The sequence below is a fragment of the Streptomyces sp. NBC_00647 genome, from assembly GCF_045207245.1.
Lineage (GTDB): Bacteria > Actinomycetota > Actinomycetes > Streptomycetales > Streptomycetaceae > Streptomyces.
Genome location: NZ_CP109040.1, coordinates 4,299,328 through 4,356,998, shown reverse-complemented (window position 1 = coordinate 4,356,998; position 57,671 = coordinate 4,299,328). Strand labels below are relative to the sequence as shown.

Below are 57,671 nucleotides of genomic sequence, written 5' to 3'. Positions count from 1 at the left end.
GAGTGACCAAGGAGAGTTCGAGTGAGTGATGATTCGGTGTGGCAATGTTTGATCTCTGAACCGGAAGGCAGTATCAGGCTGCCGGTGGGGCAGGGATTGGACTTGGGGGAGTGGTCCAAGCAGGCTGCGCAGACCTATCTGGGTGCGACAGCTCCTCGTAGCGAGCTACGTGGACTGGCGAGAGTTCTGGCGCAACTGGCCGCATCGTCCGATGCGGGTGCCCCTACCTTTGCCTATGCCTACGTGGTGGATGCGGCCAAGGCTGTCATGGCTGTCTATGAGGTTCACGATTACGACAGTGAGGGATACGAATCCGTCGATCGTCTGCCGGACCTGATTCGTGATGTCCTCCCCACGGCACCGGAGCGTCAGCACGTCATCAACGTCGACCTGCCGACCGGTCCCGGCGTTCGGGTGCAGGAGATTCGGTCCATTGAGACAGGGTCGCTTTTCAGGAAGAAGACCCAGCTGGAGTCGGTGACTTATGCCGTTCTTCCTCCGCAAGTGGACAACGTTCTGGTTCTCCGCATGACCTGGACGAACCTGATCTTCAGCGAGGCGTTGCTGGAGTTGTCCCAGACCCTTGCCGAGTCGTTGGAACTCGCTCAAGTGAAGGAGGTCTGACGGTGACCGAGCCGGGCGTCGAGATCTCGACGGGAGAAGCCGTCACGGCACCACCGACCGACTACAGGCTGATCGTTCCGGACGGTTGGTTCAGAATTCCCCTCGAGCCTGATCAGTGGAAGCGTTCGATCCGGGCACTGATCGACAACGCGTTGCAAGGTCAGGATGATGCTGCCGCCCTCAAGCGGCAGTTGGCCAAAGAGCTCGGTGCCCGTGCGGAGGACGCGTATCGGAATGGAGGAGTGGAGCTCTACGTCTCGACAACATCGATCGGGCCCGTCCCTCTCTCGGCTTCGCTTCTCGTGACGGTTGTTCCTCCTGACGAGGATTTTGGGCTGTCGGCCTCGAGAAAACAGCGTGCTCAGGAGATCGATGAGTTCCTGTTGCCCTTCGCGGGACCTGCGATCCGTCGGCGAACGCGCACGGTCCCGGCCGACGACGACTCGCACGGGAACAGCCTTCCTGTGACGACGGTCGACTACGCAGTCAAGATCCCGATGACCACTGCATCGCTGCTGTTGACCTTCTCGACATCGCTGGATCCGTTCGCCGAGGCCATGGTTGAACTCTTCGAGGCGATCGCGAAGTCCCTGAGTTGGACCTGATGGTCGGTCGCGACAGTGACCCATGCCTCGGCCGGATCAACCAGGCCCGTGTGAGTCCGAATCGTCGGCTGCGCCGAGTCGTGCTCCTGTGTCCGTGAGTCCGAACCTCTCCCACGGGATCAGAGCCAGGGGCATCCAGCTGAAGCCGATGGCGAAGACACTCAACACTGTGGTCAGGCCTTCGGGGAGGAACCGCCCGAGTTGGGCGGCGATGGCGGACACGAGCAGCAGGTACACGTCGAAGGAGAGAAGAGCGAGCGTGTTTCGGAACGCCTCGGTCGGCCGAAGTCGCCGTCGCGGCTTCCGCTCCGTTCCCCGTACGAGCCCCATCAGGATCAGCGGCAGAAGCAGCCCGGTCAGGCCGCCCACGCCGATGCCGCCGATCACGAGACTGCTGCGTCCGTCCTCCGGCACCGCGTGCGAGAGGAAGGAATCGTCCGCCAGGCCGGTGGTCAGGGCGACGCCCGCGAAGGCTCCGAGGGTCATGGCCGCCAGCACGAGAACGAATCCCGCGGCGAACGCCACATTCTGAGCATGCGAGGACCGGGGGCTCCTCACCTCGGGCCGTCCAGGCCTCGATCCAGCGGACATGGAATCTCCCGTGCTTTCGCGAAGTGCGATCGACGATAGCGGGCGCCCCTTGAGGAGGCCCGTGAAGCGGCTGCCTCCACGGGAGCGTCCGCCTCGTTCCGTCACGCCGTCACCATCGGGTCAAGGCCCGGTAAACCGGATCGCCCCGCGGTTCTGCGGAGACGAGGGCGCGTGAAAGGCTGGGCCGGTTGCTGGTGTGAACGGGCAAGCCCGGTGGGGAGTTGGGGGCGGAATGAGCAAGAGGCAGATCCGGCAGATGTTCCGGTTGATGGCCGCGGGGGAAGCGGTGCAGCTCACGAGTCCGATGGCCTCCGTGAAGAAGCTGGCCCGACTCGCCTTCATCGCCCAGCAGTTCGGCTACGAGTACGCGGACGTTCGTCAGGGCGGCGGGCGCAACAACGCGCTCACGATGCTCATCGTGCCCGACCCCGGCCCGCAGGCTCAGGCGCGTGCCGCGCAGAACTGGGCGCAGTATCCGCAGGCCGGCGACGGGGTCTCGTTGCCGCCCGTCGTCCCTGACGCGCTCGAACTCCTCAAGGCCCGCATCAACTTCGACCTCACCGGCAAGAACGCCGAGAAGCGGATGGTGTACGCGGCGGTCGGTCTCACCGTCGGGTGCGTCGTGCTCGGGGTACGGGCGGGCGGGGACTCGGCCGCCTACACCGTCGCCGGAATCGTGTGGGCCGTGCTGATGGTCGTCCTCGGTGTGGGCCTCGTCGTCACGCGCAAGCGGAACGCCAAGTTCGCGGCGCTGCTGCGGGCGGCCGGGTTCGCGCCCGTGACGGAGGAGGGCGGGCGGGTGCGGTATCTGCCGCCGACGGCGGGGCACGGCGCCGCACAGGGGGCTGCCGGTCCGTACGGCCCCTACACCCCCTACGCCCCGCAAGCCCCGTACACCGGTCGGCCGGGCGGCAGTGCCCCATACGCCGGTAAGCCGGGCAGCGCCCCGTACACCGGTCAAGCGAGCGCTCCGTACGCCGGTAAGCCGGGCAGCGCCCCGTACACCGGTCAAGCGAGCGCTCCGTACGCCGGTAAGCCGGGCAGCGCCCCGTACACCGGTCAAGCGAGCGCTCCGTACGCCGGCCAGCCGGGCAGCGCCCCGTACGCCGGTCAGCCGAGCGGCCCCTACGCCGGTCAGCCGGGTGGTCCGCACGTCGGTCTGCCGGGTGGCGCCTACGCCGGTCCGGCCCAGGGACAGGTTCACCCCCCGGCCCAAGCCCCCGCCCATCCGCAGGACCAGCCCCCGGTTCCGGCTCCGGGCCCGTACGCGTCCCCAGCACCCGGCCCGTACCACCCGCAGGCCTCGTACTCAGCTCAACCCGGCACTGCTCCTTACGCCCAACCCGGTACTGCTCCTTACGCCCAGCCCGGCGCCGCTCCCTCCTCCCCGCCCAGCCCCGTACCGCAGCAGCCGCAACACCCCCAGCACCCTCACCCCCAGCACCCGCACGGTCATCAGCCGCACCCCCAGCAGCCCCCTTACCCCAACCCCAACCCCCACCAGAGCCCGTCGCCGTCTCAGTCCCAGCCCCCGGCGGAGTAAGCCGCCGTTCAGCCGGCCCAGACCTCCGGAAGACCGAATGCCTTGAATACCGTGGGCAGTTGGAAGACCACGGTGTGGCTCACCGCGCCTCGGTCCGCCGTGAAGACCTGCAGTGTGTGGAGGCGGTGCGTGTCGTCGCCCGGTGCGCGGACGTACGCCGCCAGCGCGGGCTGTCCGTTCGCCGAGGTGGGCCGCAGCCGCCAGTCCGTGCCGCGCATCGCGAAGACGCGGGCGATGAAGGCGACATAGGCGTCGGGGCCGACGTACCAATTGAGGACCGGGGGCATCTCCAGGACGACGTCCTGGGTGAGCAGGGTGCGCAGGGTGTCGAGGTCGGCGTCCTCGAAGGCGCGCAGATAGCGGTCGATCACCGCGCGCTGGTCCTGGTCCGGCGGCTCCGCCACCTCGTCCTCCGTCAGTCCGGCCTCGGCGAGCCGTGCGCGGGCCCGCTGGAGCGCGCTGTTCACGGACGCGGTCGACGTGCCGAGGGCCTCGGCGACCTCCGCCGCCGGCCAGGCCAGTACCTCCCGCAGGATGAGGACCGCCCGCTGACGCGGGGGCAGCAACTGCATCGTGGCGATCAGCGCCAGGCGCAGGCTGCCCCGGGCGACGACCACCCCCGCGGGATCCGGGGCCGCCGCCCCGGTGCCGAAGGCGAGCCCGGTTCCGCCTGCGTCCGGGAACGGTTCCAGCCAGGGCACCTCCGTCCCCGTCGTCATCGGCGCCGCCGGATCCTCCAGCGCGCCGACCAGGCCCGAGGGCAGCGGTCTGCGGGCGCGTCCGCGCAGAGCGGTCAGGCAGGTGTTGGTGGCGATGCGGTACAGCCAGGTGCGCAGGGACGCACGCTCCGCGTCGTAGCGGTCGTACGCGCGCCAGGCCCGCAGCATCGTCTCCTGCACCAGGTCCTCGGCCTCGTGCACCGAACCGAGCATCCGGTAGCAGTGGGCCAGAAGTTCGCCGCGGTAAGGGGCCGTCCGTTCCTCGAAGCCCTCGCGTCCGTCGCGTCCGTCGCGTCCGTCGTCGTCGCGCGTCGTCATGGTCTGCTCCTCGGCCTCTCGGCCTCTCGGCCTCTCGGCCTCTCGGCCTCTCGGTGGCTCGGTTCCTCGTGTCCGTGCTCTTCGGGACCCGTCGTTCACCGGTACGTACGTCCGGGGCCGCCGGAACTCATCGCTCCCGGCACCGATGAGTTCCGGCGGCCGAGGAGGTACGTACCGGCACCGAACGCATCCGAGGAGAAGGATCATCATGAACGCAACGGACCACAGCCAGGACGTCCGCACCGTCCTCGACCGTCTCTACTCCGCCTGGGCGGACCACGACGCCGACGCCTTCGCGGATCTCTACACGGAGGACGCGACGGCCGTGATGCCGGGCGTCTTCCACGACGGCCGGGAGGAGATCCGTGCCTATATGGCGGCCGCCTTCGACGGACCGCTGAAGGGGTCCCGGCCGCTCGACGAGCCCCGGCGCATCCGCTTCCCGCGGCCCGGCACCGCCGTCGTGGTCAGTGAGACCGGGATTCTCCTGGCCGGTGAGAGCGAGCTGCCCGCCGACCGGCTGCGCCGTGCGACCTGGGTTCTCGTCCGCGATCCCGCCGGCGGGAGCTGGGCCATCACCTCGTACCACAACGCCGCAGCCTGAGCGGCGGGCCGGCAGGCCCTGCCCCCGACCTGCCGCACCCGTTCCCGCCCCGTCCTCACCGTCGGGTCCGGGAGCGGGTGAGAGCAACGTTCCCTTCCGGTCATTCACAGGCACAGCGCGGAAACGCGCCCTCCCTACCTTCGGGAAACAGCAGCCCAGTAAGCCCGGAGAACCAACGGAGGCGTGAGATGACTGCCCCAGCCACGAGTACAGCCCCTGCGCGGGGTGGTCGCTGGATCGAGGAGTGGGATCCGGAGGACGAGGTCTTCTGGGAGGAGAAGGGGGAGAAGGTCGCCCGGCGCAACCTGATCTTCTCCGTGCTGTCCGAGCACATCGGGTTCTCCGTATGGACCCTGTGGTCGGTGATGGTCCTGTTCATGGGGCCGGAGTACGGGCTCACCCCGGCCGACAAGTTCCTGCTCACTTCGATGGTGACGCTGGTCGGCGCCGTCGTGCGGGTCCCCTATACCTTCGCGGTCGCGCTTTTCGGTGGCCGGAACTGGACCATCGTGTCCGCGAGTCTGCTGCTCGTGCCGACCGTCGCCGCCTTCGTGGTGATGGAGCCCGGAACCTCGTTCAACACCTTCCTCGTGGTGGGTCTGCTGGCCGGCATCGGCGGCGGCAACTTCGCCTCCAGCATGACCAACATCAACGCCTTCTTCCCGCTGCGCAAGAAGGGCTGGGCGCTCGGCCTCAACGCGGGCGGCGGCAACATCGGCGTCCCCGTCATCCAGCTCGTGGCGCTCGCCATCATCGGGGCGAGCGGCGGGCCCCGGGTACTCCTCGGGATCTACATCCCGCTCATCGTGGTGGCCGCCGTTCTCGCCGCCCTCTTCATGGACAACATCGCCTCCGTGAAGAACGACACCGGCGCCGCCCGGGACGCCGCGAAGGACGCGCACACCTGGATCATGTCGTTCCTGTACATCGGCACCTTCGGGTCGTTCATCGGCTACGCCTTCGCCTTCGGGCAGGTGCTCCAGGTGCAGTTCGGGCGTACGCCGCTCCAGGCCGCCTACCTCACCTTCATCGGCCCGCTGCTCGGTTCGCTGATCCGGCCCGTCGGCGGCTGGCTCGCCGACCGCTACGGCGGCGCCAGGATCACGCTCTGGAACTTCGTCGGCATGGCCGCGGCGACCGGGATCCTCGTGTTCGCCAGCAGTGAGAAGTCGCTGCCGCTCTTCGTCGGCGTCTTCGTGGTGCTGTTCGTGCTCAGCGGGCTCGGCAACGGGTCGACGTACAAGATGATCCCCGGGATCTTCCAGAAGAAGGCCGTGGACAAGGGGCTCGAAGGGGAAGAGGCCGCGAGGTACGGGCGCCGGCTCTCCGGCGCCTCCATGGGGCTGATCGGTGCCGTGGGCGCGCTCGGCGGTGTGGGCATCAACCTCGCCTTCCGGCAGTCGTTCCTCAGCTCCGGCTCCGGCACCGGCGCCTTCGTCACCTTCCTCGTCTTCTACGCGGTCGCCTTCATGGTCACCTGGGCCGTATACCTTCGCCGTCCGGCCGCCTCCGGAGCACGGGCCACCGCCACCGCCGAGGCGAAGTCCCAGCTCAGCTACGCCGAGGTGTGACGTAACACGCCCGACATCACCTCGATCCGAGCCTGTCACGGTCCGTTGACAGGCTCGGATCAGCCGCGGACGTACGACAGCACAGACCCGTACGACGACTCGACGAGCGCGAGACGAGAGCCCCATGTACGACGAAAAGCAGCGACCCGACCACGGGCCTCTCTCTGGGTTCACCGTGGGAGTGACCGCCGCGCGCCGGGCCGACGAGCTCGGCGCGCTGCTCCAGCGCCGCGGGGCCACCGTCGTGCACGCGCCGGCCCTGCGCATCGTGCCCCTCGCCGACGACAGTGAACTGCTCGACGCGACCAAGGAGTTGGTCGCCAACGCGCCCGACGTGGTGGTGGCCACCACCGCCATCGGATTCCGCGGATGGGTCGAGGCCGCCGACGGATGGGGCCTCGGCGAGGAACTGCTCGCACGGCTGCGCGGGGTGGAACTGCTGGCCCGCGGGCCCAAGGTCAAGGGCGCCATAAGGGCCCAGGGGCTGACCGAGGAGTGGTCGCCGTCCTCCGAGTCCATGGCCGAGGTGCTCGACCGGCTGCTCGACGAGGGCGTCGACGGCCGCCGCGTCGCCGTACAGCTGCACGGTGAACCGCTGCCCGGGTTCGTGGAGTCGCTGCGCGCCGCCGGCGCCGAGGTGATCCCCGTTCCCGTGTACCGGTGGATGCCGCCGGAGGACATCGGGCCCGTGGACCGGCTGCTCGACGCGGCTCTCACCCGCGGCCTGGACGCGCTCACCTTCACCAGCGCGCCCGCCGCCGCCTCCCTGCTGTCCAGGGCCGAGGACCGTGGCCTGCACGCGGAACTCCTCGCCGCACTGCACCACGACGTCCTGCCCGCCTGCGTAGGACCGGTCACCGCACTGCCGTTGCAGGCCCACGGCATCGACACCGTCCAGCCCGAGCGCTTCCGGCTCGGCCCCCTCGTACAGGTGCTGTGCCAGGAACTGCCCGGCCGGGCACGGACGTTGCCCGTCGCCGGGCACCGGGTGGAGATCCGGGGGCACGCGGTGCTGGTGGACGGGGCGCTGCGGCCCGTGCCGCCCGCCGGGATGTCACTGCTGCGGGCGCTCGCGCGACGGCCCGGCTGGGTGGTGGCGCGGGCCGAGCTGCTGCGTGCGCTGCCCGGTGCCGGTCGTGACGAGCACGCCGTGGAGACCGCGATGGCCCGGCTGCGTACGGCACTCGGCGCGCCCAAGCTGATCCAGACGGTCGTCAAGCGGGGTTACCGGCTCGCGCTCGACCCGGCCGCGGACTCCAAGTACGCCGACGTCTGAGGCCGCCGGTACAGGAACAGGGCACGGGCGAGGCAGGCCAGCGCGAGCGTCGACAGCAGGGCCCGTACGACGTTCCAGGCCACCCAGGTGTCCTCGAACCGGTCGCGCACGGCGGCCGGGTCGGCGATCCGTGAAGGGTCGCCGGCGTCCGCGAGTTGGTTGTTGAGCGGGATGTTCACGGCCATGGTGACGAGGAACACGAGCGTGTAGGCGGCGAGGGCGGTGAACACCCACCACCGGTTCGGTTCGACGCGCAACTGCCGGGCGGAGACCGCCGTCAGCACCAGGGCGCCCAGGAAGCTCAGGAAGAACACGGGGTTCTGGATGACGTCGTTGATGTTCTGCATGACCTCGATGAAGACGCGGTCGTCGCTGCGGGCAAGCGACGGCATGATGGCGCAGGCGAAGATGTAGAAGACCCCGGCGATCAGGCCCATCGCGACCGTGGCCGCACCCAGTACACCCGCGGCCGTGCCGCGTCGTTCCGTGCTGTTGTCCGTCATGTCCCTCAGTCAACCGGTGCCGCGGCACGGGTGACATGGCCGAGGCGCGCGGCCGCATACGCGGGCGTCCACGACGTGATCGACCCCGTCTTCCCACGCGCTCCACCGTGCGCGCGGCCCAGCGGTCCGCCGCGATGCCGCCGCCAGGCGGCGCGCTTCGCCGTTCCCGGCCGGTGCGCGTCCGGTAAGGGGCGGTACTGAGTCTTCCGGCGGGGCGCCGGGGCATGCACTGTAGGGAGTACGACGGCGGGTGACCCCAAGGCGGTGACAGGCGCATGGCATCGGGCATGGCCACAGCCTCGTACGAGCTGCGGTTCGACTCCGGGCGGATCTGCCTGGATCTGACGGCGACCACCCATCCCGAGGAACGCCTCGACTCGGCCGCCCACTTGGGTGCCTGGGTCAGCGCGTCCGGGCTGGTGCCCGCGGGAACCCCGCTGACCGCCGTGGACACGGCGTGGCTGCTCGGCTTCCGGGAACTGCGCGGACATATCGCCCAGTTGGTGCGCGGTGAGCTGGACGCGCGGCCCGCCGACAGCGCGCTCGCCCGCGTCAACGCCGTCGCCCTCGCCGCACCGCCCGCGCTCCGGGCCGTCCGCGCCGACGACGGCTCGCTCCGTCGGGCCCCGCACACCCCGCCGCACTGCGCCGAACTGCTCTCCGTGGTCGCCCGGGACGCCCTCGACCTGCTCACCGACCCGCCGGCGAGGGCTAGTCTGCGACAGTGCGAGGGAGACAACTGTCCGATCGTCTACCTCGACACCTCGCGCGGCCGGCGTCGGCGCTGGTGCTCCAGCGAGGTGTGCGGCAACCGGGAGAGAGTGGCCCGGCACCGACGGCGGGCGGCTCTGGCGCGTGCCTGATCACACCCGTCCGTGAACAGCCAGTGACGTGAGGTGATCGATACGCATTCTTTTCGGCGTCTACACATCTTCAACAGAAAAAATCCTGAACGCTTTGAACACCCGCGTACCAACACACGTACCCGGTGATGAGCGACCGACTGGGGGATCCCCCGGACACCGGAGGTAGGCGTGCGCAAGGATTCAGCCGTGGCTGATGAACACAGGCCAAGGGCCCGACATCGCATGTCTCAGCAGTCCTCGTCGACAGAACCCGACGAGGAGCTGATGCGTGCGCTGTACCGGGAGCACGCGGGGCCGTTGCTGGCCTATGTGTTGCGCCTGGTCGCCGGAGACCGGCAGCGCGCCGAAGACGTTGTGCAGGAAACACTCATCCGTGCCTGGAAGAACGCCGGTCAGCTCAATCGAGCGACCGGTTCGGTACGCCCCTGGCTGGTGACGGTCGCCCGACGCATCGTCATCGACGGCCACCGCAGTCGGCAGGCCCGGCCGCAGGAGGTCGACCCGTCGCCGCTGGAGGTCATCCCCGCGGAGGACGAGATCGACAAGGCGTTGTGGCTGATGACACTGTCGGACGCGCTGGACGACCTGACCCCTGCTCACAGGGAAGTACTGGTCGAAACATACTTCAAAGGGCGTACCGTCAATGAGGCGGCCGAAACGCTCGGCATTCCCAGCGGCACTGTGCGCTCACGGGTGTTCTACGCCCTGCGTTCGATGAAGCTGGCGCTGGAGGAGCGGGGGGTGACGGCATGAACACGTACGGGGGTTACGGAACAGGTGGGCCGGGAGCCATGCAAGGTCCACGCGGACAGCAAGGGTCCGGGGACATCCACGAGACTGTCGGCGCCTACGCCCTGGGCATTCTCGACGACGCCGAGGCGACAGCCTTCGAGGAGCACCTCGCCACCTGCGAGTGGTGCGCCCAGCAGCTCGACGAGCTCGCCGGGATGGAGCCGATGCTCGCCGCGCTCGCGGACCTGCCCGCCTCGCAGGGCAGCCCGGCCATCGGCGAGTCCCTCTCGGCCCGCCCGAGCCCACGGCTCGCGGAGCGGCTGGTCGACGAGGTCTCGGCGCGGCGCGCCCAGAAGCGCCGCCGCGGCATGTACCTGGTGGCGGCCGCGGCCGCGCTGATCATCGGCGGTCCCCTGACGGTCATGGCCGTCAACGGCGGCGGCGACGGCGGGACGAACGTGCCACAGGCGCACGCGACCAGCCCCGCCAAGGCCGCCTTCGAGGTCATGACCGACAAGACGGAGGCCACGGACCCGAGCACCAAGGTCAACGCCGTCGTCGCCGTCGAGCCGAAGGACTGGGGCACCCACGCCGTCCTCCAGCTGAAGAACGTCAAGGGCCCGCTCAAGTGCTCCCTGATCGCCGTCGGCAAGAACGGCGAGCGCGAGACGGTGACCTCCTGGGCGGTCCCGAACTGGGGTTACGGCCTCCCCAACGCCAAGACCGAGGAGGCCAAGCAGCCCCTCTACGTGCACGGCGGCGCGGCCTTCACACCGAACCAGATCGACCACTTCGAGGTCATGACCTTCGACGGGAAGCGGCTGGTCGAGGTGGACGCGTGAGCGAACCCCGGGCGCGCACGTAGCCTGACGGGCCTCCCTTCGCGTACGGTTGACGGCTGCCCAGCACGTCAGAAGGGGGCCCGGTGGCCGCTCAGGCTCAGCAGGAAACCGCGCTCGGCTCGGTCCACTCATCCGTACCGGACGACTCCGTCAAGGACGACTCCGTACGGGACAGTGAGATCGGCGTCGAGCAGGAACATCTCGACCGGGTCTACCGGCGCCTCGAGGAGAAGATCCACGAGGCCGAGTTCCTCATGCACGACGCCGCCCAGCGCGGTCACGTCGGGACGCCGGGGGCGCTCGCGGAGCGGGACGCCCAGGTGTTCCGTGCGGGAATCCACCTCAACCGTCTCAACAACGAGTTCGAGGACTTTCTCTTCGGCCGGATCGACCTGCTCCGCGGGAAGGACGGCAAGAAGGGTCCCGACGGCGCCTACACGGCGGTGGAACCCGCCGATGGGGCGGTCCGCGAGGACAACACGGCCGACATCGCGGAGACGCTCCACATCGGCCGTATCGGCGTCCTGGACGCCGACTACGCGCCGCTGGTCATCGACTGGCGGGCGCCCGCGGCGGCCCCGTTCTACCGCTCCACCCCGGTCGACCCCGGCCGGGTCGTACGCCGCCGGGTCATCCGCTCCAAGGGCCGCAGGGTCCTGGGCGTCGAGGACGACCTGATGCGCCCGGAGGTGAAGGCCTCCCTCGACGGCCGTGAGCTCCCCGTCATCGGCGACGGCGCGCTCATGGCCGCGCTCGGGCAGGCCCGCAGTCACACCATGCGGGACATCGTGGCGTCCATCCAGGCCGAGCAGGACATGGTGATCCGCGCGCCCGCCGCGTCCGTGACCTACGTCGAGGGCGGCCCCGGCACGGGCAAGACGGCGGTGGCCCTGCACCGGGCCGCCTACCTGCTCTACCAGGACCGCCGCCGGTACGCGGGCGGCATCCTGATCGTCTCCCCGACCCCGCTGCTCGTCGCCTACACCGAGGGCGTGCTGCCCTCGCTCGGCGAGGAGGGCCAGGTCGCGATCCGCGCGATCGGCTCGCTCGTCGACGGTGTGGGCGCCACGCTGTACGACTCCCCGGCGGTGGCCCGCGCCAAGGGCTCGCACCGGATGCTGAAGGTGCTGCGGAAGGCGGCACGCGGGGCGCTGGAGGCGCCGGCCGGTGCGGCGGGCAACGCTTCCGGCCAGCTCGCTCTCGGGGAGCCCGAGACGGCCCCCGCCGGTCCTCCCACCCGGCTGCGGGTCGTCGCCTTCGGGCGACGGCTGGAGCTGGAGTCCGCCGAGCTGAACCGCATCAAGCACAACGCGCTCAGCGGGACCGCGCCGGTCAACCTGCTGCGGCCGCGGGCACGCAAACTGCTGCTCGACGCGCTGTGGGCGAAGTCGGGCGCCGGGGGCCGGCACACCGACCCGGAGCTGGCCGCCGAGCTGCGGTCCTCGTTCGACGAGGACGTCACCCTGGAGGACAGCTTCCTGGCCTTCCTCGACGCCTGGTGGCCGGAGCTGACCCCGCGCGGGGTGCTGACCGCCATGGCCGACGAGCGGCGGCTCGGGCGCTGGGCGCGCCGGATCCTCAACCCCGGCGAGGTCCGCCGGGTGGCGCGCTCGCTGAAGCGGGACGGGTTCTCCGTGCACGACGTGGCGATGCTCGACGAGCTGGAGGCGATCGTCGGGACGCCCGCCCGGCCGAAGAAGCGCCGCGATCTGGACCCGCTGGACCAGCTCACCGGTCTGGAGGAGCTCATGCCGGTGCGCGAGGAGACGCAGCGCGAGCGCGCCGAGCGGCTGGCGCAGGAGCGGACCGAGTACGCGCACGTCATCGTCGACGAGGCGCAGGACCTCACGCCCATGCAGTGGCGGATGGTCGGCCGGCGGGGCCGGCATGCCACCTGGACGGTCGTGGGCGACCCGGCGCAGTCCTCGTGGTCCGACCCCGACGAGGCGGCCGAGGCCCGTGACGAGGCTCTCGGCACCCGGCCCCGGCGCCGTTTCACGCTCACCGTCAACTACCGCAACCCGGCCGAGATCGCCGAGCTGGCCGCCAAGGTCCTCGCTCTCGCCATGCCGGGCTCGCAGTCGCCGTCCGCCGTACGGTCCACGGGTGTCGAACCCCGGTTCGCGGTCGTGCGGGACTCCCTCGCCCAGACCGTGCGCGCCGAGGCGGCCCACCTCCTCGACCGCGTGGACGGCACCGTGGGCGTCGTCGTCGCCATGAACCGGCGTGAGGAGGCCGCCCGCTGGCTCGCCGGGCTCGGGGACCGTGTGGTGGCCCTCGGAAGCCTGGAGGCCAAGGGGCTGGAGTACGACGCGACGGTGGTCGTGTCGCCCGCGGAGATCGCGGACGAGTCGCCCGCCGGACTGCGTGTCTTGTACGTCGCCCTGACCCGGGCCACACAGCAGCTCACCGTCGTCTCCAGCGACCGCGACGACCCCGACCCGAACGGAGTCCCCGATCTCCTGCGGGACTGACCCGGTCCCTTCCCCGTCCGCCCCGTCCCGGCGAAAAGAACTCTCGGGACGGGAATTGCCTTACGAGGATCCTTTGTTACCTTTGACGTGGCACCGGCCCGATCCAAGCCCCCGGGCCCAACCTTCGTCGCTACGAGCGACCACTTGCCGCGAGGCGAGCATGGCGGGTCGGTGTCATTGAACGTCGTCCTTCACCGAAGGACCTGAAGAGGCCCACGTCACCCTGTGACGTGGGCCTCTTTCGTTGCCCGAACGCTTCTCGTAGAGTGGAATCCATTTTCCGAAACCGCGATCGCCTCGTGAACAAAACGTTCGCAATCAGGGGCGACTACCCCGTACTCAGGGGTAGGTGCGACGATCGGACGGCACAAAGCAGTGACACGGAAAGCAGAGGAAGTCGGCCATGGCAACGGCGCCCAGCGTCTCCTACTCGATGACGGTCCGGCTGGAGGTGCCCGCGAGCGGAACCGCGGTCTCGCAGCTCACCACGGCCGTCGAGTCCCACGGAGGCTCGGTGACCGGCCTCGACGTGACCGCTTCCGGCCACGAGAAGCTCCGGATCGACGTCACCATCGCGGCGACCTCCACCTCGCACGCCGACGAGATCGTCGAGCAGCTGCGTGACATCGAGGGCGTGACCCTCGGCAAGGTGTCCGACCGTACGTTCCTCATGCACCTCGGCGGCAAGATCGAGATGCAGTCCAAGCATCCGATCCGCAACCGTGACGACCTCTCCATGATCTACACCCCGGGTGTGGCCCGGGTGTGCATGGCGATCGCCGAGAACCCCGAGGACGCCCGCCGCCTCACCATCAAGCGCAATTCCGTTGCGGTCGTGACGGACGGCTCCGCCGTTCTGGGCCTCGGCAACATCGGCCCGATGGCCGCGCTGCCCGTCATGGAGGGCAAGGCGGCCCTCTTCAAGCGCTTCGCCGGCATCGACGCCTGGCCGCTGTGCCTGGACACCCAGGACACCGATGCGATCGTCGAGATCGTGAAGGCGATCGCCCCCGGCTTCGCGGGCATCAACCTGGAGGACATCTCCGCGCCGCGCTGCTTCGAGATCGAGGCCCGGCTGCGCGAGGCCCTCGACATCCCCGTCTTCCACGACGACCAGCACGGCACGGCGATCGTCGTCCTCGCCGCCCTGACCAACGCACTTCGTGTCGCGGGCAAGGCGATCGGCGACATCAGGGTCGTCATGTCCGGTGCGGGCGCGGCCGGTACGGCCATCCTCAAGCTGCTCATCGCCGCGGGTGTGAAGAACGCCGTCGTCGCCGACATCCACGGCGTGGTGCACGCGGACCGCGCCGACCTCGTCGAGGCCGCCGCGGACTCGCCACTGCGCTGGATCGCGGACAACACCAATCCCGAAGGCCTCACGGGCACGTTGAAGGAAGCGGTGCGCGAGGCCGACGTGTTCATCGGCGTCTCCGCCCCGAACGTGATCGACGGCGACGACGTGGCCGCGATGGCCCAGGACGCCATCGTGTTCGCTCTCGCGAACCCCGACCCCGAGGTCGACCCGGCAATCGCCCGCCAGACGGCGGCAGTTGTGGCCACCGGCCGCTCCGACTTCCCCAATCAGATCAACAACGTCCTGGTCTTCCCGGGCGTCTTCCGTGGCCTCCTGGACGCCCAGTCGCGTACCGTCAACACGGAGATGATGCTCGCCGCCGCGACCGCGCTCGCGAACGTGGTGACGGAGGACGAGCTCAACCCGAACTACATCATCCCCAGCGTCTTCAACGACAAGGTCGCGGGCGCGGTCGCCGGAGCGGTGCGTGACGCCGCGAAGGCGGCGGGGGCGACGGAAGCGGCCAACGCGACCGTGTAGTACGGGTCGAGCCGGGGCGCACGACCGCGTGAGAACGGTCGTCGTCACGCCTGTGACGGGCGCCACGACCGCCTGGAACCCGGCGCGTCGCGGAACGCGGGGCCAGCGGCCGCCTCTAGGGTGGCGGCCAGGCTCAGGCCTCGCAGGCCTATCCGTGTGACCCCCAAGGGTGTTCGTTTGACTCCCAGGGGTGCCGGATTGGCTTTCCCGCCGCAGGTGGGGGCAGGATGCGTCTTCGGGCGCGACGGTCTGGCTACGGACCCGGGTCCGGGGGCCGACCGAGGACCCTGGCAGCATCGGCTTCACTGTGCCGGAAGTGCGGCTCCGCCGCGTGGCACGCCTCAACAGCAAGAAGAACACGGGAGTAACAACATGAACCGCAGTGAGCTGGTGGCCGCGCTGGCCGACCGCGCCGAGGTGACCCGCAAGGACGCCGACGCCGTTCTGGCCGCTTTCGCCGAGACCGTCGGCGAGATCGTCGCCAAGGGCGACGAGAAGGTCACCATCCCCGGCTTCCTGACCTTCGAGCGCACCCACCGTGCCGCTCGCACCGCGCGCAACCCGCAGACCGGCGACCCGATCCAGATCCCGGCCGGCTACAGCGTGAAGGTCTCCGCGGGCAGCAAGCTCAAGGAAGCCGCCAAGGGCAAGTAAGGCCGGCCGGTACGCTCCCGCGGACGCGGGACGCGTACGAGCCACAGCAACGCCAATGGGGCGGCCCCTTTCAGGGGGGCCGCCCCATCGTCGTACGTCTGTCCGCCGAGCGCCTAGCCGAGCGCCTTGCCCCGGAGAGGCTGGGGTCAGCCGAGCGCCTTGCCCGGCAGTTCGACCTTCGCTCCCAGCTCGACCAGCTTGTCCATGCTGTGTCCGCCCGGGGGATGACCCCCGGACCCCAGCCGGAAAGACGCTGCCCGGACCGGAGCGGAGAGGCTGGGGTCAGCCGAGCGCCTTGCCCGGCAGTTCGACCTTCGCTCCCAGCTCGACCAGCTTGTCCATGAAGTTCTCGTAGCCGCGGTTGATGAGATCGATGCCGTGGACGCGGGACGTGCCCTGCGCCGCCAGCGCCGCGATGAGGTACGAGAAGCCGCCGCGCAGGTCGGGGATGACCAGGTCGGCGCCCTGGAGCTTCGTCGGGCCCGAAACGACCGCGGAGTGCAGGAAGTTGCGCTGGCCGAAGCGGCAGTTGGAGCCGCCGAGGCACTCGCGGTAGAGCTGGATGTGCGCGCCCATCTGGTTCAGCGCGGAGGTGAAGCCCAGCCGGGACTCGTACACCGTCTCGTGGATGATGGACAGGCCGGTGGCCTGCGTCAGCGCGACGACCAGCGGCTGCTGCCAGTCCGTCTGGAAGCCGGGGTGGACGTCCGTCTCCAGGGCGATGGACTTGAGCTGGCCGCCCGGGTGCCAGAAGCGGATGCCCTCGTCGTCGATCTCGAAGGCGCCGCCGACCTTGCGGTAGGTGTTCAGGAACGTCATCATCGACCGCTGCTGGGCGCCGCGGACGTAGATGTTGCCTTCGGTCGCCAGGGCCGCGGAAGCCCAGGAGGCGGCCTCCAGGCGGTCCGGGAGGGCCGCGTGGGTGTAGCCGCCGAGCGTGTCCACACCGGTGATGCGGATCGTCCGGTCGGTGTCCATCGCGATGATGGCACCCATCTTCTGCAGGACGCAGATCAGGTCCTCGATCTCCGGCTCCACGGCCGCGTTCGAGAGCTCCGTGACGCCCTCCGCGAGCACCGCGGTCAGCAGCACCTGCTCGGTCGCGCCCACGGACGGGTACGGCAGCTGGATCTTGGTGCCGCGCAGCCGCTGCGGGGCCTCCAGGTACTGGCCGTCCTCCCGCTTCTCGATCTTCGCGCCGAACTGCCGCAGCACCTCGAAGTGGAAGTCGATCGGCCGGCCGCCGATGTCACAGCCGCCGAGCCCCGGGATGAAGGCGTGGCCCAGCCGGTGCAGCAGCGGGCCGCAGAAGAGGATCGGAATGCGCGACGAGCCCGCGTGGGCATCGATGTCAGCGACGTTCGCGCTCTCGACGTGGGAAGGATCGAGGACCAGCTCGCCGGGCTCCTCACCCGGACGGACGGTCACACCGTGCAACTGCAGCAGCCCGCGTACGACGCGCACGTCGCGGATGTCGGGGACATTGCGCAGCCGGCTCGGCCCGCTGCCCAGCAGGGCGGCGACCATGGCTTTCGGTACGAGGTTCTTCGCACCGCGGACACGGATCTCGCCCTCAAGCGGGGTTCCGCCATGGACAAGCAGGACATCGTCGTTGACGGTCATGTATCTCGCGTTCCGATGAGTTGGGCAGGTGTGGGTCGTCGGCAGGCCGGTCGTACGGGAGCCGAACAGCAAGGGTAATGGCCGCCCACCCCGGCGTAGTAAGCCCGAGGAGGACTCAGCTGCGTCATAGCTTGGACACAACACGAACCGTTCCGAATCGGGCACACGGGGTCACCGGCCCCGGTGCGCCCGGGCAACGCTTCGTTGCGCCCTGAGCTGCATTCACTCCCGTACGGGTATTGGGTCCCCACATGAAGGGAATGTGCGGGATCATGTCTGGCATGACCGAGGTGTCCTCGCTCACAGGGCGGCTGCTCGTGGCCACGCCCGCCCTGGCGGACCCGAACTTCGATCGCGCGGTGGTGCTGCTCCTCGACCACGACGAGGAGGGCTCCCTCGGTGTCGTCCTCAACCGTCCGACCCCGGTGGGCGTCGGGGACATCCTGGAAGCCTGGGCCGGCCTGGCCGGGGAACCGGGCGTCGTCTTCCAGGGCGGCCCGGTCTCGCTGGACTCGGCGCTGGGCGTGGCGGTCATCCCCGGCGGCGCGGCCGGTGAGCGAGCACCACTCGGCTGGCGGCGGGTGCACGGAGCGATCGGTCTGATCGATCTGGAGGCCCCGCCCGAGCTCCTCGCCTCGGCCCTCGGCTCCCTGCGCATCTTCGCCGGATACGCGGGCTGGGGCCCCGGCCAACTGGAGAACGAACTGGTCGAGGGAGCCTGGTACGTCGTCGAGTCCGAACCGGGAGACGTCTCCTCCCCGTCGCCGGAGCGCCTGTGGCGCGAGGTCCTGCGCCGCCAGCGCAGCGAGCTGGCGATGGTGGCGACCTATCCCGACGACCCCTCCCTGAACTGACCGTCGCACCGGCCCCGGACCGGCCCGCGACCCTTCCCTCATCTGATGGCCGCGAGCCCCAGTACCCTTGGCTTCATGAGCACTCTTGAGCCTGAGACCCAGCCCCAGCGAGGCACGGGGACGGGGACCCTCGTAGAGCCGACGCCGCAGGTGTCGCACGGCGACGGGGACCACGAGCGCTTCGCCCATTACGTCCAGAAGGACAAGATCATGGCGAGCGCGCTGGACGGCACGCCCGTCGTGGCGCTGTGCGGCAAGGTGTGGGTACCGGGCCGCGACCCGAAGAAGTACCCCGTGTGCCCCATGTGCAAGGAGATCTTCGAGTCCATGGGCGCCGGTGGCGACCAGGGCAAGGGCGGCGACAAGAAGTAACGCCGAAGTTCCTCCCGGCGCAGTACGCCCGTAGACCGAGCACGGCCGCGGCACCCCTGGCGAGGGGCGCCGCGGCCTTGTCGTGCGCGGGGTCGGGTGTGTTCCCGCCGAACAGCCTGGTGAAGGCGGAACTCGTCGTGCGGGCGCCCTCCTCGGAGGGGCCGTCCTGCCGGCGCTCGGCCACGCGGCCCAGGGGCAGTGCAACGTCCTGTTCCTCGGCAGCCTTCCGTGGGTGCTCTTGGTGATGATCGGCGAGCGGGCGGACGGTACCGGCCGACGCGAAGGCCGATGTGCAGGCCGATGTGCAGGCCGATGTGCAGGCCGATGTGCAGGGCGGTGGGGAGACCGTCGAGGGCTGAGCGTTGCACGGAGTGCGTTCCGTGGTCACAGAGTGGTTGAGACCTCTTGTGGGCATGTTCCTGTACTCCTTAGCCTCCGGAGTGTTGTGCAGAGCAAAACCGCCATTGCGCATGTTGCAACGCACCCCCACCGGAGGACGCTCGATGAAGCTCTCTGCCCCCACATCGCTCGCTGCCCGGACGGCGGCCGCCCTCGCGGTCCTCGTCGTCGCCACCGCCTGCGCTCCCCAGACCGCCGACAACTCCGGCTCCGGCAAGGACGAGAAGGGCGGCACGCTGCGTGTCTGGCTCTTCCAGGAAGTCGACAACGGGCCCAAGACGAAGGTCGTCGACGCGGCCGTCGCCGCTTTCGAGAAGGCCCACCGGGGCACCGAGGTCACCGTCGAGTACATCCCCGTGGAGACCCGCGCCCAGCGCGTCAAGGCCGCCTTCAACGACCCGAAGAGTGCCCCGGACGTGATCGAGTACGGCAACACGGACACGGCCGGCTATGTGAAGGACGGCGGACTCGCCGACGTCACCGAGGAGTTCACCGCCTGGAGCGAGTCCAAGGACACCGACCCGACGGCCCGGCAGTCGGTGACGGTGGACGGGAAGATCTACGGCGCCCCCTATTTCGTCGGCGTCCGCGCGCTCTACTACCGCACGGACGTCTTCGAGGAACTGGGCCTCGCCGTCCCGAGGACCCAGGCCGAACTGGCGGACACCGCCCGGCGGATCCACGCCGCGAAGCCCGACCTCTACGGGCTCGCCGTGGGCGGCGCCTACACGTACGGCGCGATGCCGTTCATCTGGGCCAACGGCGGCGAACTCGCGGAGGGCAAGGGCGGTTCGTACACCGCCGCCATCGACAGCGCGAACGCCCGGAAGGGCATCAAGGCCTACACCGCGCTGTTCGGGGACGCGAACTGTCCCGCCGCCAAGTGCGCGGGCATGGGCGGCAACGACACGGTGACCGCGTTCGCGTCCGGCAAGGCGGGCATGGCCATCGGCGGCGACTTCAGCCATGCGGCGATCGAGGCGGGCAAGGTGAAGGGCAAGTACGCGGTGGTGCCGCTGCCCGGTGTGAAGGCGGGCTCCGTGGCACCGGCGTTCGCGGGCGGCAACAACATCGGCGTACTGAGGAGCACCTCGCACCGCACGCTCGCCGTCGACCTGATGGAGCGGCTGGCGTCCAAGAAGACCCAGGGCGAACTCTTCGACGCGATGGGCTTCCTGCCGACCTACACCGACGTCCGTCAGCAGGTCGCCGCCAGGGAGCCGTTCGTCGCCCCGTTCGTGAAGACCCTCGCCGCGGGTGCCAGGTTCGTGCCGGCCTCCCCGGCCTGGGCGCAGATCGACGCCTCGCTGGTCCTGCCGACGATGTTCCAGGAGATCGTCAGCGGCAAGAAGGACGTGGCCGGGGCGTCGAAGGACGCGGCGAAGAAGATGAACGACGCGTTCGGCTCCGTGGGCTGAGCGGATGGCGACGCAGGACACACGCGCCGAGCGCGCCGGGCGGGGGACGGCCACCGGGGCGGGCCCCCGTATCCCCGGCTCCCGCATCCCCGGCTCCCGCGGCCCCGCCTCCGCCCGCCGGAGCCGCGGGCCCGCGGCCGGTCCGGCCCCGCGCGGGCGCGCCGGCTGGACCCCCTGGCTCTACCTCGCCCCCGCCCTGGTCGTCCTCGGCGGTCTGCTCGTCTACCCGATCTACCAACTCGGCCTGATCTCCTTCCTGGAGTACACGCAGGCACAGGTCAGCGGCGGCGAACCGACCACGTTCCAGGGCTTCGGCAACTACGCGGAGCTCTTCGCCGACGAACAGTTCTGGCAGGTGCTCCTCGCCACCGTGCTGTTCGCCGCGGCCTGCGTGGTGTCGACCCTGGCCACCGGATGCGCGCTCGCGGTCCTGCTCACCCGCGTACGGGCCGTCCCGCGCCTCGCGCTGATGCTGGCGGCGCTCGGCGCCTGGGCGACCCCGGCCGTCACCGGTTCCACGGTCTGGCTGTTCCTCTTCGACCCCGACTTCGGACCCGTCAACCGGGTGCTCGGGCTCGGCGACCACTCCTGGACGTACGGCCGCCTCAGCGCCTTCGCGCTCGTCCTGCTCGAAGTGGTCTGGTGCTCCTTCCCGTTCGTGATGGTGACGGTGTACGCGGGAATCCGCGCCGTACCGGCCGAGGTGCTGGAAGCGGCCGCCCTGGACGGCGCCTCGCAGTGGCGGATCTGGCGATCGGTGCTCGCGCCGATGCTCCGGCCGATCCTGGTGGTCGTCACCATCCAGTCGGTCATCTGGGACTTCAAGGTCTTCACCCAGATCTACGTCATGACGAACGGCGGCGGCATCGCCGGCCAGAACCTCGTCCTGAACGTCTACGCGTACCAGAAGGCGTTCGCGGCCTCCCAGTACAGCCTCGGCTCCGCGATCGGCGTCGTGATGCTGGTGCTGTTGCTCGGGGTCACGCTGGTGTACCTGCGGCTGCTGCGCCGACAGGGGGAGGAACTGTGAACGTCCTCGGACGTGTTGTCCGGCGGCCCTGGCGGCTGGCCGCCGAGACGACCGCTCTGCTCGTCGCGGCCGTCGTCGCCTTCCCCCTCTACTGGATGGTCCTCGGCGCCTTCCGGCCGTCCGGGGAGATCCGGTCCACCGAGCCCCGGCCCTGGACGCTTTCGCCTTCCCTGGATTCCTTCCGGCGCGTCTTCGGGCAGCAGGAATTCGGCCGGTACTTCCTCAACAGCCTTCTCGTGGCAGGCTCCGTGGTGGTGGCCTCGGCGATCGTCGCGTTTCTCGCGGCGACAGCGGTGACCCGATTCCGCTTCCGATTCCGGACCACCCTGCTGATCATGTTCCTGGTGGCCCAGATGGTGCCCGTCGAGGCCCTGACGATCCCGCTCTTCTTCCTCATGCGGGACTTCGGCCAGCTGAACACCCTGGGCTCCCTGATCCTGCCGCACATCGCCTTCTCGCTGCCCTTCGCGATCTGGATGCTGCGAGGTTTCGTCAAGGCCGTTCCGGACGCGCTGGAGGAGGCCGCGTACATCGACGGCGCGAGCCGCGCGCGATTCCTCTGGCAGATCCTTTTCCCGCTCGTCCTCCCCGGGCTCGTGGCCACCAGCGTGTTTTCCTTCATCTCGGCCTGGAACGACTTCCTGTTCGCCAAGTCCTTCATCATCAGCGACACCTCGCAGTCCACCCTGCCGATGGCCCTCCTCGTCTTCTACAAGCCGGACGAGCCCGACTGGGGCGGTGTCATGGCCGCCTCCACGGTGATGACGATTCCGGTGCTGATCTTCTTCGTACTCGTACAGCGACGACTCGTCTCCGGCCTCGGCGGAGCGGTAAAGGACTGATGGACATGATGGATACGGGTCTGATTCCGGCGCCCCGCGTCGTCGGGAGCGCCGCGCGCGGGGCGTTCGCGCTGGACGTGGCCACCACCCTGTGGGCCGCGCCGGGCACGGACACCACCGAACGCTGGCTGCGCTCGGCGCTCGGCGCGGCCCTCGGACTACCGCTGCGACCTGGGCCGCAGGACGCTCCGGGCGGCGTACGGCTGCTCCTCGACGACCGTCTGGAACCGGAGGCCTACCGGCTCGGCGTCGGCGACGACGGGGTCGAGATCCGGGGCGGGGGCGCCGCCGGAGTCTTCTGGGGTGCGCAGACGCTGCGTCAACTGCTCGGCCCCGACGCCTTTCGCCGCGCCCCGATCCGTCCGCGGACGACGTACGAAATCGCGCACCGGGTCATCGAGGACGCACCGCGATTCCGCTGGCGCGGTCTCATGCTCGACGTCTCCCGGCACTTCATGCCCAAGGAAGGCGTCCTGCGCTACCTCGACCTGCTGGCCGCGCACAAACTCAACGTCTTCCACTTCCATCTCACCGACGACCAGGGATGGCGTGTTCAGATCAACCGTTACCCGAGGCTGACGGAGGTCGGGTCCTGGCGGGCCCGCACCAAATTCGGCCACCGGGCCTCACCGTTGTGGGAGGAGAAGCCGCACGGAGGCTTCTACACCCAGGACGACATCCGCGAGATCGTCGCGTACGCGGCCGAGCGGCATATCGCCGTCGTCCCCGAAATCGACATCCCCGGCCACTCGCAGGCGGCCATCGCCGCGCATCCGGAACTGGGCAACACCGACGTCATCGACACGACCTCCCTGACCGTCTGGGACAACTGGGGCGTCTCCAAAAACGTACTCGCCCCCACTGACAACACCCTGCGCTTCTACGAGGGGGTGTTCGAGGAACTCCTCGACCTGTTCCCGGCGGACCCCGCGCGCTTCCCGGAGTTCTCGGGCTTCTTCCACATCGGCGGCGACGAGTGCGCCAAGGACCAGTGGAAGCAGTCGGCCACGGCACAGGCGCGCATCAAGGAACTCGGGCTCGCCGACGAGGACGCGTTGCAGTCCTGGTTCATCCGGCACTTCGACAACTGGCTCTCCGAGCGCGGGCGTCGGCTGATCGGCTGGGACGAGATCCTGGAGGGCGGTCTCGCGCCGGGCGCCGCGGTGTCGTCGTGGCGCGGCTACCAGGGCGGCGTGACGGCCGCGCGCGCGGGCCACGACGTCGTCATGTGTCCCGAGCAGCACGTGTACCTGGACTACCGCCAGGCCGCGGGCGAGGACGAGCCGGTGCCCATCGCCTACGTGCGCACCCTGGAGGACGTCTACCGCTTCGAGCCGGTTCCGCCGCAGCTCACCGAGGCGGAGGCGCGGCACGTGCTGGGCACGCAGGCCAACGTGTGGACCGAGGTCATGGAGGACCACGGGCGCGTGGACTACCAGGCGTTCCCGCGGCTCGCCGCTCTGGCGGAGGTCGCCTGGAGCAGCCTGCCGGCCCCCGCGGAACGGGACTTCGCCGGTTTCGAGCGGCGGATGAGCACCCACTACGCCCGACTCGACGCCCTCGGGGTGGCCTACCGGGCGCCCGCGGGACCTCGGCCGTGGCAGCGGCGACCCGGTGTGCTCGGACGCCCGATCGAGGGGGCGCCCCCGAACGTGTGAGACGGCTCACGACCGGTGTGCCCCCGGACCTGTGCCCTGGCACCGTGGCCCCGCAAGGAAAAAAGGCCCCCAAGGGTCACCGAAGAGTGACAATTCGAGCTCACCGGTGATGCCGTGCGAAAACCGGCCATCTCCCTGGTGAGAGGGGCGAATGCCTCCTAGCGGACCCCCGCGTCGGGGGCCGGGGAAGATGTGCCAGAGTTGCCACGTCCGCCCTGTCAGCACGTACCGTACGGCAGCACAGGTGGGACCAGGTGGGGCAGCGGGAAGGGGCAACCGGTTTGACCACGCACGCACCGCAGGCGGCGCAGGCCGTGACGCTGCCCGTCTCGCTCGACGAGGCGGTGGCGGCACTGTCCGCCATGCCCGCGGCCGTTCCGGTGGCAGGCGGCACCGATCTGATGGCCGCGGTCAACTCCGGACAGCTGAGGCCTGCCGCGCTCGTCGGCCTCGGCCGGATCAGCGAGATCCGCGGCTGGCAGTACCAGGACGGTCACGCGCTGCTCGGCGCCGGCCTCACGCACGCCCGCATGGGCCGCCCCGACTTCGCCGCCCTCATCCCGGCGCTCGCCGCCGCGGCGCGGGCGGCCGGACCGCCGCAGATCCGCAACGCCGGAACCCTGGGCGGCAACATCGCCACGGCAGCGCCCACGGGTGACGCGCTGCCCGTACTGGCCGCGCTGGAAGCCACGCTGATCATCGCGGGCCCGGGCGGAGCCCGCCGCGAGATCCCGGTGTCGCACCTGCTCGCGGGCGTGGACATGCTCCGCGGCGGAGAACTCATCGGCTACGTGCGCGTGCCGCTGCTGCATGCCCCGCAGGTCTTCCTGAAGGCCACCGGGCGCACCGGACCCGGGCGCGCGATCGCCTCCGTGGCGCTCGTCCTCGACCCGGCCCGGCGCGGTGTGCGGTGCGCCGTCGGCGCCATAGCGCCGATGCCGCTGCGCCCCCTGGACGCCGAGGCGTGGGTGGCCCAGCTGATCGACTGGGACAACAGCCGCACGATCGTCCCGGAGGCGCTGACCGCGTTCGGGGAGTACGTGGCCGCGGCCTGCATCCCCGACCCCGTCCCCGCCGAGGACGGCTCCGTGGCGCCGCTCCCGCCGGCCGTACTGCACCTGCGGCGCACCGTCGCCGCGCTGGCCCGACGAGCACTGGGGAGGGCACTTTCGTGACCGACGACCAGCACGAAGAGAGCGCTCCGCGCAGCGGTGGCCGCTGGGATCCGCTGCCCCAGGGCGACTACGACGACGGCGCGACCGCCTTCGTCAAACTCCCCGAGGGCGGCATCGAGGCCCTCCTCGCCGCCCGGGAGCCGCTCGCGGCGCCCGGACACGGCTATGTGCCCCCGCAGATCGCCGTGACGCCCGCCCCGCCCGAGGCGGCGGACCCGGCGGCCACCGGAACGTGGGCCGCCCAGGGTGGCGCCGCCCCGTGGCCGGATCCGAACGCCGCGCAGCCCGGTGCCGACGGTCACGACGACCGGTTCTCGTACCACCCGGGTTCCACCGGGCAGTGGGAGTTCAACGACGCCGCCCGGGACGGCGGCGCCGGACACGACGTGACCGGGCAGTGGTCGATCCCGGTGGCCGGAGGGGATCTTCCGGACGAATCGGGCGAGTTCACCACGTCGGCACTCGTCGAGCAGTGGGGCGGCACACCACCCGCCACGCTCCCGGGCGGCGCGTCCGCGCCCTGGGCCGGCGAGATCGGCAGCGCGTGGACCGCCGACGCGCCCGAAGCGGCCCCTGAGGCCCCCGCGGGGCCCGCACCGCAGCCGCAGGCCGAATCGCCCGCACAGGCCGCCCAGCGGCCCGTACGGCCCACCCGTGAGGCCGCTGAGCCCGTCTCCGACCCCGGGCCGGTGACCGCGGGGACCCACGAGGCGCCCGAGGCGGACCCGGCGCACGAGACGGCGGGCACGGACGACGGCCCGCGCGACGCGGACCACCCCGTCCAGGCCCCGCACAACGAACACCCCCTCGCCTCCTACGTCCTGCGCGTCAACGGCGCCGACCGGCCGGTCACCGACGCCTGGATCGGCGAGTCGCTGCTCTACGTGCTGCGCGAACGACTCGGCCTCGCGGGCGCCAAGGACGGCTGCTCGCAGGGCGAGTGCGGCGCCTGCAACGTCCAGGTGGACGGCCGGCTCGTGGCGTCCTGCCTGGTGCCCGGCGTCACCGCAGCGGGCAGCGAGGTACGCACCGTCGAGGGCCTGGCCACCGAAGGACAGCCGTCCGACGTCCAGCGCGCACTGGCCAAGTGCGGCGCCGTGCAGTGCGGTTTCTGCGTCCCCGGCATGGCGATGACCCTGCACGACCTGCTCGAGGGCAACCCCGCGCCGACCGAGCTCGAGACCCGCCAGGCCCTGTGCGGCAACCTGTGCCGCTGCTCCGGCTACCGCGGCGTCCTGGACGCCGTGCGCGAGGTCGTCGCCGAACGCGAGGCGCACTCCGCCGCCGCGGCCGAAGCCCCCGAGGCGGACGAGGCCCGCATCCCGCACCAGGCGGGCCCCGGCGCGGGCGGTGTCCACCCGTCCGCGTACGAGGACAATGCCGCGTACGGCTCCCAGGCGCAGCACGAACAGCCGTACGGCCAGGACGGAGGCCAGGCGTGACCAACCAAGCCGCGACCGCGACACCGGCGGCGCCCGAGACGGGCACCGAGCCCCTGCCGCACGGGCTCGGCGTCTCGCTGCCCACGGCCGAGGCCCGAGCCAAGACCGAAGGCACCTTCCCCTACGCCGCCGACCTGTGGGCCGAAGGCCTGCTGTGGGCCGCCGTGCTCCGCTCGCCCCACCCGCACGCCCGCATCGTGTCCATCGACACCAGCCACGCGCGTGAGATGCCCGGCGTACGTGCCGTCATCACCCACGAGGACGTGCCCGGCACCCCGCTGCACGGCCGCGGCCGCGCCGACCGCCCCGTGTTCGCCTCCGAACTCGTACGCCACCACGGGGAGCCCATCGCGGCCGTCGCCGCCGACCACCCGGACACCGCGCGGATGGCCGCCGCGGCCGTCATCGTCGAGTACGAGGTGCTCGAACCGGTCACCGACCCCGAGCAGGCCTTCGAGGCCGAACCCCTGCACCCCGACGGCAACCTGATCCGCCACATCCCGCTGCGCCACGGCGACCCGGACGCCGTCGGCGACATCGTCGTCGAGGGCCTCTACCGCATCGGCCGACAGGACCCCGCGCCCATCGGCGCCGAGGCCGGACTCGCCGTGCCCCGCCCCGACGGCGGCGTCGAGCTCTACATCGCCTCCACCGACCCGCACGCCGACCGCGACGCGGCCGCCGCCTGCTACGGCCTGGAACCCGCGCGCGTGAAGGTCGTCGTCACCGGCGTCCCCGGGGCCACCGCCGACCGCGAGGACCAGGGCTTCCAGCTCGCGCTCGGCCTGCTCGCCCTGACCACCGGCTGCCCGGTGAAGCTCACCGCTACGCGCGAGGAATCCTTCCTCGGCCACGCCCACCGGCACCCGACTCTGCTGCGCTACCGGCACCACGCCGACGCCGAGGGCACGCTGGTCAAGGTAGAGGCTCAGATCCTGCTCGACGCGGGCGCCTACGCCGACACCTCCGGCGAGTCCCTGGCCGCCGCGGTCTCCTTCGCCTGCGGCCCGTACGTCGTCCCGAACGCCTTCATCGAGGGCTGGGCCGTCCGCACCAACAACCCGCCCTCGGGGCACGTGCGGGGCGAGGGCGCCCTCCAGGTCTGCGCCGCCTACGAGGCCCAGATGGACAAGCTGGCCAAGAAACTCGGCGTCGACCCCGCGGAACTGCGCCTGCGCAACGCGATGGCCACGGGAGACGTCCTGCCGACCGGCCAGACGGTGACCTGCCCGGCCCCGGTCGCCGAGCTGCTCCAGGCCGTACGCGACTACCCGCTGCCGGCCCTCCCCAAGGACACCCCCGAGGACGAGTGGCTGCTGCCCGGCGGCCCCGAGGGCGCGGGCGAACCCGGTGCCGTACGCCGCGGTGTCGGCTACGCGCTCGGCATGGTGCACATGCTGGGCTCCGAGGGCGCCGACGAGGTCTCGACGGCCACCGTGAAGGTCCACGACGGCGTCGCCACCGTGCTCTGCGCGGCGGTGGAGACCGGCCAGGGCTTCACCACCCTGGCCCGGCAGATCGTCCAGGAGACGCTCGGCATCGACGAGGTCCACGTGGCTCCCGTCGACACCGACCAGCCCCCGGCGGGCCCGAGCTGCCGCGGCCGGCACACCTGGGTGTCCGGCGGAGCGGTCGAGCGCGCCGCCAAGATGGTCCGTACGCAGCTCCTCCAGCCGCTGGCCCACAAGTTCGGCATGTCCACCGAGCTGCTCCAGATCACCGACGGCAAGATCACGTCGTACGACGGAGTGCTGTCGACGACGGTCACCGAGGCGATGGACGGCAAGGAACTGTGGGCGACCGCGCAGTGCCGCCCGCATCCGACCGAACCGCTGGACGAGGCCGGCCAGGGCGACGCCTTCGTGGGCCTCGCCTTCTGCGCCATCCGCGCGGTGGTGGACGTCGACATCGAACTGGGCTCGGTACGGGTCGTGGAGCTCGCGCTCGCCCAGGACGTCGGCCGGATCCTCAACCCGGCACAGCTGACGGCCCGCATCGAGGCAGGCGTCACCCAGGGCGTCGGCGCCGCGCTGACCGAGAACCTCCGTACGGCCCGCGGCCTGGTCCGTCACCCCGACCTCACGGGCTACGCCCTCCCGACCGCCCTGGACGCGCCCGACATCCGCATCGTCAAGCTCGTCGAGGAGCGCGACGTCGTCGCCCCCTTCGGCGCCAAGGCGGCCAGCGCGGTACCGGTCGTGACGTCGCCGGCGGCCATCGCGTCCGCCGTACGGGCGGCCACCGGCCGACCGGTCAACCGTCTGCCGATCCGCCCGCAGGCGGCGGTGGTGACGGCGTCGTGACCGCGCGGGAGCCGGCGGCCGGCGAAGCCGTGCCGGGCCGCGAACTCCCGTCGAACGCCGACGCCCCCGCAGCGAACGCCGACGCCCCCGCAGCGAGCGGCGACGAGTCCGGACAGCCGCGCTACGAACCCGCGCCCGGCGTCGGGAAGCTGCTGCTCTGGGTGCTGCTCTTCGTCCTGGCGGCCGTGGTGGTCGTCGTGGGCGGCGTCTACTTCGGCTGATCCGCCGGTCTCCGCCGGTCTCCGCCGAACTCGGTCGTTCTCGGCCGGGACCGGCCCGCGCGCCGGGTTGAGGACCCGGGATGCCCTGGACACCCTGGACGTCCGGCCCACCCCGTTCCGTGGGAAGCCTGTTCCCGCGTGTTTCTGGCGTTGTCAGTGGGGCGGCGTATGGTTCTGGCTCAAAGGGGAACTGCCGTGGGACGACCGGCCGTTCCCCCGTGGGGGAAGCACAATGCGTTCACATGCGCGGGGGAGCCATGAGTACGACTGACACCGATGTCGGCGGCGCGATCACACTGGCCGACGACGCACTGGATCCGTTCATCACGCACGCGGGCACGCGGAACCGCCTCACCGGCCCCGGACTGCCCGGCGACGGCAGGCTCCTCGGGTTCGGCACGCTGCGGGAGCACGGTCTGCGCACCGTCGCCGACCTGGCCGGCGACGCCGACAAGCTCGCCGAGGAGCTGCGCGACCGGCTCGTCATCGGGGCGCTGCGCAGCCTGGACCGGGACCTGGAGTCGATCGTGCTGGACGGGACGACGGGCGAGGTCTCCTCGACGCACGTCCAGCGGAACCCCGCCCACCTGGACCTCTCACCCCTGGCGCCCTCCCTGGAGGCCCTGCTGCGCTTCGCGGCGGCCACCGAGGAACTGACCCTGTCCCGGGGCGGACCGGGCCCGTTCGGCCCGAAGGCGGTCGCGGAGGTGTCGGACCGGCTGAGCGCCGTCTTCGAGGACGGCGTGGGCGGGCACGTACCGCCGTACTGGCGGATGGCGGCGCTGATCCGCCCACTCGCCCGGATCGCCGGACCCGGTGAAGGGCTCGTCCTCGGCCTGCCCAAGCGGCTGCTGGACGAGGAGTTCGGCGCGGGCGAGATCATGCGCTTCGAGGACGTCGACTTCCCGCCCGCGCTGACGCACGAACCGACCCGCCGCTTCCTGCGGGAGACCGGCCTGCCCGAGGACGGCTTCCTCTTCCAGCTGGACACGGAGATGCCGCTGCCGGCCCTCACCGAGTACTACGCGGACGAGCGCCCCGACGCGTTCTCCGCAGGCCTGCTCCCGGCCGCCGCCCACCGCCTGATCCGCCTCGGCTACCTCCTGGAGGACACGAGCCTGGTCGTGGACGGCATCACGGGCGCGGTGCTGGCCTGGAGCGAGCCGGACCTCACCCTGCGCCCGCTCAACGCGGACATCTCCACGCTCGCGTTCACTCTCTGGCTCCTCCACCGCGAGAAGTCGGTGGACGCGGCCCACGGTCTCAGCGGCTCCTACGAACAGCTCGCCGCCACTCTGACCGAGACCCTCGCCACCGTCGACCCCGCCGCCTGCGACCCGACCCCGTCCCTCCCGGGCGACGACGGCCGGCGCCACTGGCCGGAGATATTCGAGAACCATGCGGGCGGCACCCTGTACGCCTAGCGCCACCGCTCCGGCTCCGGCGGGCGCGAACCCGAGCAGGACGCACGCCACTCCAGCCGACAGCTGCTGCACGAGGAGACGGACGGCCGAAGGGACGGCACCTGGCCTTCGCGCCAGTCGTGAGCGGAATTATTGATTCTTTGCCGTTTTGCCGAGGAAATAGTTGACCGTGATCCGGTAATTGCTCCAGGTGCTTTCCCGTCTTGCTTGGGTGACAATCGGTATAGACGCACGGCTTCTCTGCTGTGAAATGAGGGAATACAGTGGACCTCGACACTGACTTGACCGACGCGCAGAAGAAAGCGCTCAAGGAGAATGCGGACGATCTGGAAAGGCTGCAACCTCAGCTGGATGAGGTGCATGAAAAGGTGCTGTCTCGCCTGGAGAGAGCAGGGCTGGGGAATGGAACAGATATACTGAATTGCCTGGCCTGTATTGTGTGCGAGGGATGGACCCGTGGCAGTAACGGCAGGTGCGGTAGTTGTTCCCACGGCTGGTTCTCTCACAACGTGAAATAGCAGTCCCTACGGCGACGCCAGGGGAAATTGTGCGTCCCGGCTTCTCCAAGGAGGCGTCGGTGTGCGCTCCATCCGTCGCGCCGCGAGCTGGTGATCAGCCTCGGTGGCACGCGCTCAAGATGCAGGGCGGCGTCAACTGAGACGGGCGAACAGGAATGGAGGCACCCCCTCGGGGTGCCTCCATTCCATTTTGCCTGGTCAGGCGCTAGAGGCCGTGGCGGGAATCGAACCCGCGTAACTCGCTTTGCAGGCGAGTCCCTGAACCACTCGGGCACACGGCCGTTCTCAGGTGCGGCACGGCTCACTCGTTCCGAACCTGATGGGTCGACCGTAAGGGGGTTCGGGGGCGGGCTCAAGGGTTCCGGCGCCGCCGCAACGCGACTGCCACACCCCGTTCATGAACCGCGGGGCGGCCGGATCGGAGAGGGGTCGTGCAGGGGATCGGGGCGCGGACTCGGGGTGTGGTCCGGCGCGGACGGAGGGGCGGTCGGACGCGGCTCGAGGAGTGGTCGGGTGGGGAGGGAGGGGTGGTCGTGCCGGGGCCCGGGGGAGTGGTCGTACGACCAAAGGACCGGTTGATCACCGTCTTCGGACAGGAGTCAGTGCGGGCTGCGCACCTTACGCTGGCGGCCATGACAGCAGTGGAAGCGCGCGACGTCGCGACGGCCTTGTCCGAGCGGGAGGGCGGGGTGCTGAGCCGGCCGTACCGGGCGCTCAGCATCGGCATCGTGTCCGTGGTGCTGGTGATCGCGTTCGAGGCGACCGCCGTCGGGACCGCGATGCCCGTCGCCGCGCGGGAGCTCGACGGGGTCGCCCTGTACGCGTTCGCGTTCTCCGGTTACTTCACGACGAGCCTGTTCGGGATGGTCCTCGCCGGGCAGTGGTCCGACCGCGACGGGCCCTTGGCCTCGCTGGCCTCGGGCATCGGCGCGTTCGCGGCGGGGCTGCTGCTGTCCGGGACGGCCGGCGGCATGTGGGTGTTCATCCTCGGGCGGGCCGTCCAGGGACTCGGCGGCGGGCTCGTCATCGTCGCGTTGTACGTCGTCGTCGGGCGGGCCTACCCGGAGCGGCTGCGGCCCGCGATCATGGCCGCGTTCGCGGCGGCCTGGGTGGTGCCGTCCGTGGTCGGACCCCTCGCGGCGGGTGCGATCACCGAGCACCTCGGCTGGCGCTGGGTGTTCATCGGGATTCCGGCACTGGTCGGCGTTCCGCTCGCGCTCGCGCTGCCCCAGATACGGCGGCGGGCCTCGGGACCCGCGGGGGCGGGCGCCCGCGCACCGCTCGACCGGCGGCGCATCCGGCTGGCGTTCGGGATCGCGCTCGGCGCGGGGCTGCTGCAGTACGCCGCCCAGGATCTGCGCCCGCTCTCCCTCGTACCCGCCGCGGCCGGTGCCGCGCTGCTCGCCTGTGCCGTGCGCGGACTGCTGCCGCACGGCACATGGCGTGCGGCGCGCGGGCTGCCGTCCGTGGTGCTGCTGCGCGGGGTCGCCGCAGGCGCCTTCATCTCCGCCGAGTCCTTCGTGCCGCTGATGCTCGTCACCCAACGGGGGCTGTCGCCGACGCTCGCCGGGCTCTCCCTCGCGGCCGGTGGCGGCACCTGGGCGCTGGGCTCCTGGGTGCAGGCGCGGCCGCGTGTGGAGCCGTACCGGGACCGTCTGATGTTCGTCGGCATGCTGCTGGTCGCGGCGGCAGTCGCCGCCGCGCCGAGCGTGCTGATCCCCGCCGTGCCGGTGTGGAGCGTCGCCGTCGCCTGGGGGTTCGGCTGCTTCGGGATGGGCCTGGTGATCGCCTCGACCAGCGTGCTGCTGCTCCATCTCTCGGCTCCCGAGGAGGCCGGCAGCAACTCGGCCGCCCTCCAGATCTCCGACGCCCTGTCGAACGTGCTGCTGCTCGCCGCGGGCGGAGCCGCCTTCGCGGCCCTGGGCGGCGGCGCGGTGGCCCACGCGGCCACCGACGCGGCCTCCGGCTCCCACAGCTCCCACCCGGCCGCCTTCGCCGCGGTGTTCCTGCCGATGGCCGCGGTGGCGCTGGTAGGGGCGTGGGTGACGACACGGTTGCGGGAGCCGTAGGCCGTACGGCTTCGACCCCGAGGTCCTGGACCTGGCCGAGCCGGCGCGCGGGCATCGGGCGCGGATCGCGTGCCGCGTGGGGCTGATCGACTCACGTCCGAGGGCGCCGCACGAGGCGATGTGACCTCAATCCCATCCGCCGGTGACCCGGCCTCGTCCGCACCTCGGGACGAGCCGGGCGCCGGTAGGGTGGCCCGGTTGTCATACGTAGCCGAGCCGCCCACCCGTCACCGCTGACGCGTCGCGCGTGGACCCGGACGCTCCCATTCGACACCCAGACCGGAGACCGTGACTACCACCGCCGCCAGCGCCTCCTCGCACTCGCATCACCTCTCGCCCGCCTTCCCCGGCCGTGCCCCCTGGGGCACCGCCAACAAGCTGCGTGCCTGGCAGCAGGGGGCGATGGAGAGGTACCTCCAGGAGCAGCCGCGCGACTTCCTCGCCGTAGCCACCCCCGGCGCCGGCAAGACGACGTTCGCGCTGACACTCGCGTCCTGGCTGCTGCACCACCACGTCGTGCAGCAGGTGACCGTGGTCGCGCCGACCGAGCACCTGAAGAAGCAGTGGGCCGAGGCGGCCGCGCGGATAGGGATCAAGCTGGATCCCGAGTACAGCGCCGGGCCGCTCAGCAAGGAGTACCACGGCGTCGCCGTGACGTACGCCGGCGTCGGTGTGCGGCCGATGCTGCACCGCAACCGCTCCGAGCAGCGCAAGACCCTCGTCATCCTCGACGAGATCCACCACGCCGGTGACAGCAAGTCGTGGGGCGAGGCCTGCCTGGAGGCGTTCGAGCCCGCCACCCGCCGGCTCGCGCTCACGGGTACGCCGTTCCGCTCCGACACCAACCCCATCCCCTTCGTCACGTACGAGGAGGGGAGGGACGGCATCCGCCGGTCCTCCGCCGATTACACCTACGGCTACGGGTCCGCCCTCGGCGACGGCGTCGTGCGGCCCGTCATCTTCCTCTCCTACAGCGGCAACATGCGCTGGCGCACCAAGGCGGGCGACGAGATCGCCGCCCGGCTCGGCGAGCCGATGACCAAGGACGCCATCAGCCAGGCCTGGCGCACCGCGCTCGACCCGCGCGGCGAGTGGATGCCGAGCGTGCTGCGCGCCGCCGACCAGCGGCTCACCGAGGTGCGCAAGGGCATCCCGGACGCCGGGGCCCTCGTCATCGCCACCGACCAGGACTCGGCCCGCGCCTACGCCAAGCTGATCCGGGAGATCACCGGCTCCAAGGCCACCGTCGTCCTGTCCGACGACACCGGCGCCTCGAAACGCATCGACGACTTCGCCGCGAGCGAGGACCGGTGGATGGTCGCCGTCCGCATGGTGTCCGAGGGCGTCGACGTGCCGCGCCTGGCCGTCGGTGTGTACGCCACCACCATCTCGACCCCCCTCTTCTTCGCCCAGGCCGTCGGCCGTTTCGTACGGTCCCGCAGGCGCGGCGAGACGGCCTCCGTGTTCCTGCCGACCGTCCCCGACCTCCTCACCTTCGCCAACGAGATGGAGGTCGAGCGCGACCACGCCCTCGACAAGCCCAAGAAGGAGGGCGAGGAGGACCCGTACGCCGAGTCCGAGAAGGAGATGGAGGAGGCGAACAAGGAGCAGGACGAGGACACCGGCGAGCAGGAGCAGTTCTCCTTCGAGGCGCTGGAGTCCGAGGCCGTCTTCGACCGGGTCCTCTACGACGGCGCCGAGTTCGGCATGCAGGCCCACCCGGGGAGCGCGGAGGAGCAGGACTACCTCGGTATCCCGGGGCTCCTCGAACCCGACCAGGTGCAGCTCCTGCTCCAGAAGCGGCAGGCCCGGCAGATCGCGCACAGCCGCAAGAAGCCGGACGAGGAGGCGGACCTCCTCGAGCTCCCCGCCGAGCGCCGCCCCGTCGTCTCCCACAAGGAGATGCTGGAACTGCGCAAGCAGCTCAACACCATGGTCGGCGCGTACGTCCACCAGAGCGGCAAGCCGCACGGCGTGATCCACACCGAGCTGCGACGCGTCTGCGGCGGCCCGCCGAGCGCCGAGGCCACGGCCGGACAGCTTCGTCAGCGGATCGCCAAGGTCCAGGAGTGGGCCACCCGGATGCGGTGATGTCCGGACGCCGTGACATCCGGATGCGGTGGCTCCGGGGAGGCGGCGGTCTCCGGGACCGGGCCGCGGGCCGGGGAGACGGCCGGGCCGGGTGACATGGCGAACCGGTTACCTCCGGAGCCGGTGGTATCCGGAACCCGTGGCACGGGGTGCCAGACCCGTACGGGAGGGGGCGCGCTCCATCGAGGGAGGCGCGTGCCGTGGCCTGTGCGCTGCGTGCATGGGCGGTGTACGCCGCGTGGCGCGCGCCCCGCGTTCTGGGACAAACGGAATCACTCCGTACCAGCTCGTGCCCGGATTCTGGACGGAGGCTTCCGCTGAGCGGACCGGCTCGCTACTGTCCCGCTACGCACACGCCCCGTGGCAGCGCCGCCGCGGAGCGCAGCCGTGAAGCGACTGCACCCGGGAAGAGCCCGGGTTGCCGGCCGACCGGCGGCCTCTGAAGCGCGTCGCCGACGGGACTCGGTGACGCATCCGCCGAGAGGGGGCCGTCGACCTCACCACTAAGGAGTGGGCGTCGTGACCGCGGAGACCTCTCAGACGCTCGACCGGGGACTGCGCGTCCTCAAGCTGCTCGCCGACACGGATCACGGGCTGACCGTCACCGAGCTTTCGAACAAACTGGGCGTCAACCGGACCGTGGTGTACCGGTTGCTCGCCACGCTGGAGCAGCACGCCCTCGTACGCCGTGATCTGGGCGGTCGTGCCCGGGTCGGGCTCGGGGTGCTGCGCCTGGGCAGCCAAGTGCATCCGCTGGTACGGGAGGCCGCGCTGCCCGCGCTGCGAGCGCTGGCCGAGGACATAGGGGCGACGGCTCATCTGACGCTGGTCGACGGGACGGAGGCGCTCGCCGTCGCCGTCGTCGAGCCGACGTGGACGGACTATCACGTGGCCTACCGTGCCGGTTTCCGGCATCCCCTCGACCGGGGGGCCGCGGGCCGCGCGATCCTCGCCGCCCGGCAGGCGCCGGTGGGGGAGCCCGGGTACACGCTCACCCACGGGGAACTGGAGGCGGGCGCGAGCGGGGCGGCGGCGCCGCTGATCGGGGTGACGGGGGTCGAGGGCAGCGTGGGCGTGGTCATGCTGGCGGACGCCGTGCCCGAGCGGGTCGGACCGCGCGTGGTCGACGCGGCCCGGGAGGTCGCGGACGCCCTGCGCTGACCGCGGCGCCCGGCCGGCAGCACCACCTCCCGCCCCCATGACCCAGCCCCCGCGATCCACCCCCGAACAAGGCTTACGCCGCCGGACCACGCGTCACCGATCCACGTGACGCCGGCCCGCGTGGCACCGACCCATGTGACGCCGGCCCGCGTGGCACCGGGCCGCGTGGCACCGACCCATGTGACGACGGCCCATGTGACGACGGCCCACGTGACGCCGGCCCACGTGACGACGGCCCACGTGGCACCGGCCCACGTGACGCCGGCCCACGTGACGACGGCCCACGTGGCACCGGGCCACGTGGCACCGACCCACGTGACGCCGGCCCGCGTGGCACCGGGCCACGTGACGCCGACCCCCGTGGCACCGACCCATGTGACGCCGGCCCACGTGACGCCGGCCCACGTGACGCCGACCTCCTGCCGCCGGGCTCATGGACCGCCCGGCGGGACCTGTACGGAGGGCTCGACGGGCGGTGACGTTAGATTGAACCCGTGCTCTCTCGCCTCACGCGCCCCAAGGCCGTCGCTGTCTGCGCCCTCCCCGTCGTGGCTCTGCTCGCCACGGCGGCGTTCGCGCCGCTGCCGTTCTCCCTGGCGCAGCCCGGCCTGACGGCGAACGTCCTCGGCGAGAACAAGGGTGACCCGGTGATCACGATCACCGGTGCACCCACCCGGGACACCAGCGGTCAGCTGCGGATGACGACGATCGAGGCCACCGGCCCGGACGCGGACGTCTCCCTCGGTGACGTGCTCAAGGGCTGGTTCGCCACGGACAAGGCCGTGATGCCCCGTGACTCGGTCTACCCGAGCGGAGGCAGCGTCAAGGAGATCGAGCAGCACAACGCGAACGAGATGAAGAAGTCCCAGGACACCGCCACCGAGGCGGCACTCGGCTACCTGCACGAGAAGGGCGACGTCAAGGTCACACTCAAGCTCGCCGACGTCGGTGGACCGAGCGCGGGACTGCTCTTCTCGCTCGGCATTGTCGACAAACTGGACGGCGACGGAAGCGGAGGCGACCTCACGGGCGGCCGTGTCGTCGCGGGGACGGGGACGATCGACGCCGACGGCAAGGTCGGCGCGGTCGGTGGTGTGGCCCTCAAGACCCAGGCGGCCCGCCGCGACGGCGCGACCGTGTTCCTGGTTCCGAAGGCGGAGTGCTCGGACGCGAAGTCGGAGCTGCCGAAGGGGCTCCGGCTGATCCCGGTGACCACTCTTCAGGGCTCGGTGGACGCGCTGGTGGCCCTGGAGAAGGGCAAGGGCTCGGTCCCGAGCTGCTAGGACACGCCCCTGGGCTGTCCGCAGGTGCTAGAACGCGACCGCCGCCTTCGGCGCGGAGGCCAGCCGGAGGCCGACCTCCACGAGGGTCCAGCCGACGCGGGCGCGCAGCCGGCGGGGGTTCCTGGTCTCGGCCGTGAGCCGGTAGGCCTCCGCCTCGGCGCGCAGGTCGGCGGCACGCAGATGGTGCAGCTGGAGATAGGTGTCCGGGTGCATCAGGGTGACCTCTCTTCGATGTGATCTGGCGAGCCGAGCAGTCGTGCGAGCCGAGCAGTCGTGCGATTCGTGTCACTTGAGCGGGCCGGCTGTGAACCGGCCCGGTCAGTCGGAGGCCTGCGGGAACACGTGCGTGTGGAAGCGCACCTGGGCGGCCTCGGGGTCGTCCTCGGGGCGTTCGACAGCGCAGTAGCTGTCGAGCAGGTCGTGCATCTTCTGGATGAGATCCCGGGACTGCGCCGGCGTCAGACGCATGGTGAAGTCGCTCATGTCGGTGGCGCGGGTCCAGCTCTCGGGCCAGTCGTCGCGGGTGCCGAGCCAGGTCGACAGTTCACGGGCATGGCTGGTGGCGACCTCGTGCAGGAACATGTCGGCCGCCCCGCGCACCGCCGGGTCCGGGTCCTTGAGCAGTTCCTCGTCGAAGCCCAGACCCTGGTCGGCGGCCTGCCACCACCGCTCCCGCCCCTTGCCCCGCTCCGGCGCGTCCTCGACGAAGCCGTGCGCGGCGAGCTGCCGCAGGTGGTAGCTGGTGGCTCCGCTGGACTCGCCCAGCCGCTCGGCGAGCATCGACGCGGTGGCCGGCCCCTTCCGGCGCAGGGTGCTCAGCAGCTCCATGCGCAGGGGATGGGCGAGTCCGCGCAGGGAGCGGGCGTCGAGGCGGCGGTGCCGTGGGGGCTCGGGCGGCACGGGTGGCTGCGGTGGGTGCGGGGGTTCCGGGGGAAGCGGGGGCTGCTCCGTCATGCGTACAAAGATAGCGTTGCAAAGAACCCCTTGCAACGGTTTCTTTGCAACTGCTTCTTTGGATCAGGATCAGGCCCGGATCAGTCCTGCGTCACGAAGCCCTCCGCCGTCATCCAGTCCAGCGCCACCTCGTGCGGGTCCTGGCCCTGAACGTCCACCTTGGCGTTCAGCTCCTGCGCCACCGTGTTGTTCAGCCTCTTCGTCACCGGCTCGATGACCTCGGCGATCTGCGGATACTTCTTCAGGGCCTTGGAGTTGATCACAGGGGCCGCGTTGTAGTTGGGGAAGAACTTCTTGTCGTCCTGCATCACCTCCAGGTTCATGGACTTGATGCGCCCGTCGGTGGTGAACACCTCCCCGTACGTGCAACTCCCCTTCGCCACCTGGGTGTAGATGATCCCGGTGTCCATCTGCGTGATGTTCTTCGCGGGGATGTCCATCCCGTACGCCTTCTCCATGCCCGGTAGCCCGTCGGCCCGGTTGGCGAACTCGCTCTCCACGCACAGGGTGACCGCGCTCGGGTCCGACTTCGACAGCGCGGCCACGTCGGACAGCGTCTTCGTGCCGTACTTCTTGAAGTTGGCCTGGTTCATGGCGAGCGCGTAGGTGTTGTTCAGGGTGGACGGCGGCAGCCAGGTGACCCCGTTCTTCGGGTCGGCGTCGTGCACGGCCTGCCACTGCTTCATCGGATCCGGGATCGGCTCGCTGTTGCCGAGGTAGGTGATCCACGCGGTGCCCGTGTACTCGTACATGGCGTCCGCGTCACCGTTCTTGACCGCCTCGCGAGCGCCGATCGACCCCTGGATGCCGGTGCGGTCGAGCACCTGGGCGCCGGCCGCCTGGAAGGCGATGCCCATGATCGCGCCGAGGATCAGCTGCTCGGTGAACTCCTTGGACGCCACCGTGAGGCTGGCCCCCTTGAGCGGCTCGCCCCTCCCGATCGTGCCGGGCTTGACGTCGTCGGTCATCGGGGAGCCGCTGGTCAGCCCGCACGCGGACGCCAGGACGAGGACGCCGGCCAACGCCGCGTGGGCACGGATCCTCCTCATGTCCCCACCTCCAGCCCGCGCGGCCTCAGCACCAGTTCCGCCAGTGACGCCAGCCAGTCGACAAGGAGTGCGAGCGCGACCGTGAGGATCGCGCCGAGGACCAGGACCGGCATGCGCTGGGTGGTGATGCCGGTGGTGATGAGGACGCCGAGGCCGCCGCCTCCGCCGAAGGTGGCGAGGGTCGCGGTGCCCACGTTCAGGACCAGCGCCGTACGGACGCCCGCGAGGATCAGCGGTACGGCCAGCGGCAGTTCGACACGGGTGAGCACGCCCAGTGGTGACATGCCGATACCGCGTGCCGCCTCCAGCAGGGTCGGGTCGTTGGCCTTCAGGCCGGCGATCGTGTTCGAGAGGACCGGCAGGATCGCGTAGATCGTGATGCCGATCAGGGCCGACTTCTCGCCGGTGCCGAGCCAGATCACGAGGAGGGCCAGCAGGCCGATCGCCGGGGTCGCCTGCCCCATGTTGGCGACCGTCATCGCGATCGGGGTCAGCTTCCGGAACGCCTTGCGGGTCAGCAGGATGCCCAGCGGGATCGCGATGATCAGCACGAAGAACGTGGAGATCAGCGTCAGCTGGATGTGCTGCCACAGGGCCTTGGACACCTGGCCGTTCGACAGGGCGTTCTTGGAGATCGCGTCGAGGTCCGCCTGCTGGAACCAGATCCAGGTGGCCAGCAGCAGAGCGATCAGCACGGCGGGCAGAAGGGTCAGCTTCTGCCAGCTGATCCGGCGCCTCGGGGGCGCGTGCGGCGGCGGGGCTTCCCGCTCGCCCTCGCCGTCACCGTCGCTGTCGTCGCGGAAGGGGACGCCCTTGACCTCGTGCTCGCCCTCGGGGCGCCGGTCCGTCGGCGGCGTGCTCACGCCTTCGCCTCCCCGCCGTCGGCACCCTCCTGCTCGAAGTGGGTCTGGTGGGCGCGCGCCTCCTCCAGCTCGTGCTGGTGCTCCATGGCCTCCAGCCGGTCGGCCTCCAGGAGTTCGTGCACGGAGTTCATCAGGGTCTCCATGTCCACCACCCCGGTGTACTCGCCGCGCCGCCCGGTGACCGGGACCCGGCCGGAGTTGTCCGTGAGCACCGCCTCCAGGGCGTCCCGCAGGGTGGCGTCCCGTGTCACCGTGTCGTGCACCAGCGTGCCCGCCCGCGCGAGCGAGCCCTTGGCCCGCATCAGATCGCCGCGCCGCAGCCACTTGTAGGGGCGGCCCCGCTTGTCGAGCAGCAGGATCTCGTTCGTACCGCTGGAACGGAGCTTGCCGAAGATCTCCTGGAGCGGGTCGTCGACGGTGACCGTCGGACAGCCGGTGATCTCCACATCCCGTACGCGGCTGAGGTTGAGCCGCTTCAGCGCGGCGCCCGCGCCCACGAAACCCGACACGAAGTCGTCGGCCGGGTTGGTGAGGATCGCCTCCGGGGTGTCGAACTGCGCGATGTGCGAGTGCTCGCGCAGCACCGCGATCCGGTCGCCGAGCTTGATGGCCTCGTCGAAGTCGTGGGTGACGAAGACGATCGTCTTGTGCAACTCGTGCTGGAGCCGGATCAGCTCGTCCTGGAGGTGGTCGCGGGTGATCGGGTCCACCGCTCCGAACGGCTCGTCCATGAGCAGGACGGGCGGGTCCGCGGCCAGCGCCCGCGCCACGCCCACGCGCTGCTGCTGACCGCCGGAGAGCTGGCGCGGATAGCGGCCCTGGAACTCGCCGGGGTCCAGCCCGACCAGGTCCAGCATCTCCTCGACCCGCGCCTTGACCCGCGCCTTCGGCCAGCCGGTCATCTTCGGCACGAGCGCGATGTTCTGGGCGACCGTCATGTGGGGGAAGAGCCCGGACGACTGGATCGCGTAGCCGACCTTGCGGCGCAGTTTCACCGGGTCCATGTCGGTGACGTCCTCGCCGCCGATGCGGATACGGCCGCCGCTCGGCTCGATCAGGCGATTGATCATCTTCAGGGTGGTCGACTTGCCGCAGCCGGACGGACCGACGAAGACGACGAGCTCGCCCGCCTTGATCTCCATGTTGACGCTGTCCACTGCGGCGTCGCGGCTGCCGGGGTAGCGCTTGGTGAGGTTCTCCAGCTCGATCGTGGCGCCCGTGGTGGACGACGCGCTCCCGGCCGCGGAGTCCTCGGGGCGCTCGGTCGTCTCGGCGGTCTCAGGCACGGATCCCCCTCGGGATGGTCAGCCGTCCGAGCAGGACGTAGGCGGCGTCGAAGAGCAGCGCGAGGATGATGATCCCGACCGTGCCCGCGAGCACCTGGTTGAGCGCGTTCTTGCTGCCCAGCGAGCTGATGCCGCGAAAGATCTCGTTGCCGAGGCCGGGCCCGGAGGCATAGGCCGCGATCGCCGCGATGCCCATCAGCATCTGGGTGGAGATCCGGATGCCGGTCAGGATCGGCGGCCAGGCCAGCGGCAGTTCGACGCGCACCAGCCGGGCCGTCCGCGACATACCGATCCCGGTGGCCGCGTCGACCAGCGAGGGATCGACGCCGCGCAGGCCGACGATCGAGTTGCGCACGATCGGCAGCAGCCCGTACAGCGTCAGGGCGATCACCGTCGGCGGGACACCCAGGCCCACGATCGGGATCAGCAGACCGATCATGGCGAGCGAGGGAATGGTCAGGATGGCCGAGGTCGTCGTGGTGGCGAGGTTGCCGGCCCAGTCGCTGCGGTAGGTGACGACGCCGATCAGCACGCCGATGAGGGTCGCCACGACCATGCACTGGAAGACCGCGCTGGCGTGTTGGTAGGCATCCGTGAGCAGCTGCTCGTGGCGGCTGCTCAGGTACTCCCAGAAGTTCACGCCACGTCACCCCGCTCATCGGGTCAGTGCTCGGTCGCCGCCTGTTCCACGAGCGGGATGATCCGCAGCGGAACCGGGTTTTCCATGACGATCGCCGTGGAGGCCCGGACGATGCCATCAAAACCGACGACCCGGTCGATCACCCGCTGGAGATCGGCGTTCGAGCGGGCCACCAGCCGGCAGAGCATGTCCCCGCTGCCGGTGGTCGTGTGCAGCTCCAGGACCTCGGGCACGGTCGCCAAGTGGGCCCGTACGTCGGCGCCTTGCCCCTGCCGGATCTGGAGCGTGGCGAACGCCGTGACCGGATACCCGAGGGCCGTCGGATCGACCTGCGGACCGAAGCCGCGGATGACTCCGTTCGACTGAAGCCGGTCCAGCCTGGCCTGCACCGTTCCCCGCGCGACCCCGAGCCGTCGCGACATCTCCAGCACCCCGATACGCGGCTCCTTCGCCAGCAGCACCAGCAGCCGCCCGTCCAGATGATCGATCGCCATGCGGGCCTCCGAGATGGTCATCATGTACAGAAAGCCCGCAGCTTCGGGCCTCTCGCTGCACACATTGTTCAGTCGATACGCGAACTATTGCGCACCTTGCGGAACGGAGGGAGCCTGCGGCCATGACGCAGACCACACACCACACTCCCGACACCGCCCGGCAGGCCGACCCCTTCCCGGTCAAGGGAATGGACGCGGTCGTCTTCGCCGTCGGCAACGCCAAGCAGGCCGCGCACTACTACTCCACGGCCTTCGGCATGCGGCTCGTCGCCTACTCCGGACCGGAGAACGGCAGCCGCGAGACGGCGTCGTACGTCCTCGAGAACGGCTCGGCGCGGTTCGTGTTCACCTCCGTGATCAAGCCCGCCACCACCTGGGGCCACTTCCTTGCCGAGCACGTGGCGGAGCACGGCGACGGCGTCGTCGACCTCGCCATCGAGGTCCCGGACGCGCGCGCCGCGTACGCCTACGCCGTCGAGCACGGCGCCACCTCGATCGCCGAGCCGTACGAGCTCAAGGACGAGAACGGCACGGTCGTCCTCGCCGCGATCGCCACGTACGGCAAGACCCGCCACACGCTCGTCGAGCGGACCGGTTACGACGGCCCCTACCTGCCGGGATTCGTGGCCGCCGCGCCGATCGTCGAGCCGCCCGCCCAGCGGACCTTCCAGGCCATCGACCACTGCGTCGGCAACGTCGAGCTCGGCCGGATGAACGACTGGGTCGGCTTCTACAACAAGGTCATGGGCTTCACGAACATGAAGGAGTTCGTGGGCGACGACATCGCGACCGAGTACAGCGCGCTGATGTCGAAGGTCGTCGCCGACGGCACGCTCAAGGTCAAGTTCCCGATCAACGAGCCCGCCATCGCCAAGAAGAAGTCCCAGATCGACGAGTACCTGGAGTTCTACGGCGGCGCGGGCGTCCAGCACATCGCGCTGAACACCAACGACATCGTCCGGACCGTACGGACCATGCGCGCGGCCGGTGTGCAGTTCCTCGACACTCCCGACTCGTACTACGACACGCTCGGCGAGTGGGCCGGTGACACCCGCGTCCCCGTCGAGACCCTGCGCGAGCTGAAGATCCTCGTCGACCGCGACGAGGACGGCTATCTGCTCCAGATCTTCACCAAGCCGGTCCAGGACCGTCCGACCGTCTTCTTCGAGATGATCGAGCGGCACGGCTCGATGGGCTTCGGCAAGGGCAACTTCAAGGCCCTGTTCGAGGCGATCGAGCGCGAGCAGGAGAAGCGCGGCAACCTCTGAGCCCGTGGAGCGGGCAACTCCTGAGGGCCGGTTGTGCCTCGCGTGTCCGGTGGACGCCCCCGCGGCGTCCACCGGACACGCCTGTTCCCGGCGTTCACCACAGGTGGGTGCCGCGGCGTCTCACCGCGCCTCGGAAGGCCTCGGAGCGGGAGCCGAGGGAGGCTCCGGCGCGGCCGACGGAGCCGCCGTGCCGGCAGAGCCGGGCCGGGGTGACGACGACGATCCCGCCGCGCCCGTCGACCCCACGGCTTCCTCGGACCGCCCGGACTGCCCGGACCGCTCCGTCTCCCCGGTCTCCCCGGTCCCCCCGGACTCCTCGGACCCGTCCGATTCCTCCGACAGATCCGGCAGGCCCTCGGCCGGTGGCTCGCCCAGGGCCGCCAGGGCCTCCCGGGCCGCGGGTGCCAGCAGCGGCGAGAAATTCGGATTGATCCGCAACGCCTCCGCGAGATGACGGCGGGCCGGCCCGGACCGCCCCAGCTCCCGCTCGATCTGCCCCCGGTGATACACGTACAGCGCGCTGCGCACCTCGCCCCCGTGCTCCTTGTCCATGGTCCGCTCGGCGAACTTCAGCGCCTCCTCGTTGTCCCCGGCGCGGTGCAGCGCCCAGCCCAGCGCGTCCGCCACCGCGATGCCGGGGTGCCGCTGCCACTCCACGCGCAGCGCTCGCACCGCGGCCTGCGGATCGCCGTGGTCCGCCTCGAAGCGCCCGAGGACCAGCTCGTCGTCCACACCCGCGACGGCGTCGCGCTGCACCAGCTCCCGCACCAGGTCGTACTGCACGCGCGCGGCCCCGCCGAGCCCCAGCTTCTCGTACAGCTCGCCCAGCTCCAGCGCGTAACGCGGCGCGGGCCGCTTGGCGAGCGCCGCCCGGTACGCGCGCAGCGCCTCCGAGGTACGCCCGAGCGCCGCCAGCGCGCGCCCCTGGCCGGCGAGCGCGCCGTGCTCGTCGGCGTCGGTGTTCACCGCGGCCCGGTAGTAGTGCAGCGACTCCTGGAGGTCGCCGCGTTCCCACGCGAGATCACCGGCCTGCTGGAGGAACACCGCCCGCTCGGAGGGGGTCGCCGCACCCGCCGCCGCGTCCGAGATCGCCGCCGCGGCGTCCTCACGCCAGCCGCGGTCCTGGTACACGCGCGACGCCACGGCCCGGGCCGCCGGTCCGGAACGCAGGCCGAGCAGCTTGTCGAGGGCCCTGCGCGTGGCCTTGTAGTCACCGAGCCCGGTGTACGCGTCGATGAGCGACGGATACGTCGTCCACCGCTTCGGCGCCAGCTTCACCGCCGCCTCGCCCCACTCCTTCGCGGCCCGGAAGTCACGCCGCGCGGCGGCGAGACCGGCGAGACCGTCCAGCGCCTCCGCGTTGGCCTTCGGCCGCACCCGCAGCGAGGTGCGCAGCGCCTTCTCGGCCTTCGGGTAGTACGCGGCCACCGCCGTCCGCCGCGCCCGCTCCGTGTACGCGACGCCGAGCACCGCCCACGACCGGTCGTCGCGCGGATGGGCCCGCAGATGACCCTCGTGGTCGTCGATGAGCGCCTCGAGATCGGGCAGCGCGGCCGGAACCCCGGAGCCCACCGCGGTCACGGCCCGGGCCACCGGACCCGGAGCGGGCCGCGCCGCCCCGTCAGACCCCAGCGAGGGCAGCAGCACCACCAGGCCGCCGAGAACGGCGCAGCCGGCGACCGCGCCGATCAGCGCCCGCCGGGTGAGCGGGGAACGGCGCGGACCGGAGGGTTCCGGGGACTGCGGGCCGACGGGCTCCGCGGGCCCCGACCCGGCGGGCACCGGCTGTCGCTGTTCGATCTCCATGCCGCTCACTGTGCGTCAATACGAAGACCGCACCCCGGCAGGCCAAGCCCCGCGCGGATGGGGTTCACACCGATGGCCCCGAGTGCGACGCTGTGATCATGAGCCGTATCGAAGCCCCGCGCGACGAAGCGACCGGCAACCTTCTCGACCGTCTGCGGAGCGGTCTGCCGGACGAGGCCGTCCTCACCGACCCGGACGTCACGGCCTCCTACGCCAACGACATGGCGAGTTTCTGCGAGGCCGGCACACCCTCCGTGGTCGTCCTGCCGCGCACCGTCGAGCAGGTCCAGCACATCATGCGCGTCGCGACCGAACTGCGCGTCCCGGTCGTCCCGCAGGGCGCCCGCACCGGCCTGTCCGGAGCGGCCAACGCCTCCGACGGCTGCGTCGTGCTGTCCCTGGTGAAGATGGACCGCATCCTGGAGATCAATCCGGTCGACCGCATCGCCGTCGTCGAACCCGGCGTCATCAACGCCGCGCTCTCCCGCGCCGTGGGCGAACACGGCCTGTACTACCCGCCGGACCCCTCCAGCTGGGAGATGTGCACCATCGGCGGCAACATCGGCACGGCCTCCGGCGGCCTGTGCTGCGTGAAGTACGGCGTGACGGCCGAGTACGTCCTCGGCCTGGACGTCGTCCTCGCCGACGGGCGGCTGATGTCCACCGGACGCCGCACCGCCAAGGGCGTCGCCGGATACGACCTGACCCGGCTCTTCGTGGGCTCCGAGGGCTCGCTCGGCATCGTCGTAAGGGCGATCCTGGCGCTGCGGCCGCAGCCGCCCCAGCAGCTGGTCCTGGCCGCCGAGTTCGGGTCGGCGCGGGCCGCGTGCGACGCCGTCTGCCGGATCATGGAGGGCGGCCATGTGCCGTCCCTCCTGGAGCTGATGGACCGTACGACCGTCAAGGCCGTCAACGACCTCGCGCACATGGGCCTCCCGGAGACCACCGAGGCGCTCCTGCTCGCCGCCTTCGACACCCACGACCCGGCGGCCGACCTCGCCGTGGTGGGCGCGCTCTGCGAGGCCGCCGGCGCGACGCAGGTGGTGCCGGCAGAGGACGCGGCCGAGTCCGAACTCCTCCTCCAGGCCCGCCGGCTGTCGCTCACCGCGCTCGAGGCGGTCAAGGGCACCACGATGATCGACGACGTGTGCGTGCCGCGCTCCCGGCTCGGCGACATGCTCGACGGCATCGAGCGCGTCGCCGAGAAGTACGCCCTGACCATCGGCGTCTGCGCGCACGCGGGCGACGGCAACACGCATCCCACCGTCTGCTTCGACGCGACCGACCCCGACGAGTCCCGGCGGGCCCGCGAGTCCTTCGACGAGATCATGGCCCTGGGCCTGGAACTCGGCGGCACGATCACCGGCGAGCACGGCGTGGGCGTCCTGAAGAAGGAGTGGCTGGCCCGCGAGATCGGCCCGGTGGGCGTGGAGATGCAGCGGGCCATCAAGACGGCGTTCGACCCGCTGGGCATCCTGAACCCGGGCAAGCTGTTCTGAGACTCCAGGGCTACTCACCGTCCGCGGACTCGTCCGACGGCCACGGGTCGCGCAGCCACAGGTCGTCGGGCGACGGGGATCCCCCCTGATCGAGCGAGGGCGAGAGCCTCGGGGACGGCGCGAGCAGCTCGGCCAGACCGGCGTCGATGCCGAGCCGATCGGCCTCTGAGCCCGGGGGCACCGCCCTGAGCGTGCGCTCCAGCCAGGCCGAGACCTGCGTGGCCGGCGCTTCGAGCAGCGCGTCGCCGTCCGGCGAGCTCAGTGCCATCAGGACGACGCCCCGCCCGGCGACCTTGGTCGGCCACACCCGCACATCGCCGTGGCCGCACGGCCGGAACACCCCCTCGACCAGCAGCTCACGGGCGAAGGTCCAGTTGACGGGATGGTCGGAGCCGATGTGGAAGGTGATGTGGACGGCGTACGGGTCCTCGGTGCGGTAGCTGAGGCGTGCCGGCACAGGGATGCTGCGCTCGGGCGACAGGACGAGCTTGAGCTCCAGCTCGCGTTCCACCACGGTGTGCATGTCGATGCGCTTCCTCTCGTCGTACGGGCTCCTGTGGACGGGCCCGTACGAGTGGAGAGCGCCTCGCGGTGGAACCATTACGCGGGTTCGGAGAATTTTTTTCGGGCCCGTTCCGTCCCTCCTTCGGGCACACCGCGCACAGCCTCGGAAGTCCGCTCGCAAGAGAGGGCGGAACCTTGCCCGAAAGGGGTGGGTACCGCGGGACCGGCCGTGACGCGTGCGCCGGTCTGATAGATGTGGACCCTCAATCAGACCCCCGAGCAGATACGGGACGACGGACATGAGCGCCCCAACCCCGGCCCCCGGTGACGACAGGCCCCGCGAAGGGTATTACCCGGACCCCTCCATTCCTGGATATGTCCGGTACTGGAACGGCGCCGCCTGGGTGCCGGGCACGAGCCGCCCGGCACCCTCGGGCGGCGAGGCGCTCGCCCCGCCGGCCGGCGTGCGCCCCGCGCATGTGCCCGCTCCGGCGCCCTCCCCCGAGTTCTCGTCGGCGCTCGGACACGGAGGCACCCCCACGGCGGAGGAGACGGGCCCGCACTTCTTCGACGAGGACCCGCAGCCCCGCCGCGCCACCCCCGCCGAGGCGCAGCACGGCAGCCGGCCCGAGCCCGCCACCGCTTGGGGCGCCGACCGCTCCCAGCAGTCCGGCTTCGGCGGCGACCAGGACCGCCGGGTGTCCTGGGGCGCGCCCCAGGGACCCGACCCGCGCGTCGCGCACACGACGCAGCCCGCCGACGCGGTGAGCCGCCCCGACGGGGCGGCGGCGCGCACGGACGGTACGGCGACGATCCCGCCCGCCGACTCCGGCGGCATCCGGCCCCCGGCGTCCGGAGGGCCCGTGGTCTTCCGCCGGCCCACGGGGCCGGTGACGCCCACGGGATCGGAGGGCGCGACGCACACGGGCGCTACGAGCGGTACGGGCGACGTGGGTCCGGGCGGAGCCGACGGCCGGAGCGGGACCGGGGTCGCCGCGGGCGCCGGGCAGTCCGGCGCCGGACACCCCACCGCCACCCCGGGCGCCCAGAGCCCCGTCCCTTCCGAGGGCGCCCCCGAATTCCGTGCGCTCTCCCCGCGCACGGAGCAGCAGAGCGGGGCGCGCGACGGAGGCACGGCTCCGGCGGCGGCTCCGCCGGGCGCACCCGCCACGTCCGGTCCGTCGGCCACGTCCGGTCCGTCCGCCGCGACCGGTCCGTCCGCCGCCTCCGCCGTGTCGGCCGGAGGAGGCTTCGGAGCCGGGCAGGCGGCCCAGGCATCGGCGGCCCCGTCGCCGGCCGTCCAGGCGGCCCAGGCGTCCGCCGCGCAGGCCGCCCCCGCCCCCGCCGTCCCTCAGCAGTCCGGCGGCGCCACGCCCATGGCCTCCGGAGTCGGCGGCGGCCAGCCCTCCTGGGCCCAGCAGGTGCACCGGCTCGCGGGGGATCCGGCCGAGGAGGGGCAGCGCGTCACGCCGTGGAAGCCGCCGGTCGACGACGTCTTCCAGGCGGCCGCTCGGCGGCAATCGGAGGCCCGTCCGGCCGGCCTCGGCCGACGGCTGGCCGCCCGGCTGGTGGACACCGTCGTCCTCGCCGGTGTCACCGCGGCGGCCGCCGTGCCGCTGGGCACCAGGGCGGTCGACCACGTCAACGAGAAGATCGACGCGGCCGAACTGTCGGGCGAGAAGGTCACCGTCTGGCTGCTCGACGGAACGACCGCCACCTGCTTCGGCATCGTCCTCGCCGTACTGCTTCTCTTCGGCGTCCTCTACGAGGTCCTGCCCACCGCCAAGTGGGGCCGCACCCTGGGCAAGAAGCTGTGCGGCGTCGAGGTGCGCGACATAGAGGGCCACGAACCGCCGACCTTCGGACGGGCCCTGGGCCGCTGGCTCGTCTACAGCGTCCCGGGTCTCCTGCTCGTCGGAGTCGTCGGCGTCCTGTGGTGCCTGTTCGACCGGCCCTGGCGTCAGTGCTGGCACGACAAGGCGGCGCACACCTTCGTGGCGGCCGTGGAACGGTGATCCCGTCGCCCGGACGGCCCTTCGCCGGGTGCGGATCCGGAGGGTTCGCGGTCGACTCGGGCCATGAGCAGCGAACCGCCGCCCCCGGGCCCCGGCCAGCCACCGGACGACGACCCGTTCAAGAAGCAGCCCCCGCCCGCCGAGGGCGGGGGTTCCCCGTACGACCCGCCGCCCCCCGGCGGCCAGACCCCTCCCTACGGCAGTCAGCCGCCCCCCTTCGGGGGTCAGCCGCCCCCGTCCGGAGGCGGCGGCCCCTACGGAGGGGGTGGTGATCCCTACGGCGGTGGCGGCCCGTACGGCGGCGATCCGCTCGCCGGGATGCCGCCGCTCGCGGAGAGCGGGAAGCGGGTGCTGGCGAGGATCCTGGACATGATCCTGGTGGGCATCGTGGTGTGGCTGGTGTCCTGGGCGCTCGGGGTCACCGAGTACAACGTGGACTCGGACAAGATGGAGTACGGCAAGTCGTTCGGGCAGTCTCTGGTGGCCGCCGTGCTCTTCGTCGCCTACGACACCGTGATGATCAGCAAGTCGGGCCAGACCCTCGGCAAGAGGCTGTTCAACCACCGGGTCGCCAACCTCGACAACGGCTCGACGCCCTCCGTGCAGACCTCCCTGGTCCGCGCCCTGGTCCTGTGGATCCCGTTCGCGTTCTGCTGCGCCTGTATCTGGACCGCGATCGCGGGTGGCTGGAGTTTCTTCGACAAGCCCTACAAGCAGGGCCTGCACGACAAGGCGGCCAAGACGGTGGTGGTCGACTCCAGAGCATGACCGGCCGGGCGGCGACGGCGCACTGACGAACGGCGGGCCCGTGATCCACGGGCCCGCCGTTCGTGCACGAGGGCGGAGCGAGGGGTGCGCCGGGTCGCGGCGTCCTGGGAGTCCGCCGGTGCCGAAGGGCACCGGGGCCCGCAGGCTCGCGGACGCGGCTTCAGGGACCCGCGGGTTCGCGTACCGGCTCGGGTGCGGAGGAGACGGAGACGGAGACGGACGCGGACGCGGTCTCGAACTGCACCGGTACCCGCTCGCGGACGAGGGGAGCGGCGGCGGACGGTGCGGGCTTCGGCAGCGGGACCGTCATGGCCACGAGCAGTCCGAGAGCGAGCGCCGAGAGGGTGATCAGCACGATCCCCAGGCTCGAACTCGTCTGTGACAGCAGCAGCATGGCGAGGGTGGAGAAGATCACGGTGCAGGAACCGTAGGCGAGCTGTGCGGCGGTCGGACGAGGCATGGCAATCGTGTCCTCGGATGGGGGTTCTCCCCCCGGTGCCTCTCGCGATGGGGGAGGTGCGGATAGAAATCGGGGGTGAGACAACGGTGTCGACTTGGCGTTTCGCCGACTTCCGACGCTTCGCCAATCGACTCTATTCGCCTGCATGCCCGAGTGGAACGACCGGTAAGCGTGACCTTACCCACGGTGCCGGTGCACAGGGGGCGCACGGAGTCATCACGTCCACCAAGTGGACGTATGGGCGCGCCCGTTGAGGGGTTTCGGGGGCGTCCGGATACCGAACGGAGGCTCCGCATAATGCACTTGCCAGGTTCAAGTCAAGATCTGTTTTTTCTTTGGTAACTCCGGTCAAATGTCGTCACTTGAATCGCGATAGCGCGCGCGGACCTCCATGACCCGGAACCCCCTCCGCGTGAACGCACGCGGGGGAGGACATCAAGTGACCAACAGACCATGGACGTTCAGAGCAACCGCAGTGGGCGTAGCCCTCGCGGCGGCCACCGCCACGTTCTCGACGTACGCCGTGGCGCAGGCCGACTCGGCCGCCGCTTCACCGGTCGTGGACCGCCACGACCCGCAGCCGGTCAAGAACACGGTCGACCACGACCTCGACGGCCCGCTGAGCAAGACCCAGAACGCCCAGCGCCAGGAGGCGCTGAACCAGGTCATATCCGGCGACGCCAAGGTGCAGAACCGCAACGGCTCGCAGGTCGTCCAGCTGAAGAGCAAGAAGGGCGACAGCAAGTACGTCGAGCTGGGCCGCGAGAAGACCGACAAGATCTTCACGATCCTGGTCGAGTTCGGCGACAAGACGGACCCGAAGTACGGTGGCACCACCGGTCCGCAGCACAACAAGATCGCCAAGCCGGACCGCAAGAAGGACAACAGCACGGCCTGGCAGGCGGATTACAACCAGAAGCACTTCCAGGACCTCTACTTCGGCACCGGCAAGAACGTCGAGTCGATGAAGAAGTTCTACGAGACGCAGTCCTCGGGCCGCTACTCGGTGGACGGCAAGGTCGCCGACTGGGTCAAGGTTCCCTTCAACGAGGCCCGTTACGGCAACAACGCCTGCGGCGACACGAACTGCCCGAGCGTGTGGAACGTCGTCAGCGACGGCGTCACCGCGTGGGTCGCCCAGCAGAAGGCGGCCGGCAAGTCCGACGCGGCCATCAAGGCGGACCTGGCGAACTTCGACCAGTGGGACCGCTACGACTTCGACGGCGACGGCAACTTCAACGAGCCCGACGGCTACATCGACCACTTCCAGATCGTGCACGCCGGTGAGGACGAGTCCGCGGGCGGCGGTGTACAGGGCGAGGACGCCATCTGGGCCCACCGCTGGTACGCGTTCGGCACCGACGCGGGCGCCACGGGTCCGGGCGACAACAAGCTCGGCGGCGCCCAGATCGGCGACACGGGCATCTGGGTCGGCGACTACACCATCCAGCCGGAGAACGGCGGACTCGGCGTCTTCGCCCACGAGTACGGTCACGACCTCGGTCTGCCGGACCACTACGACACCGCCGGCGGCGACAACTCCACCGGCTTCTGGACCCTGATGTCCTCGGGTTCCTGGCTCGGCCGGGGCAAGGACTCCATCGGCGACCTCCCCGGCGACTTCAACGCCTGGGACAAGCTCCAGCTCGGCTGGCTGAACTACGACACGGCCAAGGCTGGCAAGCAGTCCACGCACAAGCTGGGTGTCGCCGAGTACAACACCTGGAACAAGCAGGCGCTCGTGGTCACGCTGCCGGAGAAGGCGGTCACGACCACAGTCGTCACTCCGGCGCAGGGCTCGACCCAGTGGTGGAGCGGCAGCGGTGACAACCTGAAGAACACGCTGGCCCGGTCCGTGGACCTCACGGGCAAGTCGTCGGCGACGCTGACCCTCGACGGCTGGTACGACATCGAGGCGAACTACGACTACCTGTACACCGAGGTCTCGACCGACGGCGGCGCCAACTGGACCGCCCTCGACGGCACGGTGAACGGCGCCGCGATTCCGCGCGACGGCAGCGACAAGCCCGTTCTCACCGGCACCATCGACTCGTACGCGAAGCTGGCGTACCCGCTCGACGCCTACGCGGGCAAGAAGATCGACGTCCGCTTCCGCTACCAGAGCGACGGCGGTGTGGCGCTGAAGGGCTTCGCGGCCGACGAGATCACCGTCACCGCGGACGGCACCGCGCTCTTCTCGGACAACGCCGAGACGGCCGACGCCGCTTGGACCGCCAGTGGCTTCTCCCGCATCGGCGCCTCCTTCACCAAGGACTACGCGCAGTACTACCTCGCGGAGAACCGCCAGTACGTCTCGTACGACAAGACCCTCAAGGTCGGCCCGTACAACTTCGGCTTCTCGACGACCCGTCCGGACTGGGTGGAGCACTACGCCTACCAGAACGGCCTGTTGATCTGGAAGTGGGACACCTCGCAGGCGGACAACAACACCAGCCAGCACCCGGGTGTCGGCCTCGCGCTTCCGGTCGACGCGCACTCGAAGGCCCTGTGGTGGGAGAACGGCACGCTGATGCGCAACCGCATCCAGGCCTACGACTCCACGTTCAGCCTGTACCGCACGGACGGCATCACGCTGCACAGCGCCGACGTCGCCACGAAGATCGCGTCGAAGAAGGGCGTGTCGGTCTTCAACGACCACACCAGCGACTACTACGACAACAGGAACCCGACCGGCGGTGTCAAGATCACTGACACCAACACCAAGATCCAGATCGTCAAGGAGGCCAAGGACGGCTCGACGATCTCCCTCAAGGTCGGTCCCGCAGTGAAGTAGTCAGTATTTCCGCAGGTCAGAAGCGTATCGGCGGCAACCCCCTGGCGGGTTGCCGCCGATCGTGTTTAGGTGCGTCCTGTGCCTGGCTTATTGACACCGACTCGCACGGGGGTGTGACCGCATGGCCGCAGGAGGTTTCTGCAGATTGCCGAACGGCAGCGTCGTGGTGGCGCTGAACCTGCCCAGTCCGGCAGGTTCCGGCGCCGGCTGCATACGGTTCCTGGTCGTCGCCCAGAACCGGGCCCGCGCCCTGACGCGCCTGCGCAATCTGGGCCTGCGCGCCGTCTACCTGCGGGGCAACGCCGCCCCGCCCACACCCGACGAGATCACCGCGGTCCTGCACCACCCCGACGGGCTCATATGGCGCACGGCCCCCGACAGCGGTGTCCCCGAGCTCACCCAGGAGCTGTGGCACCCGATCAGATCGCTGCTGAGACGTCCGGCTCCCCAGGCGTGACACCGCGGACCGGAACGGAACGGACCGGTGGTGACGTCCTGTGACTCTGTGCGGCTTGGTGTGACTTGGTGTGACGACCGGGCTAGACCACCGGTTTGCCCGTGAGTTCCACCCCGGCCGCGCGCAGCTCTTCCAACGCGCGTTCCGTCGTCTCCTCCGCCACTCCGGCCGTCAGGTCGAGCAGGACGGTCGTGCGAAAGCCCTGCTCCGTGGCGTCCAGGGCGGTCGCCCGTACGCAATGGTCGGTCGCGATGCCGACCACGTCGACCTCGCCGATCCCGCGGGCTCGCAGCCAGTCGCCCAGCGGCATGCCGTTCTCGTCGGCGCCCTCGAAGCCGCTGTACGCCGCCGCGTAGGCGCCCTTGTCGAAGACGGCGTCGATCGCGCCGGAGGCGACTGCCGGGGCGAAGTTCGGGTGGAAGCCCACCCCCTCGGTACCGGCCACGCAGTGCGCGGGCCAGGAGTGCACGTAGTCGGGGTTGTCGGCGAAGTGGCCCCCGGGGGCGATGTGGAGGTCGCGGGTGGCGACGACATGCCGGTAGCCGGCGGGCGCCTGCCCGATCAGCTCCGTGATGGCGGCGGCCACATCGGCGCCCCCGGACACCGCGAGGCTGCCTCCCTCGCAGAAGTCGTTCTGCACGTCTACGACGATCAAGGCGCGGCGCATGGGCGGTGTCCTTCGGCTATGGGTGCGGCAGACAAGGGTGCGGGCCCGGCCGTTGAACTTCCGAGCCTAGAGACTTCGAGGGCGGTGCGGGAGGGGGTATTCGGCTTCCACGGCCCGCGCGGGCACGCTGCCGTTGCATTCCCGCTCACCCGAGGTTCATGCGCGGCGCCACTCCTGCCCCGCCCGTCCCCCGCGCCTCAGACGTATTCGGTGGGAAGCACCGGCTCGCCGCGCGACAGCTGCGTCGCCGACAGCGGCAGCCGGGCCCTGACGTCCGCGTGCCGCTCGCGTACGACGTCGAGCGGTTCGCGGGCCAGGACCTGGCCGCCCTTGATCAGCTGGACCAGGAGCTGCTGGTCGGCCAGCTCGGCGGGCACCGGCCCGACGCCGATCACCTCGGCCTCCGCGACCCCGTGCTCGTCCAGGCGCCGCGCGGCCCACTTGCGGCCGCCGATGGACGTCTTCCCGCCGGAGGACTTCTTGGCCACCGGCACCATCGGCGCCTTCGGGTCGGCGGACTCGGCGCGGGCGACCAGCTTGTAGACCATCGAGCAGGTCGGATGGCCGGATCCCGTCACCAGCTGGGTGCCGACGCCGTACGCGTCCACGGGCGCCGCCGCCAGCGAGGCGATGGCGTACTCGTCGAGGTCGGAGGTCACGACGATCTTCGTCCCGGCCGCGCCCAGCTCGTCCAGCTGCTGGCGTACCCGGTGGGCGACGAGCAGCAGGTCGCCGGAGTCGATGCGCACCGCGCCGAGCTCGGTGCCGGCGACCTCGACGGCCGTCCGGACCGCCTCGGCGACGTCGTAGGTGTCCACGAGCAGCGTGGTGCCCCGGCCCAGCGAGTTCACCTGGGCCTGGAAGGCGTCCCGCTCGTCGTCGTGCAGCAGGGTGAAGGCGTGCGCGGAGGTGCCCACGGTCGGGATGCCGTAGCGGAAACCGGCCGCCAGGTCGGAGGTGGTGGTGAACCCGCCGATGTACGCGGCCCGGGAGGCGGCCACCGCGGCCAGCTCGTGGGTGCGCCGGGCGCCCATCTCGATCAGCGGCCGCCCGCCCGCGGCGGAGGCCATCCGGGAGGCGGCGGCCGCGATGGCGGAGTCGTGGTTGAGGATCGACAGGATCACCGTCTCCAGGAGCACGCACTCCGCGAAGCTGCCCTCGACCCGCAGGAGGGGGGAGCCGGGGAAGTACACCTCGCCCTCGGGGTAGCCCCAGATGTCCCCGCCGAAGCGGTACGAGGCGAGCCACTCGAGGGTCGGCTCGTCCACGATGCCGCGCTCGCGCAGAAAGCCGAGGACGTCCGCGTCGAACCGGAAGTTCTCGACCGCGTCGAGAACGCGTCCGGTGCCCGCGACGACTCCGTAGCGCCGTCCTTCGGGCAGCCGCCGGGTGAAGACCTCGAAGACCGAGCGCCGCTCGGCGGTCCCGGCCGCGAGCGCGGCCCGCAGCATCGTCAGCTCGTACTGGTCCGTGAAGAGCGCCGTCGAGGGTACGTCCACCGGCAGCCCAAGGTCCGCTGTGTTCATGGCAGGGATCGTACCCCCATCTCGTCACTTTGACGATTTCCGAGGATCCGGAGACTCCCGGGGGAGTCGCCCCCCTTTTCGGGGGTCCGTTTGTGCGGGTGACCCCCTCTGGTGGCAGCATGGGCGATGTGACGGCTCCCGCACCTCTAGAGATCGAGAAGACCGAGTCGGCGGAGGAGGTCTTCGCCGTACCCGAGCCGGACGTCCCCTGGGTCACGATCGTCCACAACGACCCGGTCAACCTCATGAGCTACGTGACGTATGTCTTCCAGACGTACTTCGGCTACTCCAAGGACAAGGCCACCAAGCTGATGATGGACGTCCACCACAAGGGCCGGGCCGTCGTTTCCAGCGGCACGCGCGAGGAGATGGAGCGCGACGTGCAGGCCATGCACGGCTACGGTCTGTGGGCCACCCTTCAGCAGGACCGGAAGTAGCCGGACCCCTGTCACCCACCCGCGAGCAGGACCGGAAGTAGCGAACTCACTCCATGCCTGGACACTTCGAACCGCTCCCCGGCGGCGGCGCGGCCGTCGCGCTCGACGAGGTCGAGATCTCCATCATCCGCTCCCTCGCCGTCCAGCTCCTGGAGCTCATCGGTCCCGGCCCCGCGGAGAACGCCGCCGCCGACCCGCTGGCCGAGCTGTTCGCGGAGGGCCCCAGCGAGCCGCCGAGCGACCCGGTGCTCCGGCGGCTGTTCCCCGACGCCTACAGCGGCCCCGACGTCGAGGCCTCCTCGCCCGAGCAGGCCGACGAGCAGCGGGCCCACTCCGCGGAGTTCCGCCGCTTCACCGAGAACGACCTGCGCGCCGGCAAGCGCGAGAACGCCCTCACGATGATCCGCTCGCTGGACGGCCTGACGCCCGGCGGTGACGGCGGGGCGGTCCTCAAGCTGACCACCGCGCAGTCCGAGCAGTGGCTGCGCGCCCTGAACGACCTGCGGCTCGCGATCGGTTCCCGGCTCGACGTCGTCGACGAG

At 70.8% G+C, this 57,671-nt stretch carries 50 protein-coding genes, 1 tRNA gene and 1 pseudogene (1 of these 52 running past the window's edge); 35 read left to right on the top strand and 17 right to left on the bottom strand.

Annotated features, from left to right (window positions below; all coding sequences use genetic code 11):
* Window positions 1-21: 21 nt before the first annotated feature.
* Window positions 22-624 carry a hypothetical protein gene (locus OG788_RS19055; protein WP_406372266.1) on the top strand — a complete coding sequence of 201 codons (603 nt, stop codon included), beginning with the start codon at window positions 22-24 and terminating at the stop codon, window positions 622-624.
* Between the two features lie 2 nt (window positions 625-626).
* On the top strand, window positions 627-1,229 hold the full coding sequence (locus OG788_RS19050; protein ID WP_406372264.1) for a hypothetical protein: 603 nt from the start codon (window positions 627-629) through the stop codon (window positions 1,227-1,229).
* A 36-nt stretch (window positions 1,230-1,265) separates the two neighbouring features.
* Here the strand turns inward: OG788_RS19050 and OG788_RS19045 are convergent, their stop codons facing one another.
* The gene (locus tag OG788_RS19045) at window positions 1,266-1,754 is read right to left on the bottom strand and encodes a hypothetical protein (protein ID WP_406372262.1); all 489 of its coding nucleotides are present in this window, start codon (window positions 1,752-1,754) and stop codon (window positions 1,266-1,268) included.
* Window positions 1,755-2,052: 298 nt separating this feature from the next.
* Between OG788_RS19045 and OG788_RS19040 the strand changes: the two are divergent.
* Window positions 2,053-3,096, top strand: a pseudogene (locus tag OG788_RS19040) (hypothetical protein); the annotation flags it as partial.
* 275 nt (window positions 3,097-3,371) lie between these two features.
* On the opposite strand, the gene OG788_RS19035 reads toward OG788_RS19040, so the two are convergent.
* On the bottom strand, window positions 3,372-4,400 hold the full coding sequence (locus tag OG788_RS19035) for a sigma-70 family RNA polymerase sigma factor (RefSeq protein WP_406372260.1): 1,029 nt from the start codon (window positions 4,398-4,400) through the stop codon (window positions 3,372-3,374).
* Window positions 4,401-4,608: 208 nt separating this feature from the next.
* Here OG788_RS19035 and OG788_RS19030 point away from each other — a divergent pair, with 208 nt between their 5' ends.
* The 3 genes from OG788_RS19030 (at window position 4,609) to OG788_RS19020 (ending at window position 7,851) form a co-directional block, all read left to right on the top strand.
* Entirely contained in the window at window positions 4,609-5,004 is a 396-nt protein-coding gene (locus tag OG788_RS19030) for an SgcJ/EcaC family oxidoreductase (RefSeq protein ID WP_406372258.1), read from the top strand.
* 188 nt (window positions 5,005-5,192) lie between these two features.
* Window positions 5,193-6,575, top strand: coding sequence for a nitrate/nitrite transporter (locus tag OG788_RS19025; protein ID WP_406372256.1), 1,383 nt, complete (start codon window positions 5,193-5,195; stop codon window positions 6,573-6,575).
* Between the two features lie 124 nt (window positions 6,576-6,699).
* Window positions 6,700-7,851, top strand: coding sequence for a uroporphyrinogen-III synthase (locus OG788_RS19020; RefSeq protein WP_406372254.1), 1,152 nt, complete (start codon window positions 6,700-6,702; stop codon window positions 7,849-7,851).
* Here the strand turns inward: OG788_RS19020 and OG788_RS19015 are convergent.
* A complete protein-coding gene (locus OG788_RS19015; protein WP_406372252.1) occupies window positions 7,800-8,354 on the bottom strand; it encodes a DUF1772 domain-containing protein in 555 nt (184 codons plus the stop codon). The genes OG788_RS19020 and OG788_RS19015 overlap by 52 nt on opposite strands.
* A 275-nt stretch (window positions 8,355-8,629) precedes the next feature.
* Between OG788_RS19015 and OG788_RS19010 the strand changes: the two genes are divergently transcribed.
* From OG788_RS19010 to OG788_RS18985, 6 genes are all read left to right on the top strand, one after another.
* Window positions 8,630-9,217: a CGNR zinc finger domain-containing protein gene (locus OG788_RS19010; protein ID WP_406372250.1), complete on the top strand. Its 588-nt coding sequence runs from the start codon at window positions 8,630-8,632 to the stop codon at window positions 9,215-9,217.
* Window positions 9,218-9,442: 225 nt separating this feature from the next.
* Window positions 9,443-9,973 (top strand): sigma-70 family RNA polymerase sigma factor, encoded by a 531-nt coding sequence (locus OG788_RS19005; RefSeq protein ID WP_037619265.1) that lies wholly within the window; start codon window positions 9,443-9,445, stop codon window positions 9,971-9,973.
* Between the two features lie 38 nt (window positions 9,974-10,011).
* Window positions 10,012-10,794: an anti-sigma factor family protein gene (locus OG788_RS19000; RefSeq protein ID WP_406372248.1), complete on the top strand. Its 783-nt coding sequence runs from the start codon at window positions 10,012-10,014 to the stop codon at window positions 10,792-10,794.
* Between the two features lie 83 nt (window positions 10,795-10,877).
* Window positions 10,878-13,268 carry a UvrD-helicase domain-containing protein gene (locus tag OG788_RS18995; RefSeq protein ID WP_351541907.1) on the top strand — a complete coding sequence of 797 codons (2,391 nt, stop codon included), beginning with the start codon at window positions 10,878-10,880 and terminating at the stop codon, window positions 13,266-13,268.
* 403 nt (window positions 13,269-13,671) lie between these two features.
* On the top strand, window positions 13,672-15,105 hold the full coding sequence (locus OG788_RS18990) for an NAD-dependent malic enzyme (RefSeq protein ID WP_351541906.1): 1,434 nt from the start codon (window positions 13,672-13,674) through the stop codon (window positions 15,103-15,105).
* A gap of 372 nt (window positions 15,106-15,477) precedes the next feature.
* Entirely contained in the window at window positions 15,478-15,759 is a 282-nt protein-coding gene (locus OG788_RS18985; protein ID WP_007382399.1) for an HU family DNA-binding protein, read from the top strand.
* 282 nt (window positions 15,760-16,041) lie between these two features.
* Here the strand turns inward: OG788_RS18985 and murA are convergent, their stop codons facing one another.
* Window positions 16,042-17,382, bottom strand: a complete 1,341-nt coding sequence (gene murA, locus OG788_RS18980; protein ID WP_351541905.1) for a UDP-N-acetylglucosamine 1-carboxyvinyltransferase — start codon at window positions 17,380-17,382, stop codon at window positions 16,042-16,044.
* A gap of 281 nt (window positions 17,383-17,663) precedes the next feature.
* Between murA and OG788_RS18975 the strand changes: the two genes are divergently transcribed.
* From OG788_RS18975 to OG788_RS18925, 11 genes are all read left to right on the top strand, one after another.
* Entirely contained in the window at window positions 17,664-18,236 is a 573-nt protein-coding gene (locus tag OG788_RS18975) for a YqgE/AlgH family protein (protein WP_266759296.1), read from the top strand.
* A 75-nt stretch (window positions 18,237-18,311) separates the two neighbouring features.
* A complete protein-coding gene (locus OG788_RS18970; protein ID WP_103554931.1) occupies window positions 18,312-18,608 on the top strand; it encodes a DUF3039 domain-containing protein in 297 nt (98 codons plus the stop codon).
* A 503-nt stretch (window positions 18,609-19,111) separates the two neighbouring features.
* Entirely contained in the window at window positions 19,112-20,425 is a 1,314-nt protein-coding gene (locus OG788_RS18965) for an extracellular solute-binding protein (protein WP_406372247.1), read from the top strand.
* A gap of 4 nt (window positions 20,426-20,429) precedes the next feature.
* A complete protein-coding gene (locus tag OG788_RS18960) occupies window positions 20,430-21,455 on the top strand; it encodes a carbohydrate ABC transporter permease (RefSeq protein ID WP_406372245.1) in 1,026 nt (341 codons plus the stop codon).
* Complete coding sequence (locus OG788_RS18955; protein ID WP_351541902.1) at window positions 21,452-22,297, top strand: carbohydrate ABC transporter permease; 846 nt, start codon at window positions 21,452-21,454, stop codon at window positions 22,295-22,297. Before OG788_RS18960 ends, OG788_RS18955 begins: the two co-directional genes overlap by 4 nt.
* Window positions 22,298-22,302: 5 nt before the next feature.
* Window positions 22,303-23,955 carry a beta-N-acetylhexosaminidase gene (locus OG788_RS18950; protein WP_406372243.1) on the top strand — a complete coding sequence of 551 codons (1,653 nt, stop codon included), beginning with the start codon at window positions 22,303-22,305 and terminating at the stop codon, window positions 23,953-23,955.
* A 281-nt stretch (window positions 23,956-24,236) separates the two neighbouring features.
* Window positions 24,237-25,130: an FAD binding domain-containing protein gene (locus OG788_RS18945; RefSeq protein ID WP_351541900.1), complete on the top strand. Its 894-nt coding sequence runs from the start codon at window positions 24,237-24,239 to the stop codon at window positions 25,128-25,130.
* Window positions 25,127-26,572, top strand: a complete 1,446-nt coding sequence (locus OG788_RS18940; RefSeq protein ID WP_406372241.1) for a (2Fe-2S)-binding protein — start codon at window positions 25,127-25,129, stop codon at window positions 26,570-26,572. Before OG788_RS18945 ends, OG788_RS18940 begins: the two co-directional genes overlap by 4 nt.
* Window positions 26,569-28,875 carry a molybdopterin cofactor-binding domain-containing protein gene (locus OG788_RS18935; RefSeq protein WP_351541898.1) on the top strand — a complete coding sequence of 769 codons (2,307 nt, stop codon included), beginning with the start codon at window positions 26,569-26,571 and terminating at the stop codon, window positions 28,873-28,875. Before OG788_RS18940 ends, OG788_RS18935 begins: the two co-directional genes overlap by 4 nt.
* Window positions 28,872-29,096, top strand: a complete 225-nt coding sequence (locus OG788_RS18930; protein WP_406372239.1) for a hypothetical protein — start codon at window positions 28,872-28,874, stop codon at window positions 29,094-29,096. The genes OG788_RS18935 and OG788_RS18930 overlap by 4 nt, the downstream gene beginning before the upstream one ends.
* 257 nt (window positions 29,097-29,353) lie before the next feature.
* Window positions 29,354-30,520, top strand: a complete 1,167-nt coding sequence (locus OG788_RS18925) for an SUKH-4 family immunity protein (protein WP_406372237.1) — start codon at window positions 29,354-29,356, stop codon at window positions 30,518-30,520.
* 727 nt (window positions 30,521-31,247) lie between these two features.
* Here the strand turns inward: OG788_RS18925 and OG788_RS18920 are convergent.
* Window positions 31,248-31,319 (bottom strand) — tRNA-Cys (locus OG788_RS18920).
* Window positions 31,320-31,670: 351 nt separating this feature from the next.
* Between OG788_RS18920 and OG788_RS18915 the strand changes: the two genes are divergently transcribed.
* The 4 genes from OG788_RS18915 to OG788_RS18900 all read left to right on the top strand — a co-directional run bounded on the left by OG788_RS18915 (window position 31,671) and on the right by OG788_RS18900 (window position 37,642).
* Entirely contained in the window at window positions 31,671-33,107 is a 1,437-nt protein-coding gene (locus OG788_RS18915; protein ID WP_406372235.1) for an MFS transporter, read from the top strand.
* Window positions 33,108-33,395: 288 nt separating this feature from the next.
* Entirely contained in the window at window positions 33,396-35,198 is a 1,803-nt protein-coding gene (locus tag OG788_RS18910; protein WP_406372233.1) for a DEAD/DEAH box helicase, read from the top strand.
* A 519-nt stretch (window positions 35,199-35,717) separates the two neighbouring features.
* Window positions 35,718-36,359, top strand: coding sequence for a helix-turn-helix domain-containing protein (locus tag OG788_RS18905; RefSeq protein ID WP_351122686.1), 642 nt, complete (start codon window positions 35,718-35,720; stop codon window positions 36,357-36,359).
* A gap of 494 nt (window positions 36,360-36,853) precedes the next feature.
* Window positions 36,854-37,642: a S16 family serine protease gene (locus OG788_RS18900; RefSeq protein ID WP_351541893.1), complete on the top strand. Its 789-nt coding sequence runs from the start codon at window positions 36,854-36,856 to the stop codon at window positions 37,640-37,642.
* 27 nt (window positions 37,643-37,669) lie between these two features.
* Here the strand turns inward: OG788_RS18900 and OG788_RS18895 are convergent, their stop codons facing one another.
* The 7 genes from OG788_RS18895 to OG788_RS18865 all read right to left on the bottom strand — a co-directional run bounded on the left by OG788_RS18895 (window position 37,670) and on the right by OG788_RS18865 (window position 42,928).
* Entirely contained in the window at window positions 37,670-37,855 is a 186-nt protein-coding gene (locus tag OG788_RS18895) for a hypothetical protein (RefSeq protein ID WP_406372230.1), read from the bottom strand.
* A gap of 105 nt (window positions 37,856-37,960) precedes the next feature.
* On the bottom strand, window positions 37,961-38,596 hold the full coding sequence (locus OG788_RS18890; protein WP_406372229.1) for an ArsR/SmtB family transcription factor: 636 nt from the start codon (window positions 38,594-38,596) through the stop codon (window positions 37,961-37,963).
* Window positions 38,597-38,676: 80 nt separating this feature from the next.
* A complete protein-coding gene (locus OG788_RS18885) occupies window positions 38,677-39,645 on the bottom strand; it encodes a glycine betaine ABC transporter substrate-binding protein (RefSeq protein WP_406372227.1) in 969 nt (322 codons plus the stop codon).
* Entirely contained in the window at window positions 39,642-40,508 is an 867-nt protein-coding gene (locus tag OG788_RS18880) for an ABC transporter permease (protein WP_406372225.1), read from the bottom strand. The genes OG788_RS18885 and OG788_RS18880 overlap by 4 nt, the downstream gene beginning before the upstream one ends.
* Window positions 40,505-41,794, bottom strand: a complete 1,290-nt coding sequence (locus OG788_RS18875) for a betaine/proline/choline family ABC transporter ATP-binding protein (protein WP_406372223.1) — start codon at window positions 41,792-41,794, stop codon at window positions 40,505-40,507. The genes OG788_RS18880 and OG788_RS18875 overlap by 4 nt, the downstream gene beginning before the upstream one ends.
* Window positions 41,787-42,434, bottom strand: a complete 648-nt coding sequence (locus OG788_RS18870) for an ABC transporter permease (protein WP_406372221.1) — start codon at window positions 42,432-42,434, stop codon at window positions 41,787-41,789. The genes OG788_RS18875 and OG788_RS18870 overlap by 8 nt, the downstream gene beginning before the upstream one ends.
* A gap of 23 nt (window positions 42,435-42,457) precedes the next feature.
* Window positions 42,458-42,928: an Lrp/AsnC family transcriptional regulator gene (locus OG788_RS18865; RefSeq protein ID WP_266765705.1), complete on the bottom strand. Its 471-nt coding sequence runs from the start codon at window positions 42,926-42,928 to the stop codon at window positions 42,458-42,460.
* Window positions 42,929-43,050: 122 nt separating this feature from the next.
* Between OG788_RS18865 and hppD the strand changes: the two genes are divergently transcribed.
* Window positions 43,051-44,196 carry a 4-hydroxyphenylpyruvate dioxygenase gene (gene hppD / locus OG788_RS18860; protein WP_351541887.1) on the top strand — a complete coding sequence of 382 codons (1,146 nt, stop codon included), beginning with the start codon at window positions 43,051-43,053 and terminating at the stop codon, window positions 44,194-44,196.
* 120 nt (window positions 44,197-44,316) lie between these two features.
* Here the strand turns inward: hppD and OG788_RS18855 are convergent, their stop codons facing one another.
* Window positions 44,317-46,002 (bottom strand): tetratricopeptide repeat protein, encoded by a 1,686-nt coding sequence (locus OG788_RS18855; RefSeq protein WP_406372219.1) that lies wholly within the window; start codon window positions 46,000-46,002, stop codon window positions 44,317-44,319.
* A 92-nt stretch (window positions 46,003-46,094) separates the two neighbouring features.
* Between OG788_RS18855 and OG788_RS18850 the strand changes: the two genes are divergently transcribed.
* Window positions 46,095-47,501, top strand: coding sequence for an FAD-binding oxidoreductase (locus OG788_RS18850; RefSeq protein ID WP_266759253.1), 1,407 nt, complete (start codon window positions 46,095-46,097; stop codon window positions 47,499-47,501).
* Between the two features lie 10 nt (window positions 47,502-47,511).
* On the opposite strand, the gene OG788_RS18845 is transcribed toward OG788_RS18850, so the two are convergent.
* A complete protein-coding gene (locus OG788_RS18845; protein ID WP_406372217.1) occupies window positions 47,512-48,024 on the bottom strand; it encodes an SsgA family sporulation/cell division regulator in 513 nt (170 codons plus the stop codon).
* Window positions 48,025-48,304: 280 nt separating this feature from the next.
* On the opposite strand from OG788_RS18845, the gene OG788_RS18840 reads away from it, so the two are divergent.
* Window positions 48,305-50,020 (top strand): RDD family protein, encoded by a 1,716-nt coding sequence (locus OG788_RS18840; protein WP_406372215.1) that lies wholly within the window; start codon window positions 48,305-48,307, stop codon window positions 50,018-50,020.
* Between the two features lie 63 nt (window positions 50,021-50,083).
* Window positions 50,084-50,788: an RDD family protein gene (locus OG788_RS18835; RefSeq protein WP_356748088.1), complete on the top strand. Its 705-nt coding sequence runs from the start codon at window positions 50,084-50,086 to the stop codon at window positions 50,786-50,788.
* 160 nt (window positions 50,789-50,948) lie between these two features.
* Here OG788_RS18835 and OG788_RS18830 read toward each other — a convergent pair whose 3' ends face one another.
* A complete protein-coding gene (locus OG788_RS18830; protein ID WP_406372213.1) occupies window positions 50,949-51,248 on the bottom strand; it encodes a hypothetical protein in 300 nt (99 codons plus the stop codon).
* A 439-nt stretch (window positions 51,249-51,687) separates the two neighbouring features.
* On the opposite strand from OG788_RS18830, the gene OG788_RS18825 reads away from it, so the two are divergent.
* A complete protein-coding gene (locus OG788_RS18825) occupies window positions 51,688-54,042 on the top strand; it encodes an immune inhibitor A domain-containing protein (RefSeq protein WP_351541881.1) in 2,355 nt (784 codons plus the stop codon).
* Window positions 54,043-54,163: 121 nt separating this feature from the next.
* Complete coding sequence (locus OG788_RS18820; RefSeq protein ID WP_351541880.1) at window positions 54,164-54,499, top strand: hypothetical protein; 336 nt, start codon at window positions 54,164-54,166, stop codon at window positions 54,497-54,499.
* A gap of 82 nt (window positions 54,500-54,581) precedes the next feature.
* Here OG788_RS18820 and OG788_RS18815 read toward each other — a convergent pair whose 3' ends face one another.
* Together OG788_RS18815 and OG788_RS18810 are read right to left on the bottom strand one after the other, a co-directional pair.
* Complete coding sequence (locus OG788_RS18815) at window positions 54,582-55,166, bottom strand: nicotinamidase (RefSeq protein WP_406372211.1); 585 nt, start codon at window positions 55,164-55,166, stop codon at window positions 54,582-54,584.
* A gap of 197 nt (window positions 55,167-55,363) precedes the next feature.
* A complete protein-coding gene (locus OG788_RS18810) occupies window positions 55,364-56,692 on the bottom strand; it encodes a nicotinate phosphoribosyltransferase (protein ID WP_351541878.1) in 1,329 nt (442 codons plus the stop codon).
* Window positions 56,693-56,811: 119 nt separating this feature from the next.
* Here OG788_RS18810 and clpS point away from each other — a divergent pair, with 119 nt between their 5' ends.
* Together clpS and OG788_RS18800 are read left to right on the top strand one after the other, a co-directional pair.
* Window positions 56,812-57,129 carry an ATP-dependent Clp protease adapter ClpS gene (gene clpS, locus OG788_RS18805; RefSeq protein WP_037619207.1) on the top strand — a complete coding sequence of 106 codons (318 nt, stop codon included), beginning with the start codon at window positions 56,812-56,814 and terminating at the stop codon, window positions 57,127-57,129.
* A 53-nt stretch (window positions 57,130-57,182) separates the two neighbouring features.
* Window positions 57,183-57,671, top strand: the 5' portion of a protein-coding gene (locus OG788_RS18800) for a DUF2017 domain-containing protein (RefSeq protein ID WP_351541877.1). Its footprint extends 117 nt past the window's final position; only the first 489 of its 606 coding nucleotides appear in the window; it begins with the start codon at window positions 57,183-57,185; the stop codon falls past the right edge of the window.

Excerpts from the sequence above, each read along its gene's own strand:
- OG788_RS19035 (WP_406372260.1), bottom strand. The coding sequence starts at position 4,400 with ATGACGACGCGCGACGACGACGGACGCGACGGACGCGACGGACGCGAG.
- OG788_RS19030 (WP_406372258.1), top strand. The coding sequence starts at position 4,609 with ATGAACGCAACGGACCACAGCCAGGACGTCCGCACCGTCCTCGACCGT.
- OG788_RS19025 (WP_406372256.1), top strand. The coding sequence starts at position 5,193 with ATGACTGCCCCAGCCACGAGTACAGCCCCTGCGCGGGGTGGTCGCTGG.
- OG788_RS19020 (WP_406372254.1), top strand. The coding sequence starts at position 6,700 with ATGTACGACGAAAAGCAGCGACCCGACCACGGGCCTCTCTCTGGGTTC.
- OG788_RS19015 (WP_406372252.1), bottom strand. The coding sequence starts at position 8,354 with ATGACGGACAACAGCACGGAACGACGCGGCACGGCCGCGGGTGTACTG.
- OG788_RS19010 (WP_406372250.1), top strand. The coding sequence starts at position 8,630 with ATGGCATCGGGCATGGCCACAGCCTCGTACGAGCTGCGGTTCGACTCC.
- OG788_RS19005 (WP_037619265.1), top strand. The coding sequence starts at position 9,443 with ATGTCTCAGCAGTCCTCGTCGACAGAACCCGACGAGGAGCTGATGCGT.
- OG788_RS19000 (WP_406372248.1), top strand. The coding sequence starts at position 10,012 with ATGCAAGGTCCACGCGGACAGCAAGGGTCCGGGGACATCCACGAGACT.
- OG788_RS18990 (WP_351541906.1), top strand. The coding sequence starts at position 13,672 with ATGGCAACGGCGCCCAGCGTCTCCTACTCGATGACGGTCCGGCTGGAG.
- OG788_RS18985 (WP_007382399.1), top strand. The coding sequence starts at position 15,478 with ATGAACCGCAGTGAGCTGGTGGCCGCGCTGGCCGACCGCGCCGAGGTG.
- murA (WP_351541905.1), bottom strand. The coding sequence starts at position 17,382 with ATGACCGTCAACGACGATGTCCTGCTTGTCCATGGCGGAACCCCGCTT.
- OG788_RS18975 (WP_266759296.1), top strand. The coding sequence starts at position 17,664 with ATGACCGAGGTGTCCTCGCTCACAGGGCGGCTGCTCGTGGCCACGCCC.
- OG788_RS18970 (WP_103554931.1), top strand. The coding sequence starts at position 18,312 with ATGAGCACTCTTGAGCCTGAGACCCAGCCCCAGCGAGGCACGGGGACG.
- OG788_RS18965 (WP_406372247.1), top strand. The coding sequence starts at position 19,112 with ATGAAGCTCTCTGCCCCCACATCGCTCGCTGCCCGGACGGCGGCCGCC.
- OG788_RS18960 (WP_406372245.1), top strand. The coding sequence starts at position 20,430 with ATGGCGACGCAGGACACACGCGCCGAGCGCGCCGGGCGGGGGACGGCC.
- OG788_RS18950 (WP_406372243.1), top strand. The coding sequence starts at position 22,303 with ATGATGGATACGGGTCTGATTCCGGCGCCCCGCGTCGTCGGGAGCGCC.
- OG788_RS18925 (WP_406372237.1), top strand. The coding sequence starts at position 29,354 with ATGAGTACGACTGACACCGATGTCGGCGGCGCGATCACACTGGCCGAC.
- OG788_RS18915 (WP_406372235.1), top strand. The coding sequence starts at position 31,671 with ATGACAGCAGTGGAAGCGCGCGACGTCGCGACGGCCTTGTCCGAGCGG.
- OG788_RS18895 (WP_406372230.1), bottom strand. The coding sequence starts at position 37,855 with ATGCACCCGGACACCTATCTCCAGCTGCACCATCTGCGTGCCGCCGAC.
- OG788_RS18890 (WP_406372229.1), bottom strand. The coding sequence starts at position 38,596 with ATGACGGAGCAGCCCCCGCTTCCCCCGGAACCCCCGCACCCACCGCAG.
- OG788_RS18885 (WP_406372227.1), bottom strand. The coding sequence starts at position 39,645 with ATGAGGAGGATCCGTGCCCACGCGGCGTTGGCCGGCGTCCTCGTCCTG.
- OG788_RS18865 (WP_266765705.1), bottom strand. The coding sequence starts at position 42,928 with ATGGCGATCGATCATCTGGACGGGCGGCTGCTGGTGCTGCTGGCGAAG.
- hppD (WP_351541887.1), top strand. The coding sequence starts at position 43,051 with ATGACGCAGACCACACACCACACTCCCGACACCGCCCGGCAGGCCGAC.
- OG788_RS18855 (WP_406372219.1), bottom strand. The coding sequence starts at position 46,002 with ATGGAGATCGAACAGCGACAGCCGGTGCCCGCCGGGTCGGGGCCCGCG.
- OG788_RS18845 (WP_406372217.1), bottom strand. The coding sequence starts at position 48,024 with ATGCACACCGTGGTGGAACGCGAGCTGGAGCTCAAGCTCGTCCTGTCG.
- OG788_RS18840 (WP_406372215.1), top strand. The coding sequence starts at position 48,305 with ATGAGCGCCCCAACCCCGGCCCCCGGTGACGACAGGCCCCGCGAAGGG.
- OG788_RS18835 (WP_356748088.1), top strand. The coding sequence starts at position 50,084 with ATGAGCAGCGAACCGCCGCCCCCGGGCCCCGGCCAGCCACCGGACGAC.
- OG788_RS18830 (WP_406372213.1), bottom strand. The coding sequence starts at position 51,248 with ATGCCTCGTCCGACCGCCGCACAGCTCGCCTACGGTTCCTGCACCGTG.
- OG788_RS18820 (WP_351541880.1), top strand. The coding sequence starts at position 54,164 with ATGGCCGCAGGAGGTTTCTGCAGATTGCCGAACGGCAGCGTCGTGGTG.
- OG788_RS18815 (WP_406372211.1), bottom strand. The coding sequence starts at position 55,166 with ATGCGCCGCGCCTTGATCGTCGTAGACGTGCAGAACGACTTCTGCGAG.
- OG788_RS18810 (WP_351541878.1), bottom strand. The coding sequence starts at position 56,692 with ATGAACACAGCGGACCTTGGGCTGCCGGTGGACGTACCCTCGACGGCG.
- clpS (WP_037619207.1), top strand. The coding sequence starts at position 56,812 with ATGGGCGATGTGACGGCTCCCGCACCTCTAGAGATCGAGAAGACCGAG.